Genomic DNA, 57,671 nt, shown 5'->3' with positions numbered 1-57,671 from the left:
AGTTGCTGTATGACAACGACTCGACATAGGAAGAGTCCTGTGTCGGGTCGGTTTTCTTTTTTGTGTAGACAGTGTGGCTGATGTTGCCGAGAGAGAATGCTGTCACGGCGACGTCGTTGTAGTAGTTTACCTCAATGTCGTCATTGTCCATGCATGATGACAGCAGTGTCACCGCTGCAAGTATGATTGCCGCTATGGAATGTTTGTTGCTCATATTCTGTTTGTGTGGATATGTTGTGGGGTGTCCGTAGGACTTTGTTTTTGTGAATTGTCATTTGTCGGAATGGGAGGAACTGCCCGGAAATTTTCCGGGAATCCACCTAATTCTTTGCAAAATTAATTTAAATATTCGGAAAACCGCACTTTTCACATCTTTTATTATCGAAATTATATATTATTACCACCTTTTTTAAGGTCTTTTGACTAATCGCGGCATTATTGTAACTGTTCGGCTGACAAGAAATTGGGTGACGGCGCGCCGTGGGACGGTTCTTGCTTTCCTTTGGCTTCCTTGGGCGGCGGGTGCGGTGAAAAATAAATAACGTCCGGCATAATCACTTATACCGGACGCTATCAAGACTTGATAAAATCATTGTCTTACTAATAACATAATCTTTTACCTTAAAAAATCTATCAAACTAACTAACCTAAATGAATGCATTTATCCCAAATGCGATGCAAAGGTATAAACTTTTTTTGTTTTGTGTGCGTTGCAGATGATGTTTTTTTTCGTTTGTCATGTATAAACTGACAAAAGTCAAGCAATGCCACTGTGCACGTACACAATAAGGGGTTTGGGTGTATTTTGTACAAGAAAAATGTGTGGTTGTGCTATGTCAAGGATGGCATGGGGAGGTTTGTTTGTCCCAATCAAAAATCAATGATAATGTCAGTTTGGGAAAGGATGTGCCAAGCAACATTTCCTGTTGCTTTGCCAGTCGTGAGTCAGAAGGTTATGCCTGACAAAATGAAAGGTTACCTTTTGCACTGCAAATGGTTACCCTTGGCTTGGTAAAAGGTAACCATTTGCGTGGTAAAGCGTTACCTTTTACCAAACCAAGGGTGTTTTAACGTTTGTTGGGTTTTGGGTTTGCTGAAATTGCAGTATGACCGTCAATTTGCAAATGCTTTCCCTTGTTTTGCTTGCATAATGACAATATGTTGCTGTTTGTCGCTTTGATAGCGTTTTTCTTCATTCTATCGGATGGTTGCAAATTCGTCGAACTCACGTGTTATTAGGGTGCAGGCAGCCTCCCAATCATTGTTGAAAAAGCCATATTTTATCATTGCATGGGGCTTGCAACCTGAATCGTTTTCTGCAGAGCCCTTTCTTTTTGTATCGTCAAGCAGGTAGGCGTCAGAAGGAAAAAAAAGAACGGTCCGGCTTCCATTATGGAAACCGGACCGTGGATGTATTTCAAGTGAGGCATGGCCTCAACTTTCTTTTGCAGTCGGCATGGACAGCCGTCAAGCTGCTGCCGTTAGCAAAGTGTGGTGCTTAGAGCTGTGGACCTGCAGCAACAAGAGCCTTGCCGGCCTCGTTTGTTGTGTACTTCGCGAAGTTCTTGATGAAGCGTCCTGCGAGATCCTTTGCCTTCTCTTCCCACTCAGCTGCGTCAGCGTATGTGTCGCGTGGGTCAAGGATAGCAGGGTTGACGTTAGGAAGAGCTGTCGGAACCTCGAAATCGAACATAGGGATCTTCTTGGTCTCAGCCTCGAGGATAGAGCCGTCGAGGATAGCGTCGATGATACCGCGTGTGTCAGGAATAGAGATACGCTTGCCTGTACCGTTCCAGCCTGTGTTCACGAGGTAAGCCTTGGCACCTGACTGCTGCATCTTCTTCACGAGTTCCTCAGCGTACTTTGTTGGGTGGAGCTCAAGGAATGCCTGGCCGAAGCAAGCAGAGAATGTAGGAGTTGGCTCTGTGATGCCACGCTCTGTACCTGCGAGCTTGGCTGTGAAGCCTGAGAGGAAGTAGTACTGAGTCTGCTCAGGTGTGAGGATAGATACCGGAGGGAGCACACCGAATGCGTCTGCAGAAAGGAAGATGACGTTCTTAGCTGCAGGTGCAGATGAACCCGGCTGGATGTTGTTGATGTGGTCGATTGGGTAAGAGACACGTGTGTTCTCTGTCACAGACTTGTCGTCGAAGTCGATTGTACCGTCCTCAGCAACAGTAACGTTCTCGAGGAGAGCGTTGCGCTTGATAGCACCGTAGATGTCCGGCTCGTTCTCCTTTGAGAGGTTGATGACCTTTGCGTAGCAGCCACCCTCGAAGTTGAAGACGCCGTTGTCGTCCCATCCGTGCTCGTCATCACCGATAAGGCGACGCTTAGGGTCGGTAGAAAGAGTTGTCTTGCCTGTGCCTGAGAGACCGAAGAAGATAGCTGTGTTCTCACCGTTCATGTCGCAGTTGGCAGAGCAGTGCATAGAAGCGATGCCCTTGAGTGGGAGGAAGTAGTTCATCATTGAGAACATGCCCTTCTTCATCTCACCACCGTACCATGTGTTGATGATAACCTGCTCCTTGCTTGTTGTGTTGAATGCCACGCAAGTCTCAGAGTTGAGTCCGAGTTCCTTGTAGTTCTCGACCTTAGCCTTTGATGCGTTGTAGACAACGAAATCAGGTGTGAACTCAGCAAGCTCCTCAGCTGTAGGCTTGATGAACATGTTTGTTACGAAGTGTGCCTGCCATGCCACCTCAACGATGAAGCGCACTGCCATGCGTGTGTCCTTGTTGGCACCGCAGAATGCGTCAACTACATAGAGGTTCTTGTTGCAGAGCTCCTTCTTGGCGATTTCCTTGACCTGAGCCCATACTTCCTCAGACATTGGGTGGTTGTCGTTCTTGTACTCCTCTGTTGTCCACCATACTGTGTCCTTGGAATTCTCGTCCATGACGATGTACTTGTCCTTAGGTGAACGGCCGGTGTAGATGCCTGTCATGACGTTCACTGCGCCAAGCTCTGTGTCCTTACCTACCTCGAAGCCTTCGAGACCTGCCTTTGTCTCTTCCTCGAACAGCTGCTCGTAGGAAGGGTTGTGGGCAATCACTGTTGAGCCGGTGATGCCGTACTGAGTCAAATCCAAATTTGCCATTTTCGTTTAATAATTTATTGGTTTGTAAAACTTTAACTTGTTTTTCCTGTTCACACGTACAGGCTACCATGCACTCCGTTGAAGGGCGTGGCAGAACGCGTTTATTTGAATGCAAAATTACGAAAAACTTGGAAATTATACAATACTTGGACTTTATTTTAAAATTATTTTACTAACTTTGCATTCAAACCTTTTGATTAGCTAACATAAGTCAACAATAATAGATAATGAAAGTAGTGGATTTCAGCAAGCAGAGGACTGTCATCAACAAATATGTCAGTGAACTGCGTGATGTGAACGTTCAGAAGGACCGTCTGCGCTTCCGTCAGAATGTGGTGCGTATAGGTCATGCCATGGCTTACGAAGTAAGCAAGTCGTTGGAGTATAAGGACATCACGGTGCAGACTCCTTTGGCGGAGGCTGTGGCGAGTGTCCTTGCCGAGGAGATTGTCATCGGAACGGTGTTCCGTGCCGGTCTTCCTTTGCACCAAGGCTTCCTTGATGTCTTCGACGAGGCAGGCAACGCTTTTGTCTCCGCTTACCGTTACTACAAGGACAAGGAGGGAACGGACGTGGGCATAAAGATAGAGTACATCGCCACTCCCGATCTTGAGGGCAAGACACTGATACTGGTTGACCCGATGCTTGCCACGGGCGGCTCGATGGAGCTTGCCTACGAGGCTTTCTGCACAAAGGGGACTCCGAAGAAGCTCATCATGGCGTGCGTGATTGCTGCCAAGGGTGGTGTGGATTATCTTAAGAAGTTCTTCCCGTCAAACGACATCACTCTCTACTGCGGTGCCATCGATCCGGAACTGAACAGTCATAAGTACATCGTGCCGGGCTTGGGGGATGCCGGCGACTTGATGTATGGTGACAAGCTGTAAGGTGCTTTTACAGAAGCATTGTTGCAATAATTGCTTGATGAAAAAAAATGTCTGAATGCGAGGTTTGAGCCTGCATTCAGACATTTTGTTTTTATAGATAGTCAAAACTGATTGACACCGTCAGCCGGACTGGTTAATCCTGCTTGAATCCGTACATGTTGGCAAATCCTCCGGAAAGCAGCGTGTTCGGGGTGAACGGCCATAGGTAGATAGGAGCGGATTCGTAGTCATAATCGTAGAAATAGTACTTGACATACTCGTCTTCATTGTCCACAATGCCCTTGCCCCAGTCAACTTTCTTGTAGCCGTCTGCCTCAAGTGCAGCAATCTCTGCATCGGTAAGTTGGTCGAACAAGCCCTTGATGGCAAGGTTTGTCTTGCCTTCTGCCGGAGCAGCGCATCCCATTGACTCCCAGTTGTCGTGCTGACCGCGCCAGCCCGGATAGAGCACAGGGTCGCTCTCCTTGCCTGCAGGACACTGTGTTGTAAGGCGATAGCCGTTTGTGCCCTTGGCGTCAACGAGCTTTGTCCATACGTAGTTGGAGATGACATTGCCATTCTCGAACCGGTAGTAGCCGTTGGTCTTCAGACCGTTGACCATGGCTGTCATAAGGTTCTTCATATCGCGTATTCTGTCGGCGATGACACCATTGCGAATCAATGTCCAGCGGCGGTCGCCCTCGCCGGCAAACTCAAATCCGCGTTCCTCGATGATTGCGTCAAGTAGACTGCCGCACTTTGCGATGAATCCGTCAACATCAGCCTCTGCTTCAGAGTTGAACGCACGGTTGCGGATGAGTGAGAGATAGCGCTTTGCCTCACCATTCTCACCAAGTACAGCACATACTTCGGCATAAGAAAGATAAATCTCGGACATACGCATGTATGGCCCGTTGATGCCGGACTTGCGCTGCTCTTTCCAGTTTGGAGTGGTCTGGCGGTTCTCGTCGAACTTGTTCATTGTGATGCCGCCACCCTTTGAGGTTGATGCAGGTGTGAATGGGATGAGCACCTCGTGGCTTGCTCCGTCAGAACCGGTAACGCAAGCAGACACGTCGCGACGCTTGTCCTTAGGGTCAAACTTACCATAATAGTATGCAGGGACGATACGTGCCTGACCGTAGCTCTTTGCCGGATATGCCGTCTTTGCACCACTTGACACACGGCCTGAGGAGTATGGACGCTCGTTGGACTCTGTGCCGAACTGCATAGGATACTCATAGATAGACTCGTCAGCATAGGCTGCATCGTCGTTCATCATCTGCTGGAAGAAGTACTGGTAAGGGTTGTTGTACTCACGTCCCTGTGCATCGGCGCCACGCGGGTCGGTTGTGTAGAACTTCACGTTACCCGGATTCTGCAGCAACTGTGCATAAGCCTCCTTGGCAATCCTGTAAAGGTCCTGCCAGTCTGAACGGCGGCCATAGAATGCGCCATTGTTCTCTCTGCCTTTCTTCTCGAATGTGAGTGGTTCTCCCTTGCCATTCACATACTTCATGGAGTTAGGGCGTGTCTGATAGCCTGCCGCATCAAGACACATACGGCCGATAAGTCCCTGAACGTATGTACGTGAGAAATGGTCTTTCTCTGTTGCCGGCACTCCCGGGAGCTTGCCGCTGACATACATCAGAGGCTCAACCTTCCGTAATTGTGCGATAAGAATGTCGTAGACAGAGTCGCGAGACACGATGCCGCCTGCTGCCTCGCCGAACTTTCCGTTATAAGGAACGTCACCGAAATACTTTATCAGCTCGCGGTAAGCTGTCGCACGCAACGCTATTGCCTCACCGTAAATCTGCGCTATAGAGTTTGGTTCTGTCGCATTATCCACCTTCTCGGCGAAGTTGGAAGCGTTCTCCATGGCAGTGATTATGGCGTTTGCCTTGCCGATAACGTCAAACATTGCGCCATAAAGTCCGCCGGTGTTCTCCTTCTGGTATGTCAGCAATCCATACTGTCCTGCGTATGTGCCGTTCTGATAGAATGTCTCCGGATAATGGCGTCCTGGCTGTGCGCTGAACTTCTCAGGGTGGCGCTCGATGTCAGAGCCCACGATGTCCGTCGCATAGAACAGTCCTGCACCGAACACAAGGCTGTTGGCATATCCGCGCCATTTGAAATATGCTCCGTCAAGAGCTGCTGCGGCTGTTGTGGAATTGGAAAAGACGAATTCGGAATCCACAACGGACGGCGAACTTGTGTCCAAGAAATCGCTGCAAGAGACTAACGGTGCGACCATAGCCACAGCCACCAATCCTTTTGCCAATATATTTGTTGTTTTCATATTGTTCTGTGTTTTTTAGAATGTTACGTTAAGACCGAATGTGAATGAGCGTGCCTTCGGATAAGACAGATAGTCATAGTTCGGCACAGGGAAACCATTGTTTCCGCCCGGTTTTGTGTTGATGTCCGGGTCAAGACCTGAGTATCCGGTGATGCAGAACAGGTTCGCTCCGGTGAAATAAACACGGGCATTGTGCAGACCGACGTGCTTCAGCCATGTCTTAGGGAATGTGTAACCTATTGTCAATGTGTTCAGACGCAGATAAGAAGCGTCCTCCACAAACATTGAGTTCACTATGCCATATTCATTGTAGTATGAAGGATAAGCAGTGTTGCTGTTCAGGGCAGCAAGGCTTTCCGGTGTGTCGCAAAGCACAAGTTCGCCGTTCTGCACATCGTAGTACTTCCATGCCTCGGCAACGAATGCAAGGCGCGTAGTTCCCAGCTTAGTGTCCTTGTCACCGTACATTGAGTGCATGGCGTTGCCGTTGTAGACCTTTCCGCCAATCTGGTATGTGAATCCGAGGGCGAAGTCTATCTGCTTGTAGCGTGCATTGATGTTGAAACCGCCGGTATGCTTTGCCATAGCCTCGCCGATGCAAGTCACATCGTCAGAGTTTACGACATTATCCTCATCAGGGTTCTGGTTGACAAACTTCGGCATACCCGGAATAGCTGTCTGTCCCTCAGCAGGTTTCAGTCCCGGATTGGCATAGCCTGTGTTGATTCCGAAGTCAGGAACGCCGGGTTTCAGTGTCCACACCTTTGTCGCAGGGTCGTAGTTGAAATCATCGACAGTGTACCAGCCTGCTGACTGATAGCCGTAGATAGCTCCGACAGGTTGTCCCTCGCGGATAAGATAGTCGTAGTAAGGCTGCTTCATGGTTGAGCCCCAATCGGTGTTGGTGTCAGCCAAAGCATTCTTGTTGACCTTCTCAATGTTGTTCTTGTTGTAGTTGTAAGTGGCGTTAACCCTTACAGACCAGTCCTTTGTGCGTAGGATGTCAGCACCGATAGCGAGTTCAAAACCCTTGTTGGAGGTCTCGCCAACGTTCTGATACTGATAAAAATAGCCGGTAGAAGCGTCACAAGGGACTTTCATGAGGATGTTCTTTGTGCTGTTCCAATATACATCCAAAGAACCATAAATCTTGTTGCCAAGGAATCCGAAGTCAAGACCTACGTTGCGTGAGATTGTCGTCTCCCACTTCAAATCAGGGTTAGCCATCATCTCGCCCGGATAGAACACAGGGATTGTCACGCCAAGTTTGATTTCGGTAGACTGCTTCCATGTCTCTTTCCACAGTGAGGAGTTGATGCCGTCATTGCCTGATTCTCCGTAAGAAAGGCGCAGTTTCAAGTTGTGCAGCCATTTGCTTGCGCCTTCCATGAAAGGCTCGTCGGAGATGCGCCATGCGGCGGCAGCTGCCGGGAAGTAGCCCCAGCGGTGGTTAGGAGCGAACTTTGAAGAACCGTCGGCACGGAATGTCGCGGTCAGCAAGTAGCGTCCAAGGAGAGAGTAGTTGACACGGCCGAACCAAGAAAGTGTGTGGTCAGGAGTGCCGATTTCGTATTTGTGGGAATCAGGGTACTTTGTCGTGGTCTGGTTAATCATGCCGAAAGCGTCGTCCATGCCAAACTCGACAGGGTAGTCCTGACCTGTGATGGACATGGTGTTAGACTTGCTTGCCAACACTTCGTTGCCAAGCAACATGGAAAGATTGTGCTTCTCGCTCTTGAGAATCTCCGAGAAGTCATAGTTCAAGGTCGATGTCCAACGCACGTTGTAGCCGTCGCCCTTCTCAAGAACCGCCTTGCTGTATGCCTCGAAGTTTTTGTCAGGGCCGCTCCAAGTCTTTGACTCTTTCCAGTTACGGCTGAGGGTCAGCTCGGAATTGGCTGTCAGTCCCTTGATTACCTGCCAGTTCAGACCGAAGCGTGCACGGAGACGCTGGCGTGAAGTCACGGCGTCATAGTTGTTGATTTGGCTTACAGGGTCAGTGCCTGGAACGACATTCTGCTGTCCGAGACCGAATCCTGAAGAGTCAGGGTAGCCGTCCTCCATCTTCTCGCCCAACGGATTGTCGATAGGGTGGTAGCGGTAAGCGGATGTGGATACATCGAATTTCGTGCCTTCAAACTTCATTTCTGTGTAACGAAGGTCGATGTTAGCCTTCAGAGTCTTTGTAATCTGCTGGTCAAGTTTGAAGTTTGCCGCCCAACGCGACATGCCGGTGTTGATACGGATGCCTTCGCTGTCCATGTAGTTCACGGATGTGTAGTACTTTGTTTTTGCCGTACCGCCGGACAAAGAAAGGTCATGGTTCCATGATGTGCTTGTCTGCATCACGTCCTCCATGTAGTTGTGCGCGCTTTGGTTCATGTACTCGTCAAGATGGTTTCCATACTGTGCGCCAAGTCCATAGTACTTGGCAACACCGTCACCATATTTCGAGTTGTAGGCTGTCGCGTATGCCCATGTGTTGTAAACAAAATCGTATGCGTCAAGCGTCTCCAGCACTTCCGGGATTTTCTTCATCTGATAGTACATGTTGTACTTTACGGTCGGTGTGCCTTCATGGCCGCTTTTTGTGGTTATAAGGATGACACCGTTTGCACCGCGTGCACCATAGATGGCTGTTGAAGCGGCATCCTTCAGCACGTCTATGCTCTCAATGTTGTCGGCTGCGATGTCCTCGATCGTGCTTACCTGCACACCATCGACGATGTACAGCGGTTCGTTGCTCTGCGTGATAGAGCCGCCGCCGCGAACGCGTATGGAGACTGTTCCGCCCGGACGACCGTCCTGGGATGTCACACTGACGCCCGGCAACTGTCCTGCCAATGCTTCAGCCACATTGGACACAGGGTTTGCAGCGAGCTTTTCGCCTGACACTGATGCCACGGCACCGGTGAGGTCGCGGCGTTTCACTGTGCCATAGCCGATGACAACGACCTCGTCAAGCGATTTGTTGTCCTCCGAGAGGGTCACATTAAATGTCGTTTTACCCCCCCCCAATTTTTATTTCCTGGCTTGCAAAACCAATGGATGAGAAAGTCAAGGATTGCCCTTGCTTAACGTTTGGAATGGAGTAGTTGCCGTCGATGTCAGTGATGACGCCGGTGCCTGTGCCTTTTACTATCACCGACACGCCGACAATTGGCTCTCCATTAGCATCCTTCACCGTACCCTTCACGGTACTCTGCGCATAGGACGCCATTGCAATGGCGCTGACAGCAGTCAGCATCAATGCCCTTTTGAGTCTGATCGTTAAGTTCATAAAGTTAGTTGTTGTTAAGTTAAGTATTATGGTGTTCATGCCGAATAACCGCGACAAAATTAATAAAAATTTATTAATAAAATTGATTTGTGATAGTTAAAAATTACTTAATGCTTGATATTTTTGGTAATTTGTGTGTAAAAACATTTAATATTGTATTGTAGCTTTATGCTGGTGTCCGGTAAAAAGCCATATGGCATGTTGTTATATGGTATTCTTGCAAATATGTCTCTAAAGGTATGGTGTGGCAATAGTCAATAGCTTTTTTGGGGAAGTTTGCTTGATTCATTTCTGTCTCGGAAGGTGTGGCGGAGCCACACTTTCTGAGATATTGTATAATAAGAGGAAACGGTTCAATTTGATGGTTCATTGTGGCGGAGTCACACTTCCTTAGGCAATTATTATAAACCGACGTGCCATTGAAAATCTGTCAAGAATGGTTCCGCGACACTTTAAAAGGTTTAGTGGAAAGGATGCAGCACAATAAGAAACAATACCTTTCGCTGTCGGATAAACACAGATGATTTCATGCTTTTCCCAACGTCCGGTGACACTCGGAAAAGCAAGGCATAAGGGTGGGCAAAAAGAAAGGTAACACTTTACCATGCAAAGTGTTACCTTTCGTGTGGTACAGCGTTACCTTTTACCATGCAAAGTGTTATCTTTTGTTTTGTCGCTGTTATATTGTTGAAATACAGCGTGTTATAAAATGCAAGAAAACAATCCTTTGCCTTATGCCGTAAATGCCTTTCCCTGCCACCGCTTGCTGTGCCAGCGGCGCATGAGAGTGATGCCGCGGAGGTTCTCATCGAGGGCGAAAGCCACCCAGAAACCGAGGAGACCGAAGCCCATAGGCATGCCTATCACCCATGCAAGTCCCACGGCGACAGTCCATTGGAAGATTACTCCCACGATGACGGGATAGACCACATCGCCCGCAGCGCGGAGCGTTCCGCAGGCAAAGATGTTCTTCACACGACCTATACTGAGGAACCAGTCTATTATAAATATGTAGGTGCCGGTCTCGATTATCCATGGGTTGTCGGTCAGTGCCTCAAGGATGAACCTGCCGCCTATGGCGAGCAGTGCCGCCACGATGAGCGTCAGGCGCATGGCAAAGCGTTCGATGTAGTTGCCGAGGATATACGCCGCACGGTAGCGCAGCTGCCCCACGTACTGTCCGACGAGGATGTCGCCACCCTGCACGATGCTCTGGCTGAGGAGTATGATGAACGTGATGACGGTCGAGCAGTAGATTTTTGTCGTAAGAGCCTCCGTGCTCAGTTTGTTTATGAAATAGGTGATGACTATCTGCGAGAGAGCGTAGGAGAGTTCCTCGCTCATGGCAGGTATGCCCACCTTGAAGAGGTTCTTCATCTCGTCCCAAGGGAACGGTCGGAAATTGTTCTTCACGACTGTTGTCTGCCGGCGTATGCTGTACATTGGGTGCAGGGCGATGCGCAGTGGGTTGGTGAATATTTTCCGCTTTCCGGGCCATAGGGCAGGCAGTGTGCAGAGTAGTATGAGTGTCGCCACGATGCGGCTGACAGCCGTTGCCCATGCCGCTCCCTCCACTCCCATGGCAGGGCATCCCCAGTTACCGAAGATGAGGGCGTAGTTGCCGCCTATGTTGAGGAGATTCACGGCAACAGTGGCGAGCATCGGATAGAGCGGGCGTCCCGTGGAGCGCAGTGCCCCGCTGATGGTCAGTGAGATGGCTTGGAAGAAGGAGAGTGAGCCGGTTATCTTAAGGTAGAGCACACCGTCAGCCATAAGGTTCTCACGGAGTCCGAAGGCGATGAGTATGGGCTCTGCCCACAGCCACAGCACGGTACTGGTGAGAAGGGCGAGGAGAGTGTTCACGCTGAGGGCTATTCCCACAATCTGCACGAACCTTGTCTTCATCCCTGCGCCGAAATACTGTGCGCAGAGGATTGCCGCTCCCATTGCCACGAAGTTGTAGACGAGGAAGACGAGTGACACAAGTTGGTTGTCAAGTCCCACCGCCGCCACGGCGTCATCGCTGTACTGTGAGAGCATTACGGTGTCCACCGCGCCGAGCAGCAGCACCAGTGCGATGTCAATGAATATGGGCATTGTGAGCCGGCGTAGTTCTTTCTTTACGGAAATCATGATGTATGTGTTATTCTGAAATTAATTATTGGTCCGGTAAAAAACAATGACAATCAGTAAAGTTCTTATATATCGCCATCTTATCAGGTTTTTCTTCAAAATGGGCTTGCCTTGGGAACCGCTAACGCGGTTCCCGTACACAGTCGCATCTTATCCGGTGCAAAGGTGAATCTACTATGTTTTCACCGCTGATGCGGTTCTCTGCACAGAAACATCCGGACATTGCGTACACAATCAGAGATGTGTTTGCGTTTTACCGGACACCAATAGAAATAGATCTTTTTTTCCTTGTAATGATAGTTTGTTATTGTCTTGGTGTACGACATGAACTGTTACGGTTTGTATGGCATACCCCCATTGATACCCCTATAGAATTTGGAATCGCTTGTGAAATGTTGTACCTTTGCAACGCCTTTCAATGAGGCAAGTGTTCTTTGACATGTTTACCATACCGTTTTTTGCCGGCAGCCATTCAGCGAATAATGTTCTCCTGTTGGCGCACCGCCGGGCGGTGCTTGCTCGCTTGGGTTTTCGCTCAATTGCTTGTTTTTTTTCGCAGAGTAGTTGCTTTTGCCGGACACCTATTATATATATTACTTGCCAGCACCAGCCTGTGACGGTGTTCCGGCATGTCCTCCGATGTGCACATTCTGCATGAGTACCGGCTCACAGTTGTCAAAGCTGATGGCGTTCTTGGTTTCTCCGACTTCGATGTTCCTGAGCGAGACACCTGTGACAGGCTTCCTTTCTGTGCCCTGCACCACAAGTGCCGCCGCCGTCGCACGGTTGCAGGAGAGTCCGTCGATACTGATGTTGTCGATTTCCGACGGATATGCCGAGTCCTTTCCCTCTCCGGCATACTGTGTGGTGATGAAGAAAAGGTCCTCCACCGTGTCAAACTTGCAGTTCCGTACAAAGAGGTTGCGCACGTATCCGCCACGGTCAGGGTTGGTCTTTATGTATATTCCGCGCTTGCAGTAGCCCGAATAGTCGCAGTCTTCGACAAAGACATTCCGCACTCCTGCCGACATTTCCGAGCCGAGGACTACGGCGTGCAGCCCCTTGAAATGGCAGTTGCGGATGATGATGTTCTCCGATGGCGTGGCGGAGTTCGCCCATCCGTCGTTGTCGCGTCCCGCCTTGATTGCCACATTGTCGTCACCGTTGTTGAAATGTATGTCCTCGATGAGCAGGTTGCGAGTGTATTCCGGGTCTATTCCGTCATTGTTCACGAGCTTCGCGTCGTAGCGTATGCCGCGGCAGATTATGTTCTCGGAGCGCAGAAGGTGCAGGCACCAGAAGGGAGAGTTGGTGATGAACACTCCTTCCACGGTGATGTTCTTGCAGTCGAAGAACTGAATCATCGGCGGGCGCAGGTGGTCGTCCATGGTGAAGCGACGCTCACTGACAGGCACTTCGCGGTGGTTCATGTCGCGAGACTTGTTGCGTCCCTCACGCTGCAGTGGTCTCCATGTGGCGAAAGTGCTCATGGCGTTGCCGTCGATAGTGCCTTTTCCCACGATTGCTATGTCGTGCAAGTCCTTTGCATAGATGAACGGGGAGATGTTGTAGAGCATCGTTCCCTCCCATGATGTCAGTACCTGAGGGTACAGAGCCGGGTCAGGATTGAACTTTATGGTGGCTCCCTCCTGCAGTTCCAGTGTCACATTAGACACGAAATTTATAGGTCCGTTGCTCCACCATTCGCCCTTCGGTACGATGATGCGTGCTCCGCCCATCTTCTCCGCCTTGCGCATGGCGCGGTTGAAGTTGCCTTTGAAGTCTTTCAGGTTCAGCACTTTATGCGCTTTGTCCACGGCTTCCGAGCCTGTGATTACGCTCAGGATAGAGTCGCGCAGCCGCTGTGCCTCCGGCGTATAACGCGACTGTGCCGTTGCTGTCGTGACGAGAGCCACGGCAGACAACAGCACAGTGATAAGTTTTCTGTACATTAAGTTCCTGTACATAATTATTTTTAATATAGTCTTTTGGTGTAAAAATATATTTGGTGTCAGTGAAACACAATGACAATCAGTAAAGCTCTTGTATATCATTATCTTATGAGTTTTTTCAAAGGTGGTTGTCTTGCGAACGGCGTTAGTGGTGACGAGCCTGTAGGTTTTCCTTCGTATTCCTCCGGAGAACTCTGTGCAATAGAACCGCGTTAGCGGTGATAGTAAAGTAGCTTTACCTTAGCATTCTGCGTAAGAACTCTGTGCAAAAGAACCGCGTTAGCGGTGATAGTAAAGTAGCTTTACCTTTGCATCCTGCGTAAGAACTCTGTGTAAAAGAACCGCGTTAGCGGTGACAATAAAGTAGCCGTGGGTCGTAACCCACGGATTGTATGGCAGACACCAAACAACGACCGATAAATCGGTCGCGCACAGAGTGTTACTGTATTCCGTGGGTACGACCCACGGCTACTTTATTGTCACCGCTAACGCGGTTCCTCGCACAGATACATCTTGTCAGACGTCAATGCAAAGCTACCGTATTAAACCGCTAATGCGGTTCCCTGCACAGCTAAACCTTGTCAGATGTAAGGCAAAAATACCGTATTGTCACCACAGATGCAGTTCTCCGCATAGAGGTGTCCTGGCATTTGTGTGCCACGATGATAGATACATTGTGTGTTTACCGTACGAAACCAATAATAAAAATAATTCAGAACAGTCGCTTATTTTACTGTCCAAATGTCGTTTGTTTCAAGCAATTCTGCGAAATTGTGGTATTTCTTCGCAGCCTTCACCTCCTCAATCTGTGCTGTTACGGCATCGTCATAAGTAGGAGCCTCGACATCGCGGATGACACCGAGGGCGACAGGGAATCCGTCGCCGTTGCCCATGAGGGCGAGCTTTGTGTGGAGAGTGTTATCGGCGCAGTGAGCGTCATGTACGAGGACATCGTTCTCTGTTATGCCGTTCTCGCCGATTTTCACTACCTTCAGTCCGAAGCCCTCCTGCATTATGCCGTATTCAAGGTTTTCACCGAAGAGCATAGGTTTGCCGTGCTCGAGGTAGATAGCGTTCTTTGCGCGTCCCTCCTTGTTATATACGCTTGCGTGTGTGCCGTCGTTGAAGATGACACAGTTCTGCAGAACCTCCGTCACACTCGTGCCTTTGTGAGCGTTGGCAGCCTTCAGCATCTCCACCGTGTGCGCTCCGTCGGTTGCCACGGTGCGTGCAAAGAAATGACCGCGTGCGCCGAAGCACAGTTCGGCAGGGTAGAACGGTTCTTCCACAGTGCCGTAAGGTGATGACTTGGAGACGAAGCCACGTGGCGAAGTAGGTGAGTACTGTCCCTTTGTCAGACCATAGATGCGGTTGTTGAGGAGCACGATGTTGAGGTTGATGTTGCGTCGGTTGGCATGGATGAAATGGTTGCCGCCGATAGCGAGACCGTCGCCGTCGCCGGAAATCTGCCATACTGTGAGGTCAGGGTTTGCCACTTTGCATCCTGTGGCGATGGCTGCGGCGCGTCCGTGGATGGTGTTCATGCCGTAGGTTGCCATGTAGTGAGGCAGTCGGGAAGAACATCCGATACCGGAGATTACGGCAGTGTTCCATGGCTCTGTGCCTATTTCCGCCATGGCTTTGTGGAGAGATGCGAGGAAGAAGTGGTCGCCGCATCCCGGACACCAGCGTGGTTGTCCTTTCTTATATTCTGTAGCTGTGAATGCCATAGTTATTCTTTTGTTTTTGTTTTTCTGTGTTCTGTAAACCGTTTCTTCTTTCTTTCAGCTTTGCAGTCTGTTTCCGGATCTTGTAATCAAAGTTTCTCGAAAGCCTCTACCAGTTCGTTTACGATGAAAGGTTGTCCCTTTACCTGGTTGTACTGTGCAGGAACGAAGCCGTCAACCTTCATGCGGAGGTAGCCTGCAAGCTGTCCCATGTTCTGCTCTGCAACAACCACCTTAGGGTATTTCATGAGCACCTCGGCAGTGTTCTTTGGCAGAGGATTGATGTAACGGAACTGTGCCATTGCCACTTTCTTGCCCTTTGCGCGCATCTCGTCCATTGCCGCGTGCAGATGGCCGTAAGTGGAGCCGAAGCCCACGATGAGGAGTTCTGCGTCCTCTGTGTCGCCAATCACCTCGAGGTCAGGCACATTGATGTTGTCAATCTTAGCCTGGCGTTTGATGGTCATGAGGTGGTGGTTCTCTGGGTCTGTGGAGATTGCGCCCGTCTTGTCGTCCTTCTCCAGTCCGCCGAGGATGTGTGTGAAGCCCTCGCGTCCCGGTACAGCCCAGTAGCGTGTGCCGTTCTCGGCACGCATGTACGGAGTCCACTCACCTTTCAGTCCTTCAGGAACGTAAGGAGGGTTAATGCCTTCCATGGCGTTCAGGTCAGGCAGTTTGAAAGCTCCCGAGCCGTTGGCGATGTATGCGTCGGTGAGGAGGATTACAGGAGTCATGTGCTCCAATGCCATTTTTGCCGCGTCGTAAGCTGCATAGAAGCAGTCTGTCGGTGATGTTGCCGCGATGACAGGCATCGGAGATTCGCCGTTGCGTCCGAAGAGAGCCTGCAGGAGGTCGGTCTGCTCGGACTTTGTAGGCAGTCCCGTTGCCGGTCCGCCGCGCTGGACATCAAGGATGACAAGTGGAAGTTCCATTGTCACGGCAAGGTTCATAGCCTCAGACTTAAGGCAGAGTCCGGGTCCGGAGGTGGAGGTCACGGCGAGTGCTCCTGCGAATGATGCTCCTATCGCTGACGCACAGCCTGCAATCTCGTCCTCGCACTGTACCGTTGTTACGCCAAGTGACTTGTGTTTTGCAAGTTCGTGAAGCACATCCGTTGCCGGAGTGATAGGGTAGGAGCCGAGATACAGTTTCAGTCCCGCCTTCTCTGCTGCTGCAATGAATCCGTATGCTGTGGCTTTGTTGCCTGTGATGTCCATGTATCGTCCCGGCACTTTCTCCTTTGTCTCGATGCGGTAGACGTTTGTCGCGTTGGAGTGAGTGTTGTGTCCGTAGTCGTATCCTGCCTGAATGACATTGATGTTTGCTTCTGCAATGGCAGGTTTCTTGGCGAATTTCTCCCTCAGGAAATTGGCAACGAGGTCAAGGTCGCGGCTGAAGAGCCAGCAGACCAGTCCGAGTGCGAACATGTTGCGGCACTTAAGCATAGCCTTGTTGTCCATTCCGGAGTCGGCAAGGCAGTCCTTTACCATTGTTGTTATAGGGCAGGCGATGACACGGTCAGGGTCGATGCCCATCTCTCCGAGGTAGTCCTCAGTCAGGAACTGTGCCTTGTCAAGGTCTTTTTTGCCGAAGGAGTCAGTGTCGATGATGATTGTCGCCTGTGGCTTGGCATACTTGTACTGAGTCTTCAGTGCGGCAGCGTTCATTGCCACGAGCACGTCGCAAAGGTCGCCCGGTGTGTAGACCTCTCCCTCGCCGATATGCACTTGGAAACCGGAGACACCCGTCAGTGAACCTTGCGGTGCGCGGATGTCAGCAGGATAGTCAGGGAATGTGGAAATGCCGTTGCCTACGGTTGCTGAGACCGTAGAGAAGATGTTGCCGGCAAGCTGCATGCCGTCGCCCGAGTCGCCCGAGAATCGTACCACGATGTCTGCGACTTCCTTTATCTCCAGTTTGTCTGTCATGATGTTTTGATTGTGTGTTGTATTATATATAAATAATGTCCGGCATTGGAGAATGCCATTCATTATCTTTTATGTTATTGCTTGTTTGAGCCGATGTTACTGCTTTCTTGAGTCACAGCCATTACTTTTTCGAGCCGCTTTTCCTTCCGAAGTCTGCAGGTATTTCTCCCCATTCCTTGGTGTCCCATTTGAGGATGGGCACGCGGAAGCTGTGTGTCCGCAGCCATAGCTCTGCCCTTTGGACAAGTTCATGAGCCTTTGCCGTTTGTGGAGTGCGCTCGAGTTTTGTCTTGCACTGCATCTTCTTGACCCACAGCTGTGCATTTACGGAGTCGGAATAGATGACCTTGCCGGTCATCCCTTTCTGTTCCATGAGTGCGAGAGCGTGGACAATGGCAAGGAACTCCCCGATGTTGTTTGTGCCTTGCAGCGGTCCGTAGTGAAAGATTCTGGCACCTGTCTGCAGGTCAACGCACTGGTACTCCATCGGTCCGGGATTGCCTGAGCAGCCCGCGTCGACAGCCCATGCGTTGGCTTTCACCTCCGGTGGCAGCGGAAGGACTGTGTCGTTTCGCCATGAAGGTGGATTGTAGATTTTGTCCATGTTCAGCGTTTTGCTGTTTAAGCATATCATATCGGGAGAGTCGTGATGACCCTCCCGATACAGTGTTACATGCGTTCAGGCACCTCGATGCCGAGGAGAGCCATGCCATTCTTGATAGTCTTTGCCACGTTCTGTGCGAGGAGCAGGCGGAACTGCTTCTGCTCGTCTGTGTCAGCATTGAGGATGCTGTAGTCGTGGTAGAACTGGTTGAACTGCTTTGTCAGTTCGTAGCAGTAGCTTGCTATGCCGGAAGGAGAATAGTCTGTTCCTGCCTGAGCAACCACGGCGGCATACTCGTTGATTTTCTGTATGAGGTCAACCTCCTTCTGTGCCAATGCGATGTCCGTGCATTTAGCCTCGATGCCCTGCTCGGCAGCCTTGCGGAGGATAGAGCGGATACGTGCATAGGTGTACTGGATGAAAGGACCTGTGTTGCCGTTGAAGTCGATAGACTCCTCAGGATTGAAGAGCATGTTCTTGCGAGCGTCGACCTTCAGGATGAAATACTTCAAAGCTCCGAGACCCACGATGCGTGCAATCTCCTGCTTCTCCTCTTCTGTCATGTCAGCATTCTTGCCAAGTTCGTCACTTGTACGGCGTGCATCTTCAATCATAGCAGCCATAAGTTCGTCGGCATCGACCACAGTTCCCTCACGGGACTTCATCTTTCCGTTAGGCAGCTCCACCATTCCGTAAGAGAAATGCACAAGGTCCTTGCCCCATTTGAAGCCGAGTTTGTCAAGGAGGAGTGAGAGAACCTGGAAATGATAGTTCTGCTCGTTGCCTACGACATAAATCATCTTGTCGATAGGGTAGTCCTGATAGCGCAGCTTTGCAGTGCCGATGTCCTGAGTCATGTACACCGATGTGCCGTCGCTTCTAAGCAGGAGTTTCTCGTCCAGACCGTCCTCTGTAAGGTTTGCCCATACGGAATTGTCGTCACGGCGGTAGAAGATGCCCTTCTCCAAGCCTTCCTCAACCTTCTCCTTGCCTTCGAGATAAGTCTGTGACTCATAGTAAATCTTGTCGAATCCGACACCCATCATCTTGTATGTCTCATCGAATCCGGCATAAACCCATTCGTTCATGCGAGCCCAAAGGGCACGAACCTCAGGGTCGTTGTTCTCCCATTTCACAAGCATGTCGTGCGCTTCCTTAATCAGCGGTGTCTCCTGCTTCGCCTTTTCCTCATCCATGCCCTGCGCCATGAGTTTCTTCACCTCCTCGCGATAGTGCTTGTCGAAAGCCACATAGTAGTCGCCGATGAGGTGGTCGCCCTTCTTTCCGCTTGTCTCCGGTGTCTCGCCGTTGCCGTACTTCTGCCAGGCGAGCATTGACTTGCAGATATGTATGCCACGGTCGTTGACGATGTTCGTCTTCACAACCTTATGCCCGTTAGCCTCCATGATACGGCTCAGTGACCATCCGAGGAGGTTGTTGCGCACATGTCCGAGGTGCAAAGGCTTGTTTGTGTTAGGGGAAGAGTACTCTATCATCACGAGGTCACTCTCCTCTGTTGCCTTTTTCTCGCCGAAATGCTCATCGGCGTTAATTGCTGCAAGCATCTCTCGCCATGCGTTGTCAGCAATAGAGAGGTTGAGGAAACCCTTCACAACGTTGTAGGCGGACACTATGCCGCTATGCTCAACGAGTTCTTTTCCAATCTCTTCGCCAACCTCCTCAGGCTTTTTCTTTGCGATTTTCACGAAAGGGAACACCACAAGGGTGAGGTTTCCCTCAAATTCCGCGCGTGTCTTCTGCAGTTGCACGCTCTTCTTCTCCGGCTCTACACCGTACAAAGTCTTGACAGCTTCAATGGCTGCCTGCTGTATTCTTTCTTCTATGTTCATATTCAGTGTAATATTCTTTTTGCAAGTTATTTCGGCTGTCACAGGTTGTTGTCAGTGGCATGCCATAGCCTTACATTACATGTAAGTGTGCAAATTTCGTGAAAATTTCTGATATATGCAAAAATTTCAACATTTTTTAGAAAAGTTAGCGTAAAAGCCTGTCAGTCTGTTTTGTATTGCTCGGGACATGGTAATCGGTGGTTTTACGCTGTTTTTGTTGGTTTTTCTAAGGACAAGCATGGTGTTGCCTGTCCATTTGTCAGCATTCCGTAGGTGTTTTACGTTGAAAATGAATTTGGAATGTAGTAGCAAAGTTTGTATCTTTGCATGAGGAAAACTATTTGTGAATCATTAAAAAGGCATTTGACTATGACAAAGATTGCAAAACAACTGACAGAGCTTATCGGAAGTACCCCTCTTCTCGAACTCAACAAATTTTCCATGGCGAAAGGGCTTTCCGTGCCACTTGTCGCCAAGATAGAGTATTTCAATCCGGGGGGAAGTGTGAAGGACCGTATTGCCCTCGCCATGATAGAGGATGCAGAGCGCAAAGGACTGCTGCAGCCCGGTGCAACAATCATCGAACCTACAAGCGGAAACACCGGTGTGGGGCTTGCACTTGTCGCAGCCGTGAAAGGTTACAAACTGATTCTCACCATGCCAGAGACGATGAGTGTCGAGCGCCGTAACCTTGTCAAAGCCTATGGTGCGGAAGTGTGCCTGACAGCGGGAAAGGACGGCATGTCTGGTGCTGTGCGTGCGGCGGAGGAACTTCGTGACAGCATTCCCGGCAGCATTATCCTTCAGCAGTTTGAGAATCCGGCAAATCCGGCACGCCATTATGCTACGACCGGTCCGGAGATATGGCAGCAGACGGATGGCGAAGTGGACATCTTTGTGGCAGGAGTTGGCACGGGCGGAACCATTTCCGGTGTGGCGAAATACCTGAAAGAGCGGAAGTCTTCTGTAAAGATTGTCGCTGTGGAGCCAGCATCCTCGCCTATACTTAACGGTGGCCAGAGCGGTCCGCATAAGATTCAGGGCATTGGGGCGAACTTTGTGCCGAAGATTTATGACGCTACTCTTGTCGACGAAGTGCTTGATGTGGAGAACGATGCCGCAATCCTTGCAGGGCGAGAGGTTGCCGCAAAGGAAGGACTGCTTGTCGGAATATCCTCAGGTGCAGCTCTTTATGCCGCTACGGAGGTTGCCAAGCGTCCGGAGAACAGTGGCAAGAAGATTGTTGTGTTGTTGCCTGATACAGGCGAACGCTATCTCTCCACTGAGCTTTATGACTTTGAAAACTACCCTCTTTGAAATGCTTTTGGGGTAAAGATATGTGGTCAGGCAGCACAGTCTGTTTGGGGATTGCCATGAAGAGTGTGTCGCAAGATATTTGCGCAAAAGGTTGTATTATTGCATATTTTTTTGTACTTTTGCACAGATTATAAAATAAACAAGGTGCATTGCCGTTATCGTTTATAACGGGGATGTGCCTTTTCGGGGACTGCCACAAGCGATGACGCGTGTGCCGTTGGGTGGCTTCCTGCAACCGTAATGCGAAAACAACAAAACAAAAGCAATGGAATATAACTTCAGAGAAATCGAGAAAAAATGGCAGGCGGAATGGGTGAAGAACAACACTTACAAGGTCTGCGAGGATGAGAACAAGAAGAAATTTTATGTGCTCAACATGTTCCCTTATCCTTCGGGAGCGGGACTCCATGTCGGTCATCCGCTGGGATATATCGCCAGTGACATCTATGCACGCTTCAAGCGCCTGCAGGGCTTCAATGTACTCAACCCTATGGGCTACGACGCCTACGGTCTTCCTGCAGAGCAGTATGCCATACAGACAGGGCAGCATCCTGAGAAGACAACTTTCGACAACATCGGCCGCTACCGCGAACAGCTTGACAAGATAGGCTTCTGCTTTGACTGGAGCCGTGAGATACGCACCTGCACTCCGGATTACTACCATTGGACGCAGTGGGCTTTCCAAAAGATGTTTGACAGCTACTATTGCAACGCTTCCCAGCAGGCACGTCCTATCTCTGAATTGGAGGCGGCTTTCGCTGTAAAAGGCACAGAGGGGCTGAATGTTGCTTGCAGTGAGGAAATGTCGTTCACTGCTGAGGAGTGGAACGCAAAGACAGAGAAGGAAAAGTCCGACATCCTCATGAACTACCGCATCGCCTTTATGGGTGAGACAATGGTCAACTGGTGTGCCGGTCTCGGAACTGTGCTTGCCAATGACGAGGTTGTCGACGGAGTGTCTGTCCGCGGCGGATTCCCTGTGGAGCAGAAGAAGATGCGCCAATGGTGTCTCCGTGTCTCTGCATACAGCCAAAGGCTGCTTGACGGTCTTGAGACTGTGGAGTGGAGCGAGTCAATCAAGGAGACACAGCGCAATTGGATTGGCAGAAGCGAAGGCACAGAGGTACAGATAAAGGTTGACGGAACGGAGAATGGTTTCACAATCTTCACCACACGCGCCGACACAATGTTCGGTGTGACATTCTTTGTCCTCGCTCCTGAGAGTGACCTTGTCAGTCTTGTCACCACAGAGGACAAGAAGGCAGAGGTAGAGGAGTACATAAAGTATGTGAAGAGCCGCACGGAGCGTGAGCGCATGATAGACCATACTGTGACAGGTGTGTTCTCCGGAGCATACGGAATAAACCCTATCACCGGTGACAAATGTCCGATTTACATCTCAGAATATGTGCTTGCAGGTTATGGTACAGGAGCTATTATGGCTGTCCCTGCCCATGACTCACGCGACTATGCTTTCGCTAAGCATTTCAATCTGCCTATAATCCCACTTGTCGAAGGTGCGGATGTGAGTGAGGAGTCTTATGATGCGAAAGAGGGTATCGTGATGAACTCCCCAATGCCGGGAAAGACTGCATTCGAAGGATTCTCACTTAACGGCATGACAATCAAGGAGGCTATCGCTGCCACCAAGAAGTTTGTCTCCGAGCATAACCTCGGACGTGTGAAGGTGAACTATCGTCTGCGTGACGCCATCTTCTCCCGTCAGAGATATTGGGGCGAGCCGTTCCCTGTGTATTACAAGAACGGTGTGCCGACAATGATACATGAGGAATGTCTCCCTATCGAGCTTCCGCAGGTGAAGGACTTCAAGCCTACTGCCACAGGTGAGCCGCCTTTGGGCAATGCACAGTTGTGGGCGTGGGATGAGGCGAACAAGAAGATTGTCGACAAGGCTCTTGTGGACGAGAAGACTGTGTTCCCTATCGAACTGTATACCATGCCAGGTTTTGCAGGTTCTTCTGCATATTACCTCCGCTATATGGATCCGAAGAACAGCGAGTGCCTTGTCAGCGAGAATGCTGCAAGCTACTGGCAGAATGTAGACCTCTATGTCGGCGGTTCGGAGCATGCCACAGGTCATCTCATCTATTCACGCTTCTGGAACAAGTTCCTCTTCGACCTCGGTGTGTCAAAGCAGGAGGAGCCGTTCAAGAAACTTGTCAATCAGGGCATGATTCAGGGACGCTCAAACTTTGTTTACCGCATAAAGGACACCAACACTTTTGTGTCTTTTGACAAGAAAGAAGGCTTGGATGTCACACCAATCCATGTGGATGTGAACATCGTTTCGGGCGATGTCCTTGACGTTGAGGCTTTCAAGGCATGGCGTCCGGAGTACAACGATGCGGAATTCATACTTAACGATGAAGGAAAGTATGTCTGCGGATGGGCTGTGGAGAAGATGTCAAAGTCCATGTACAATGTTGTCAACCCTGACATGATTGTCGAGAAATATGGTGCTGACACACTGCGTCTTTACGAGATGTTCCTCGGCCCTGTCGAGCAGTCCAAGCCATGGGACACCAACGGCATAGACGGATGCCACCGCTTCCTGAAGAAGTTCTGGGGACTTTTCTATGACCGTGAGGGCAATTTCATGCCTGACGCTGAGGCAAAAGCGACTGCCGAGCAGGAGAAGTCTCTGCACAAGCTCATAAAGAAAGTGACACAGGACATCGAGCAGTTCTCTTACAACACATCAATTGCTGCATTCATGATTGCTGTCGGTGAACTCTCAAAATGCCGTGACAAGGCTGTCTTGAAAGAGCTTGTCATCCTTCTTGCGCCTTTCGCTCCTCATATCGCCGAGGAATTGTGGGCTGCTCTTGGCGAGACAACCACTGTCTGTGATGCACAGTGGCCTGTATGGGACGAGAAGAAGATGGTTGATTCAGAGATAACAATGCCTGTGCAGTTCTGCGGAAAGACACGCTTCACCATCCAGCTTCCTGCGGGCATTTCCAAGGAGGACGCTGAGAAGGCGGCTCTTGCTGATGAGCGCACGGCACGATACACTGACGGCAAGCAGATTGTCAAAATCATCGTTGTGCCTGGAAGAATCATAAACATTGTGGTGAAATAGTTGTCATGATGCGCTGAGGTTGTCATGGTTTGTCATGATTAATCATGATGCATCATGTTGTAACCTGATAAAGAAACAAGAACGGAAAGGTTGCTTTGGCATCCTTTCCTCTTTTCCAAAAAGACAAAACAATAAAAACAACCGGTTATGTTGACCAAGGAAATGTTGAACAAGAAAAGAATCCTGAAGGAAGTGCACGACTACTTCATGGTTCTTGTGGGCACATTCATGTACGCTATTGGTGTTGAGCTGTTCATGCTCCCGTATCAGCTTACCACAGGCGGTGTGGCGGGTATCTCTGCTTTGATTTACTATGCCACAGGACTGCAGGTGCCGATAAGCTACGCACTGATAAACATCACTTTCTTACTTTTCGGAGCAAGGATTCTCGGACTTAATTTCTGTATCAAGTCGCTTTTCGGCTTTGGCAGTATCACGATGTGGCTGACAGTCCTTGACCCTCTTCTGAGAGACCCCGTTACTCACCAATTGCCGCAGATTCTCGGCAACGAACTGTTCATGGCGTGCGTGCTGTCGGGTATCTTGGAAGGTCTCGGACTTGCAATCTGTTTCTATAACAACGGCTCCACCGGAGGAACTGACATAATCATTGCCATTGTCAACAAGTACATGAATGTCTCCTTGGGACAGATGATGATGATTTGCGATATCATCATTGTCAGCAGCAGCTATTTCATTTTCCATGATGTGCAGCGTATTATATTCGGCTTCATACTCCTTGTGGTGGCAGCCATGACACTCGACTATTTCATGCGAAAACTCTGCCAGGCAGTGGAGTTCAAGGTCTTCTCACGCAACTATTCCGCCATAGCTGACCGCATAGCAGAAGAAGGTTTCGGAGTTACGGTGCTGTCTGGAGAAGGCTGGTACACGAAGTCTGAGCGCAATGTCGTGATGTGTGTGTGCAGTAGGCGCTATGCCGAGACTATCATGCGAGCAATACAGTCTGTCGACCCATTCTGTTTTGTCTCCGTGACAAATGCCCTCGGAGTTTATGGCGAGGGGTTTGAGACCATGAAGACAAAGGTCAAGAACCAGAAACCGATACTTGTCTTCGCCACCAACAGCAAGAACAAACTTGCTGAGGTGCGCAGCATACTTGGCGATAGGTTTGAGATACGCTCACTGAAGGAAGTGGGATGCAATGCCGAACTGCCGGAGACTCATGACACGCTTGAAGAGAATGCTTTGGAAAAAGCACGCTATGTCAATAAATACTACGGCTTTGACTGTTTCGCCGATGACACAGGTCTTGAGGTTGATGCCCTTGGCGGAGCACCGGGAGTCTACTCTGCACGCTATGCCAATATCGAGGATGCAGATTACAACGACCCTCTTGTAGGTGCTGACCACGATTCACAGGCGAACATGCGCAAACTCCTTTATAAGCTTGACGGCAAGGAGAACCGCAAGGCACGCTTCCGCACCTCTATAGCTCTTATATATAAAGGTAAGGAGTATTTCTTTGATGGAATCATCAATGGCTCAATCCTTACTGAGAAGCACGGTACGGAGGGTTTCGGCTATGACCCTGTGTTCCAACCTGAAGGCTATGACAAGTCTTTCGCAGAACTTGGGGGGGGCATTAAGAACCGCATCTCACACCGTGCCCTGGCGACAGAGAAACTCGCCGGTTTCCTACTGAAATAACAAGGCATGGTTGATGAACAGCTATGAGAACACAGAAAAGAAAAGACCGATGATTACAGCGTCAGTAGTTACTTACGACCACCATTTCCTTGACATAGAGCCGGTGTTGCGAAGTCTCTTCGCATCACCGGTGGATGTCATATATATCATTGACCATTCGGAGCACATGATGCAGCTTGAGGCGGAGCTGAAGCAGTTTGCCAAACGTGTCCTTACAGGTGAGCCGGAACTGCAGAAGCGTGTCGAGGCGGGCATGCAGCTCCTCTATTTCCGCCATGACAACAACGGCTATGGAGGCGGACATAATTTCGCTATGCGGAAAGCATTGAGCATAGGCAGCGAGTATCATCTTGTGGTGAACCCCGATATATGGTTCGGACCGAGAGTGATACCGGAACTGAAAAAGTATATGGACAAGCATAGGGATGTTGGTCAGATGATGCCTAAAGTGCTTTATCCTAACGGTGAGATACAGCGTCTTGCGAAGATGCTTCCGACACCGTTTGACATGTTCGGACGGCTATGTCTGCCGAAATTCATCATCAACAAGCGCAACCGCCGTTTTGAACTGGAGTATTCCGGCTTCAATATGGTGCTAAACGTGCCATTCCTGTCCGGCTGCTTCATGTTCTTCCGCATGTCCGCGATACAGGAGATAAACATGTTTGATGAGCATTTCTTCCTATATGGTGAGGACATCGACATCTCACGGCGCATGAATGAGAGGTACAAGACCCTCTATTATCCGAAAGTGCCGGTCTACCATAAGTTCAGCCGTGGCTCAAGGCACAGCCTGCATCTCCTCCTTGTGCATATATTCAGCATCTGCAAGTATTTCAATAAGTGGGGATGGTTCAAGGATGAACAGCGCACAGCCATAAACAACGCCCTGCAGGAACAGATAGACAAGGGCGGAATAACAGACTGACGGCTTCATTCCCTGACACCATTCCATAAAAATAAACTACCATGAGACGAATCCTCCTATCCATCCTTACCGTCCTATCGCTTACGGCGGCAGCCGAAGAGATAGGGAAGTGGACTCTCTACCAAAGCTACTACAACATCACGCAGGTGGAGTCCGCCGGCACGGATGTCTTTGCGCTTGCCTCCGGAAGCCTCTATTCCCTGCACCTTTCCGACAACTCCCTGACGACTTACTATAAGGACAATGTCTTGTCTTCACTTGACGGAGGATGCCTTTCAAGCAGTGGCATAGAGCGGATAGCATGGTGTGAAATGGCAAAAAGGCTGATAGTGGCTTACGAAAACAACAAGATAGACCTGCTGACCGCTGACAAGGATGTCAGGACATTCACAGACCTTGCCGACAAACAGATGACAGGCGACAAGACAATATATAATATATGTGTATTCGGGCAGCATGCATACATCTGCACAGGATTCGGCATTATGAAGTTCGATGTCGTCGAAGAATATGTCGTCGATACATACAACCTTGGCATAAAGGTCAATGATGCTTTTGTGAACTCTACATATATTTATGCCTTGACAGAAAAAGGAGTGAAGCGCGCACCGTTAAGCAGCAATCTGCTCAATAAGGACTCATGGACAGACAGTGGCGAGGATTGGAGCACTCTGAAACCATCCAAGAACCTTTCCAACGCTTTCGGCACACTCTTCCATGACAACAAGAACAACTGCTATTGGGGAAACGACTCCGAAGGAAAGCTCGCACGATACGAGGAGGATGAATATGGCACGATGCAACAGACAAGCAGCGGTGTGGTGCCTGACGGACCTTTGTCGAACAGGTTTTGGCGTCTCTATCTCCATGACAACAGACTCTTCGGCACATGTGGCAATTTCAGCTACGGCTTTAGCCTTAAAGATTTCCCGGGCTGTGTACAGACTTATGACGGAAACTCATGGAGTAAGCTTGCCGACCCCGGCAAGATGACGGGGTATGACTATGTCCACGCCAACTGCATGGCGTTCGACCCTTTGGACAAGAACCATTTCTGGGTGGGTGCCGGCTCTGGACTTTACGAATATAGGGATTATATTCCCGTCAAAGCCTATAACTCCGGGAACAGTGCACTGTCAGGTGTATCAGATGTAGAGCTTCACCGCTCTGCCGTCTGCTCCATGACTTACGACCGCGACAATAACCTTTGGGCAATGAACGGATGGAGCAGTATTCCGGTGGTGCGATTCTCCCGTGACGGTAACTCGCAGTCTTTCCCACAGCAGGGTATCTCCATGTCCACAGAATACAATGTCGATGCGCAGAGTGCTTTCGTCAGCCCTACCAACGGATACTTGTGGTGGAACAATAACCAGTGGGGTAAACATGTCGTTTACCGTTATGATTGGCGCAACAACAGTCTGACATGGTTCAACAATTTCGTCAATGAGGACGGCACGACAATCGCATGCAACCTGATTTTCGACCTTACGGAAGACAAAGAAGGCAACATCTGGGTGGCTTCCGATGGCGGACCTTTCTACATCACACGTGCGGATGCAGCCGGTAGTGACGGCGATATATGGTTCATACAGCATAAGGTTCCGCGCAACGACGGCACGAACTATGCCGACTATCTCCTTGCGGGCGTATCCATAAGGACTATTGCCGTTGACGCTGCCAATCGAAAATGGATGGGCTCATCGGGAGCAGGGGTCTACTTGATAAGCAGCGACAACAACACAGAAATCCATCATTTCACCACCGAGAACTCACCGATTCTTTCGGATATAATCTACGATATAATTATCGATGATGAGACAGGAACGGTATATTTTGCAACACCCAACGGACTGTGTACCTATCAAGGCGATGTCAGCAGTGCCAATGCGGAAGGAATGGCAAAAGAGACAGTGTGGGCATACCCTAACCCTGTCACACCTGAGCATACAGGCATGATTACCGTTGTTGGGCTTACTCCCGGCGCACAGGTGAAGATTCTCACTGCCTCGGGACAGCTTGTCAACGAAGGGACATGCTCCGGAGGCTCCTACCAATGGGACGGATGCGACATGAAAGGCAGGAAAGTGGCGTCGGGAATCTATATGGTCAATGCCGCAACACCGGAAGGCGAGAAGGGCATTGTCACAAAAATTGCCATAGTAAGGTAACGGAAAGAACGGCTGGCATACACAAAGAAGACTACAGATGACAGAAAGGATAAAATACTTTGACCTCGCCAAAGGGCTGTGCATCACGCTTGTCGTCCTCTATCACCTGCAAGGTGCGTACAACGTGGAACTGCCGACGGACGGCTACCTCTCACTGATAAGGATGCCGCTCTATTTTTTCCTGTCGGGATTCTTCTTCAAGGATTACGGTGGATTCATGCGGTTTGCGGTAAAGAAGACCAACAAACTGCTTGTTCCGTTCCTTTTCTTTTACCTCACTACATCCGTTCTTCTGCCGGTGATATGCACACGTTTCTTCAACATGCACTTCAGTACCGGAGGAGACCGGTCTTTGTTGTGGGCGTTCCTTATGCCGGATGCGAAATATCCTAACATCCCTTTATGGTTCCTTTGGGGACTGTTCTGGAGCAACATCCTCTTCTATGGGCTGCGGAAAGCCGTTCCAAAGGAATGGGCACAGCTGCTCCTCGCTTGCTGCATAGGCAGCCTGTTCTGCACGGACAGCCACCTCACGCTCCCGGCATCGCTTGACAGAACACTTGCATATATGCCGTTCTTCATAGCAGGGCATATATTCCGCAGCCATGACCTGCAACGGTTGCTGTCTAAGAAAGTAATGGCAACCGTGCTGCCGGTATTCCTCGCTGCAGGTTGGCATCATCCCGAAGAACCTGCTTTGCAAGCCCTGCAATGCTACATTGTAGGTTTATGTGGCATCCTATGCCTCATACGACTGTGCACACGCCTTGGAAACATGCCATATTTCTCGTATATCGGGCGATACAGCATAATGGTGCTTGTCACCCATGAACCTTTGATACGCGTGCTGCAACCACTGCACATCGGGCTTTGGCAGGAACTGTTGCTCATCATGGCACTCTATCTTGCCATAATACCACTTATGAAACGCTTCATGCCACACGTCACGGCACAGAAAGATTTATTCAAAACACAAACATAAACAACACCCTAAGATGCGAAAAACAATAATTACAATAATCCTTGCGGTAATCTCCCTCGCCGTCCACGCACAGGAGGACAGTGGGCAGTTGCAGACAACGCCGACTTTCGTCCCTACGATGAAGGTCAGCAAAATCATGCTTGACGGCGACTCGGTGCAGTACATGGAACTGAACAAGGTCTACTGCTATCCGCCGAAGCTGTTCAAGAACGCCAAGGAAAGGAAACGTTATACAAGGACGATGTACAATGTCAAGAAGGTGCTGCCTATCGCCAAGGAGGTAAGGCATGTGATGCTTGAGACCTACGAGTACTTGCAGACGCTCCCGAACAAGAAGGCGCGTGAGGCGCATCTGAAACTTGTGGAGAAGGGTGTGAAGGAACAGTATACTCCGAAGATGAGGAAACTGACACTCGCACAGGGAAAACTCCTCATAAAACTTGTTCACCGTGAGTGCAATTCCTCAGGCTATGAACTGATAAACGCCTTCATCGGCCCGTTGAAAGCCGGACTCTATCAGGTCTTTGCATGGACTTTCGGTGCGTCACTCAAGAAGACTTACGATCCGGAGAATAATCCCGAGGATGCCGAGATAGAACGTTGCGCCCGCCTTGTGGAGTCGGGGCAGATGTAGAGTCCTATGGCATGGCAGGCATAGGTATGTTGCCTTAAAAACTGCTTGCTATATGTTATGAAACCAGATGGTCGTTTTTTGTCGGGTGAAAGGTAACCTTCCACCCGACAAAAGGTTATGATTGACCATACAAAAGGCTACCTTTCGTTATGCGAAAGGTAGCCTTTTTTCGTATAATGTATTAGGCTTGTGTAAGTGACTTGTTATCAATAGGTTGTGGGGATATAACCGTTGGCTTATGAATGCTCCAAGAGTTTTCCTGCAATCAATGACAGATTATGCCACCAGAGTGTGGCGGTGAGGACAAGGATGATAACGTGGAGCAGGGGCGAAAGGCTGCGTCGGTCAATCTCTGCGGTTCTCCTGATGAGGTAAGCCACGGCTATCGGGATGACGAAAGCCCAGTGGGCGGTCATGATGTAGACATCCGAGGCGGCGAAGCGCATGCCGACATGCAGGAACATGTCGAAGAGGAAAGGCAGCAGAGCCATCCACATCAGCCGCTTGCGCATGGCGCAGAACAGCCCGAGTGCGAAGAGTGTGACGATTGTACCCTCGGCGATGTATTGCCAGCGGTTGTCGTAGCGTATGATTACAGGGCGCGGGTTCTTCGTCAGATTAGCATCTTCGAGCAGATGCTCCTCATGAAGGATAAGCCCTTCGCCGAAGATGTTCTCCACGAGCAGTGGCGTGCGCTCTACCGAATTGTCAGTCCATTGGAAGAGTTTGCTATCCGTTGTCTGCCGGCTTCGCTCCTTTGCCTGCCGCAGACTGTCGGCGCGGAGCCGTGCAAGGTAAGTGCTGTCTTTGGCGATTCTCTTGTCGCGCATCGTCACCTGCCATTGGTGCTCCTCCTTTTCGGTGGTTTCCGTTTGTATAAAGTACATCGCGCCAAGCATCGCTGCCGGTATGAGGTAGAGCAGTGAGCGGCGCATGATATTGTTAAAGGTCAGTCTTTCCCGTGTCCGTGAAGCGATGTCCATGAGCCAAATCTTTATGCCGTTTGTCAGACTCACGCCTGCACTGACGAAGCACAGCGTCAAAGCCTGCCACAGCGGAAGACCCTCTTTGCGCCTTGTGGCGATGAAAAGTGTGAGGATGAGCAGGAACTGTGTTAGAATCATGTGGTCGGGAGCTATCGCCGCCAGCATGACATGGGAGAAAGAGTAGTGAAACAGGCCCAGCAGGAGTGCACTGCCGACGGCAAGTCCGACCACGTTGCGCAGGAGTTTGTAGAGCAGTGTCCACGTTGCGGTGCTTATGATTGTCCACGCCACCGCCACGGTGTATATGGCGCAGTTTATGTGGAAGATGTCGTTCAGCTGACCGTTTATCCACGAGAGCGGCCACATGTAGAGTGCCAGCATAGGGTGGCGGTAGAGTTCGTAGAGAGGCCGCCATTTGGAGACTGTGACATAAGTGTGTGCGTCGAACCCCGAAAGGCAGAAGTATTTGCGGAAGACGCTCCAATAGCCCATCTTCGGATTTGTCCACGGTTCCTCATGCCACTGCACCATAAGGTAGTTGAGCAGGGCGAAGATGACTAGTCCGAGGAGTGTCACAAGGAGCGTCTCACGATGCTTTGCGATAAGTTTTTTCATGTTTTTACGAGTTCTCGGTAGCGTCAGTATTGTCATTTCTGACAGTACTGTCAATATTGTCAGCAATTACAAGAAATAAAGATACTGCGTTAGCAACGCCGTGTTCCATATCCACAGGTACACCGCCACTATGGCGAGTGCCACTGTGAGCCGTTTGCGCCACGCTCCCGACATCGCTTTCAGTACGAAAGCCATTGCTATCGGCAGCACAAAGAGATAGTGGGCAGACATGATGAACACCTCGTTGATGCCAAATCCGAGTCCTATGTGCAGTGCCATGTCCATGAGGAAGAACGACATCGCCGTCCACATGAAGCGCGAGCGTCTGCCGAACCATATTCCTGCAAGGAACATGGCGACAAGGAACGCTTCCACGATGTAGTTGCCCCAGTTGCGGTAATGCACTATCACGGGGCGGTTGACAAGGACATCCTTCAGCAGATAATCCTCATGCAGCATGATTCCCTCTCCGAAAAGCGACTCTATTGCGACATCCGTGCGCGAGGTGCTGATGTCCGTCCACCGCATGAACTCTCCCTGCGCCATCGGTTTGCCGGTATGCTTGTAGGCCGCGCTCATGGTCTTCCGCCGCTCTCTTTTCTTCTCTATCCCGGCCTTTACGCTGTCCATGACGACAGCCACGGCAGCACTGTCCTTGGTCTTTATTGTGTCCATGACGTGTTGGCGTATGCGGTCGAGCTGCCTTTTCTGCATCATCTCCTTCCTCGCCTTGCGCTGCACCTCCTTCGGCCAGACAAACTCCTTGTAGCTCCAGCGTGCGCTTCCCCAGATGAGAGCCGACGGCAGAAGCACCGCAACGATGAGGTAGCCCGGGCGGAAGAAGCGTCTTCCACGTGTCACAAGTGCCGCAAGGAAGATTTTCAGACCGTTGTTAAGCGATATTCCTGCCGTGAAGAAGAACATCAGAACAGTCTGCCACCAGTTCAAAGCCCTGCCCCTCTGCAGCTTGAGTCCGCAGAGATAGAGTGTCAGCACAAGGCAGAACATCGACGGACAGAAATGGTCGGGAACGAGAACCGACAGCATGATGTAGGCGAAAGAGAAGGTCAGTGCCGAGAGGACATAGCCTTCGCTGCGCCTTGTGCCGATGATTTCCCAGAAGATTCTGTTCAGGAAGATGTAGGCATAGAAGGCACAAAACACGAGTATGCACGCCGTGATGATTATGGCGAAGTTAGTGTTTGTCAGTGCCATAAGCCCTTCATTGAGCTTGCTGAACGGCCAAACGAAATAAGGTAGCAGCGGGTGGCGGTAGATGTTGTAGCCTATTGTCCATTTTGTCAGTACGGAATAGGTTATCGGGTCAAAGCCCGAGACGTGCCAACCCTTGATGAATTTCGCCCAAGTGTTGTTGTCCACGCCCGACAAGGCACTGAAATACCGTGCCACATTGAGGGCGTTCAGTGCTATGAACACAAGCAGTGCGATGATTGCCCCTGTGCGCTCCTCCTTCTGTATTCTGAATATTCCGAATAGTTTCTTAAGCATGTCTGTTGTATATGTTGATGTATTTCTTTGCCACACTTCTTTCGCTGTAGCATGATTCCACTTTTTCTCTTGCCGCTTTGCCAAGGCTTTCCGCATTGTTCTCACAGAGCACGTAGCGTATTCCCTCGGCAAGGTCGGCGGCGTTCCTGTACTCTGCCACGTAGCCGTTGACCTTGTGGTCAATCATCTCAGGTATTCCGCCAACGTTGAAGCCCACACACGGTGTGCCACAAGCCATGGCTTCCATGACGGTGTTTGGCAGATTGTCCTGCAAAGACGGGGTCACGAAGGCGTCGGCACAGGCATACAGTCGTGCCATGTTCTCTGCTCCGCTGATGTAAGGGATGTCCCTGCCCGGTGCGATGGTCACGATGCCGTCGCCGAGGAGCTGCTGCGCCTTGTCCAGATAGCGTATTCCCTTGCGCTCGTCGTTGACGTTCTGCGAGACGAAAAGCACGATTTTCTTGTCCTTTGGCAGACCGAATGCCTCTCGTTCCTTCATCCTGTCGGTGGCAGGGCGGAACAGTAGGGTGTCGATAGGGTTGGGGATGGAGATGATTTCCTGCCCTTTTCCGAGAGGTTTCTGCCGTGCTATGCGTGCCAGCCACTCACTGCAAGTGACGAAAGTGATGTTCTTTCGGGCAAGGATGTCCTGCTTTTTTGCGAACACTCTCTTGTCGAACGGTGCGCCGGGCATAACGCCTTCGGTGTAGTGCCATACACTTTCCAAGGGCCATTCGTCATGCATTGTCCATACGATGCGCTTTCCGCTCTCCGTGATTTTGCGGATTGTGTCGAGGGAAAGGAACCCTTGGTTTATCCAATGGAGGTGGATTATGTCGGCTTCCATAAACTCCCGTGTGGCTGTTATGTCCTGTCCGAAGAGTGCAGGGTCGGTAGTCCACAGGTCTTTTGCGGAGAATCCTTTGGCAATCCATATCGTCAGACGTTCGAAAATGGAACTCCATGACTGTTTCCGCAATGCTTTCGGTCCACGGGAGATGTTCTTCCGGCAGAGCATTGTGGCAGAGACACCGTTGTGGTTCAGAGCGTTGAGCAGTCTGTTGGCTGCTATCGCCGCCCCTCCGGTGTGCTCGAATGTGCTGAGGATAAGGACTTTCATTGGGTTGGGATTGTGGGTTATTGGGTTGAGGGTTGTGGGGGAATCATGATGCAACATGGTTTATCATGATACATCATGATGAAACTTATTATCTGAAACCGCCGAAATAGCCTACATTCTTGCCAGCATTTCGATGACAACACGCCGTATATTGTCCACTGTGGAGAGCTGAACTCTCTCGCTTGTGCTATGCGGTTCAAGGATGCGAGATCCTATGCTTGCAATGTGTATGCCGGGGAATTTCTGCACGAAGTAGCCCGCTTCAAGGACGAAGTGCATCGCTGTCTTCTTCAGTTCGAAGCCAAGGACATCGCGGAACGTGTCGCAAGCAAGCATGATAAGCTCGCTGTTGCTGTCTTCCTGCCATGCCGGAGCGTTCATGACGGTGTCGACTGTCGCGCCACTGATGACGAAAATGCGTCTGATTTGATCTGCAAGCTGTTCCATTTTATTATCATCGAAGCTCCGGGTGTGGGTTGTGATGTCGAAGGTCGTGGCGGTTTGCCTTACAGTGCCTATGTTGTTGCTTGTCAATGGAGTGCCTTCTATTGAAGGGTGCATCTCGATTGGTCCGACAGGAATACCGTTAAGGCAGGCGAGAAGAAGATGAGTGCCCTCCTCGCTGACGATTGTGCTGTGCCATACAGACGGCTCACAATTCACCGAAATGCCGGCATCCGTGCCTCCGAACTGCTGTTTTACAGCCTCGTGACACTGGCTTGTCAGGGTCTCGAAAGCCACGGTCTTGTCCTTCGGAAGTACGATTTTCGCCTCGGCATTGCCGGGAATAGAGGCTGCAGCTGTGCCACCGTTGAAGCTGACAAGATACAGTTTGATGTCCAGTTGGCGTATAGCCACCAGAAGAAGATTGGCAAGAACCTTGATGGCGTTTGCCCTTCCGCGAGTTATGTCCACACCACTGTGACCGCCTTTTCCGCCTTTCACTGTCACGGTGTATGTCACATAGCCGTCAGGTTTCTGTATTTTCTTGAACGGAAGATGTGCGGTCTGTATGAACGCTCCTGCCGCTCCGACAGTGATTTCGTCATACGCTTCCGAGTCAAGGTTAAGCACCCGTCTGCCACGTATGAAGTCTTGGGACAGCGAAGCCGCACCGCTCATGCCGTCCTCCTCGTTGGTTGTCGTCAGCACCTCTAACGCTGGATGTTTCAAAGAGTCGTCGGCGAGTATGGAGAGTGCTATTGCAAGTCCCATACCGTTATCTGCTCCGAGTGACGTACCTTTGGCACGCATCCATTTCTCTCCGTCGATTTCTATGGTTTCAGGTGTGATTCCGTCTTTCAGAGGGTTAAAATCTAAGCCCTCATCTGCCACGCAAACCATGTCCATGTGGTTCAGAATGATTACTGGCTCATGGTCCTCATAGCCGGGAGAGGCAGGCTTTTCGATGACAACACAGTTCTCTTTGTCCCTCCGCCAATGCAGTCCGTGGCTGTCAGCGAACGCGCATAGGAAGTCCGCCACCTTGCTTTCGTGGTGCGAAGGGCGAGGGATGGTGCATAGGGTGTTGAATATGTCGTAGTGTGAGTTCATTGGTTTTGGTTGTTTTTGTAGGCAGTACTGACAGTAATGTCAATATTGTCAATACTGACGTTATTGTCAAAATTGTCACTATTTCTCGAATTTCCTTAGCGCATTCGCCACGATATGCGCGCAGTTGGCTATGTTGTAAGTCGATTCTGCAAGGCTTCTTGCGCGCTTGCCCATGAGGGAAGCCTCCTCCGGATTGTCGGAAATGCGGCGTATGGCGTTAACCCAACACTCTGTGTCTCCGTAGTCTACGGTTATGCCGCATCCTTCTTCCTCCGCGTCGAAAGGCTGATTAGGGTTCTTGGAGATAACCACCGGCATACCGAAAGCGAGTGCTTCGACAAGTGTTGTGAGCCCCACCGTGTAGTTTGTCTCCTTGCAACAGATGCAGACACACTTATGCGGGAGAATCCTTTCCGCAAGTTCCGGAATCCACATCGTACGGTTTATGGTCACGGAAACATTCTCCGGAATGCTCGCAACACTAAGCATCTCCTCGTAATTTGTGCCGCAACAGTCGGCAGCCGTTATCAGGTCAAGGTGTTGGTCACTGCATTTCGCAAAGGCAGCAAGCAATGTCGGCATGTCACGGCGTTCCTTTCCTGTGGAGATAAAGTCCTTTCTTTCGCAGGTATGTGCTGCCATAAGCCGGTCGTAATAAACAAGGTCGGCTCCCCATGGGCATTGCTCCGCCTTGTCCCTTGTGACCTTTCCCGTTGCCAAAGATACCTCAAGAAGATGGTCACTGAAGAAGAACATGTGGTCTATACCTTTGTAAAAGAGTCGTGAAACCATGTTCTTCAGCCATCCTTTCGACAGGACAACCGGCTGATGGTGCCACAGCACAATCGGTTTGCGGTAAAGACCCAGGGCACGAAGGAATATGAGCAGTTCGAGACCATTATACTTTGTGGCATACACAGCGTCAAACCTCTCCTTGCAGAAGATGACCTTCGCGGCGTTTCTCAGTGCCGAAACGATGCGGCGGCTGCCGGGCTTCGAATGCTTGTGCATGACCACACCGATGCCTTCGTCCGGAAGATGCGTCGCACCATACAGAAGATGAGCGGGGAATCTCCCGGCTTTCCACTCGCGGTAGATGTAGTTAAGGTCCTGTGTATGATAGAAATATACGGTCACGATACTCTTTGTTTGTCTTTTTGTCTTTATTGTTTCTTATTTCTTTTTGCGCAAAAACGCCATGCACTCCCTCATGTCCTTTCTGCTGAAAAGCCATACAAAGGCGAGATAAATGACAACCGCAATCGCGATTTTCGCCACGAGAAGCATATAAATATTGCCCATTCCATCGGTAATTTTGTGGGCTAACGCCATTGCCATTCCTGCCATGGCGGCAAAAGGAAGTATGTCCCTGACAGCCTGCAAAGCACCGAATCCAATCTCACGCCATACGAAATAATGCCAGATTGCCGTCCAAATGATGATTACAGCGACATACGCCCTGACCATATCTGTCACATCTCCGCCAAGGAAATGTATGGCAAGGATTGTGGAAAGCATGACAATGCCCTGGCAGATGATGTTCCACATGTAGATGTTTGACTTTCCTCGGGAAATCACCATATTATAATATAGCGCGGAAATCGGCAGGAATGCGCCTCCGATGCACAGTGTCTGCATGAGGTAAGCCGAAGGAAGCCACTTCTCCGTGATAAGGATTGTGATGAACTCCGGTGCCACAAGGGCAAGCCCGAAGCACACCGGAAAGGACACGATGCACGTGAAACGCAACATCTTTGAGAATGCTCTGCACAACCGTTCCCTGTCGTCGCCAATCTCGACAAAGGCAGGTTGCGCCACGCCCTGCACCATTCCGGTGATGACGGATGTGCCCATGGTGTTCCATTTGTTGGCCTGATTGTAGATGCCCACCTCGCTTTTCGAGTACATTTTGCCGAGAACGACGGCGAAAATGTTGTTGTTCACCTGCTGAAAGATGTTTGTCAGGAGCATACGGCTTGAGAATCCGAACATCTCGCGGACAGGCTGCATCGTTATTTCAAGCGAAGGACGCCAGCCGGAGATTACCCAACTCATAGCGGAAACCATCAGTGTGTAGACGAAACTCTGTGTGGCAAGTCCCCAATACGCTATCCCTGCGAATGCCATCGACACTCCCACGACGCCCGAAACGAGGAGGGAGACGGTGGAGATGATTGCGAGTTCCTTCTGCCGCAACTGTTTGAAGAGCATCGCCCTTGGCACAATGGAGAACGAGGCGGCAAGGAAGCACAGGCTGTAGTACCGGAACAGCGGTGTCAGCAGCGGCTCATCGTAGAACCGTGAGAGCAAAGGAGCACCGAGGAAGAACAAGTAATAGAGTCCTATGCTCACTCCTATGTTGAACCAAAACACAGAGTTATAATCGCGGTGCGTGGCGTTCTTGCGGTTGGTCAGTGCCGTGACGAACCCGCTGTCCTGCAGAGCGGCGGCTATGGAGGTGAAAATCACCATCATGCCTATCAGTCCGTAGTCCTCTTTGGACAGGAGCCTGCCGAGCACGACGCCGAAAATCATGTTGAGAATCTGCATCGCACCGTTGTTCATCGCTCCCCAGAGGAAGCCTTTTGCGGTCTTTTCTTTAAGGGTCGCCATCGGCTTTTTCTTATCTGAAAGTCTTCTTTATGCGGTTGTTTGCTGAGGAGATTATGGTACGGAAATTGCCTTTGCAGAGGTTCAGCCATAATTCTTCGAGAGAATATTGCACCTTGCGCCATGGGTTGTCCCACGCGTTCCGCAGGTACCAACGCTGCTGATAGCCCGGATGTTCGACAACCTCGGCAGGGTGGGAGAGCGGAAACTGCAATTCGTGGCGTGCCATTGTGAACTGCCGGCGCAGGCGTTTCGGCTGCAAATCAAGCTGTGTGGCGTAGTGCGTCCCTCCTTCAAGACCGATGTTGTTGATAAGGTTCACGGACGGCATTATGGCAAGTCCGTCGTTGAGGGTCATGTACGCCCAGAAGATTGTCTCGTAGTAAGGGATGCCTGTCGTGCTGTGCTGCAGGCAGAGAGGGAGCATTTCGCTGCGCTGACGGTGGAGTTTAGCCTTTTCTTTCAGCTTCTCGAATTGCGTCTTGTCATGCACAAAACCATATTCGCCGTCAAGATTCCTTATCACTCTTGCCCACGATGCCCAGCCCCAAATGGAGAAAGCGCGTGTGAAAAAGTAGTCGGGAACGGTGCCGTTGACTGCCTTCAGATGCTTCCGTGAATCCTCGTCGGTGTTGAAACCTGCGATCATTGTCACCCGAGGGTCATCCTCGTACTTGTCAAGCATCTCCTTGCAGAACGTGAAGAATGACAGGCTCGGCACATCGTCGTCCTCAAGGACAATGCACTTGTCCGTCAGCGAGAACGCCCATTGCTGCGAAAGGAACTCGCTCGGGTCACATCCGAGGTTCTTCTCTTGATAGTTTCTGTGCACCTCACAGTCCCAGTCTATCATCGTGTCGTCCACCATACGGCGGCATTCCTCTATGCCCTGCCAATCCTTTGAAAGGCGGATGTCCGTCACAGGTGTGCCGTCCTTTGCAACAAGGCGTGTCCCGTCCTGAAAGAGGAACAGGCGTTTCGGGCGCGCTTTCCTGACCTCCGCCCACACTTTCCCGAAATGGTCGGGACGCGCATGGAAGAGCATCAGTACCGATATGTCAACGAGTGCCGGTTTCATGTTGTGGTCTTTTGGGTTTGAAATGTAGTCTTTTGTCCTCAGTTCCGCATGGTCATTTTCCGGAAAGAGTCTCGAGGAAGAACACGGCGTGTCCCTTTCTATTGTCCTCAGGCGGCAACTTCATGTAGTCCTTGTACAGGTCTTTGAGGTAAGCGTCCGGGTTTGCAGGGGCGAGAAACTCCTTTCCCTCGAAGGAAATCGTCTTCACGGGGAAGATGGAATTACGGCGGTGCATGATGCCATAGCCGTTGTCGGAGATACGGTTGCCGAAATATGTGTCATGTTTCAGCAGCATGTTTGCCGCTTTCCACATTATATTATAATAAACCCTCTTCGCTCCGAACCAAAACAACTCTGCCACGGCGCGCCATGAATAGACATGCTGTTGGCGCAGAATGCCGTTTGCGCGGCAGTAGCCACGGCACACTCGCTTGCAGAAACTGCGTGAGATGCTTGGGTAGGAGTGCATCGGGAAGATGTCCACAAACAGCCCTTTGCAGTACTGACGGCTGAAATCATCACCGTATTCCACGACGAAAGAGTCGCGGTCGCGCACCTTTATCGTAGGCAGACGGCATGACGGGTCGGTCTCCATGGTCTGGAGGAACAGTCCTTTCGGCAGCTCTTTCCGTGCCACCTCGGCAAAGCGCGGGATGTCTTCCGTGCGCATTGCGATGTCGATGTCATCATCCCAAGGTATGAATCCCTTATGGCGGACAGCACCGAGGCACGTCCCTCCGTCAAGCCAGTAGTCTATTTTGTGGCGGACGCAGATGTCGTGTATCGCGCAAAGTATGGCAAGTTCCTTCCTGTGCACTGCCGGAAGATGCCTTTTGTTGTATTCTTCGAGTTCAGTCATTCTTCAAAATGTGTATCGTCCGCGCCACGGCATCCTTCATTGTGTACATGGGAGTGAAGCCCGAATTGCGGAGCCTTTCGGTGTCAAGTATGGCGTTCATCGCCACGGAGAACCCTTTCCGCTCGCTTTCGGAAGGAAGGTCAAAGACAACCTCCCTGCCGCATAGCTCGGCACAAAGTCCTGCAAAATCCCTCAGATGGACATTGCAGTTGTCGTTGGCGATGTTGTATGCCGTGCCGTTCGTGCCGTTCAGCATGATGTGGAGCATTGCTGCGACAGCATCGGCGGTGTAAGTGTAGGAGAAAAACTGCTTGCCCTCCGATTTCAGCACAATGTCCTCACCTGCGAGAGCCTTCTTTATGAACTGCGAAGAAGCTTTGCTGTCAGACATCAGCATTGTCGGTCCGAAGACACGGCTGAGGCGCACAATCTTAACGTTCACGCCATATTCCGCGCCATACGACTGGCACAGAGCTTCGCAGGAACGCTTTGATTCCGAGTAGCCGGCACGGCTTGTGGCGAGATTCAGCACACCGGTGTAGTCCTCGGTGAACACATCGTTGCCTCGTGCGTTGCCATAAACCTCCACAGTGCTTGGGTAGAGCACCGTCGCGCCACACCTCCGTGCGAGTTCGAGAGCATGTTCCGCACCTTTAAGGTTGATGAGCATCGTCTCCACAGGGTATTGTGAGTAGGCGAGAGGGTGGGTGTTGCTCGCAAGAGGGATGACGTAATCGGCGGTGATGTCTTCCGGAAAAGGCAGCATGACGTCCTGTTCAAGGAAAGAAAAGAGTGGGGAAGAGAAATATTCTCCCAACCTTTCGGCTGCCCTTTCACGGTTTCTTCCCACGGCAATGATGCTCACATTGCCGAGAGCCATAAGCGCATCGATGAGGTGGACGCCAAGCAGTCCCGTCGCACCGGTGACGATGATGCGCTTCCCTTGCAGCCTTTCAATGCCTTTTACGCTGAGGACATTGCGGATGTCCTCCATGTATTGCGGATGTTTCTTGTTAATCATTTCAGCCAGTTGTCCTTTCCTTTTGTCAGATAACCCTTGAAAAGTTCGAGGTCATCCTTGGTTGTCAGTTTTATGTTCTTGTCAGAACCCTTTGCAAAATGCAGCCTTACGCCCAGTTCTACCATCATTGTGTTGGTGTAATGTGAGCCGTAAATGCCAATCTCCTTGGTGAAAGCCTCGCGGTATTTCTCACTGAGAAGGTCATAGTGGTACGCCTGCGGAGTGGAGACACGCCGCAAAGTCTCGCGCGGAATGAACTGTGTCGTTGTCGTTTCTTCATTGCTGTCAACGACGAAAATCTGCTCATTGTACGGCATGGAGGTGACAGCGTTGCCATAAGTGGCGGCTTTCTCTATGACATCCGTCAGCACTGTGTCGTCGATAAGCGGGCGTATGCCGTCGTGGATGACCACGATGTCGTCGGGCGAGCATGTTCCTTCGAGGTGCGCAACACCATTGCGGATGCTCTCCTGCGCACTGTTTCCGCCGGGGACAATCCATTGCAGCTTCGTGATGTTGAACTGGTTGGCGTATGCCTCGACAACCTTTTCCCAGCCGTTGATGCAGACAACGCCTATCGCGTCGATGTCCGGATGCTTCTGGAAGCCCTCGAGAGTGTAGATGAGTACAGGTTTGTCATAGACGTTTATGAACTGTTTGGGGATGTCCTGCCCCATTCTGTTGCCCGAGCCTCCTGCTATGATGATTGCTGTGTTCATTTCTTTTCGTTATGGAATATGCTTGTTCTTTTCCGCCCTCCGTTACTGTGTAACGGCATGCGTAGTGCAAAAGTACTGAAATTTTCCTGACTATGCAAATGTGGAGTGCTTTTTGCTTGAAAAACATGGTGATTTGTTGTGATTTTGTAGGAATATAATGCCACAATCAAAATCTTTGCTATCAAAGCTTGTTTGTAAAATTATTTATTACCTTTGCGGTATGCAACATTAAAACATTATATATTATGGCATTACCAATAAAAGCAATACCCACTCTGTATGGTGAGGAAGCACGTCGGTTTCGCTTGCGTGCTGAGGCTGCGGAGAGGAGGTACAAAGAGCGCGGAGGTTATGACGCGACAAAGGGCCCACGCTATATAATGATGCGTGAAATCCTAAGAAAAGCGAAGATGTGATGAGTGGAACAGGACGTATTAATGTCTTGACGGATTTAAGTGAGTGGTGTTTGTTTTGGTTTAATGTATCCTGTTGATTTTCAAGTAAATGTAAATCGTAAAACAAAAGGTAACACTTTGTGTCTCAAAAGGTTACCTTTTACCATGCGAAAGGTTACTTTCCACTCGGCAAAGTGTTACCTTTCGTTGTGTCTGGTCATGCGTGCTGTATATCCATTAGCCATTGAGAAGCAAGTTGGTGCTATTTAATGACTTCCCAGTGACCACCTCTATCACCTCCATGGCGAACGATAATGCCGTCAACCTTCATTCTGTTGATATGCTTTTGTATGGCACTTTGAGCTATACCGACTGTTTCCGGATACTCCGGATATTCAAGGCGGTTGTCAGCAGTCTTGCGCCAGCCCTTCTTCGTGTTGCGGCGGACAAAGTCCAGACCGGCTTGAAGCAAAGTCACAAGACTTCCACTGTACTCTTCATCATCCAGTGCATCCATCACTCCGTGAGCTTTGTCAAGTCCGTTCCAGCGAGTACAAAACAAACGGGAATTACGCACAGGTGAATAGTCGGCAAGGAGTGCACCGGCATTGGTCAGTTCGCCTTTTTCGTTAATGATGCCAAATGATTCGTAGTCACTGTCTTCAAAAGACCGATTGGTGCGTTTGAAGTAAGTGGCACGCAGCACCGTGAATGCCATATCCTCAAATTTCCATCGGGACACCAAACTGTCATACGACATGTTGCAGCCTTTAAGTACAAGTTGCTTGTGTTTTGACATGCTTGCCACCACACTTTCGTTACCCACACGAACGAAAGCCTGCATCTGTCCATCACCAATATAGTAATGAGGTGTCTGAGTACCAGGCATCACAGCCAGCACGATAAAATTCTTGTTGTCCACTTCTGCAAAAGACAAATCGAACTCTGGTATAGGGTCAAGGTGTGACTTGACAGTCTCGCTTATTTTCTCAGCATCACCCTTGGCGTCAGAAAGGCCTACTAACGTGTCGTCATCGGCAATGCCCCAAATGAGTCTGCCGCCTGTGCCATTGGCAAAGGCGCTAACACTCTTGCACCAGCTCTTCGGCTTCTTGACCTCCAAGGCTTGCTTTTTGTCGTATTCTGTTGTCTCGCCTATCAGCCGGCGTATATCTGACTTGCCCATATTCTTCTGATTACGTTGCTTTTTTCAGTGGCAACCATTGCCTAATACTCTTCTGTTGCTTTTGCTAAGCCTGTCACCGTGTTCTGCCAAGGATATGCTCCTCCACTGTTTTCAGGTCATCGCGGTAAGTCACTTTGATGTTCATCGGGTCGCCCTCGACTACGAAAATGGGGGTGTCGGGCAGGTAGCGGAACACCACGGAACAGTCGTCCGTCGGCATGAAGTCCGGGTCCTGCAGGGCAAGCTCAAAGGCACGGCGGATGGTTCCGCAGCGGAAGCCCTGCGGTGTCTGCACGTTGCGGAGGCTGTTGCGTGAGGGTATGCGCACTATTCTGCCGTCGGGTGCTGTCTCGATGATAGTGTCCGTCGTCGGAACTGCCACATCCACAGCCTCATACCTGTCAAGGGCGTCAAGGCAGTCGTTGATGATTCGCTGCGTCACCAGCGGGCGCACGCAGTCGTGCAAGAGCAGGCGGTCATCGTTGTTACGGCATGTGCTTATGGCAGCAAGTGACGAATGGTAACGTTCCTTGCCGCCACAGAGGACATGCTTCACCTTTGAGTAGCCGTTGTTGGAGACCATTTCCTTCACCTCTTCGAGATAATCCTCGCGTGAGACGATGGCTATCTCATCGATGCGCGGATTGATGTGGAACGCCTCGATTGTATGCTCTATAATCATTTTCCCCGCCACACGGAGGAACTGTTTCGGTTTGTCGCCGCCGACACGCGAACCGCTGCCGCCGGCAAGGATTACTGCAATATTCATAGATATATGATAAAAATATGTGCAAAATTATTGTTTTTTTTTGAAATTCTAAGATTATTATAATATTTTTGCTATCTTTGCAGTGATTTTTAGACTTAAACTATATATAGAAAGAGGTTTACAAACAAAAAGAGAATTAGGATAATGAAACTGAGAAAAGACAGCAAAATCTATGTTGCTGGCCATCGTGGTTTGGTTGGTTCCGCCATTTGGAACAATTTGAAAGCCCGTGGCTATGACAATCTTGTGGGACGTACCCACAAGGAGCTTGACCTCACTGACCAGGTTGCCGTGCGCGCTTTTTTTGACGAGGAGCGTCCCGATGCGGTAGTCCTTGCGGCTGCTTTCGTGGGCGGAATTATGGCTAACTCGCTGTATCGTGCCGACTTCATGATGATGAACATGAAGATGCAGTGCAACGTCATCAGTGAGGCGTATGCCCACGGTGTGCAGAAGCTCTTGTTCCTCGGAAGCACATGTATCTATCCGAAGAACGCTCCGCAGCCGATGAAGGAGGATTGCCTCCTCACTTCCGAACTGGAGTACACCAATGAGGAGTACGCCATTGCGAAGATTGCAGGTTTGAAGATGTGCGAATCGTACAACTTGCAGTATGGCACGGACTACATCGCCGTGATGCCTACCAACCTTTACGGTCCGAATGACAACTTCCACCTTGAGAACTCCCACGTGATGCCTGCCATGATGCGCAAGATTTACCTTGCGAAACTCATCCATGAGGGCGATTGGGATGCACTGCGCAAGGACATGGACATCCGTCCCGTGGAGGGCGTCGACGGCAAGGCAAGCAATGAGGAGATAGAGAAAGTGCTGGCGAAATACGGCATAGAGAACAACCGTGTGACACTGTGGGGCACAGGCACTCCGCTCCGCGAGTTCCTTTGGAGTGAGGACATGGCGGACGCTTCCGTGCATTGCCTGCTCAATGTGGAGTTCAAGGACATTATCGGCATAGAGAAATATTCCAGTGTTCACTATGGCGCGAGCACCGACGGAGCCGTTGACCGCAACCATTCCGCAGGGCGTGGCGGTGCCATTCCTTCACTCGGTGAGATAAGGAACTGCCACATCAATGTCGGAACGGGTAAGGAACTGACTATCCGCGAGTTGTCCGAACTTGTGGTGAAGGCAGTAGGTTTTGAGGGAGAAGTATGCTTTGACGCAAGCAAACCAGATGGAACCATGCGCAAACTCATCGATGTCTCCAAGCTCCACTCTCTCGGATGGACACATAAGGTGGAGATTGAGGACGGTGTGCAGAAGCTCTTTGAATGGTACAAGGAGTCCATTTCGTAATAAAATAAAATATTCAAAACAATAAACAACAGAAAGTATCTATGGAAAAGAAAGTAGCATTGATTACGGGTGTGACAGGTCAGGACGGAAGTTATCTTTCAGAGTTCCTCCTCGACAAGGGTTATGAGGTTCACGGTATCATCCGCCGCTCCAGTGTGGACTACCGCGAGCGTATTGCGCACCTCGAAGGAACTCCGCATTTCCACCTCCACTATGCCGACATGACAGACTCCATGTCGCTTGTGAAGCTGGTAGGACTTGTGCGCCCTGATGAAATATACAACCTTGCTGCACAGTCACATGTGCAGGTGAGCTTCGACGCTCCGGAGTTCACTGCCGATGTTGATGCGACAGGTGTGCTCCGTGTGTTGGAAGCTGTGCGCACAAACCATCTGGAGAAGACTTGCAAGATTTATCAGGCTTCCACTTCAGAGCTTTATGGAAAGGTGGAGGAAGTTCCTCAGAATGAGAAGACTCCGTTCCATCCTTACTCTCCTTACGCTGTTGCAAAGCTCTACGGTTTCTGGATTATCAAGGAGTACCGTGAGGCATACGACATGTTCTGCTGCTCAGGCATTCTCTTCAACCATGAATCAGAGCGTCGTGGCGAGACATTCGTGACAAGAAAGATTACTCTTGCTGCCGCACGCATCGCTCAGGGAAAGCAGGACTGCCTCTATCTCGGTAACCTTGACTCCCTCCGCGACTGGGGTTATGCCAAGGATTATGTTGAGTGTATGTGGCTTATCCTCCAGCACGATACACCGGAAGACTTTGTCATCGCTACCGGTGTGCAGCATACAGTCCGCGAGTTCGCTACTCTCGCATTCCACTATGCCGGCATAGAGCTGCGTTGGGAAGGCGAAGGCGTCAACGAGAAGGGTATCGATGTGAAGACAGGAAAGGTCGTTGTCGCTGTCAGCGAGGACTTCTACCGTCCTACAGACGTTGTCAACCTCTGGGGCGACCCTACAAAGGCGAAGAACGAATTGGGATGGAATCCACAGACAACTTCTTTCGAGAAGCTTGTTGAGATAATGGTTGCGCATGACATGCAGAAGGTTGCTGCCGAGCATGTTGCGAGCGTTATGCGCACAAACCTCGCCGAGTATCTTGAGAAAGGCGTTGTGAAATAAGTGTTTTTCGTGGCGATTTAATTGATAATCCGCCAATTATTGCAATAAAAAGCAGCGGCATGCCTTCATTGGAAGGTGTGCCGCTGTGGCTTAATGCGGGGTGGGGAAAATATTGCTCTGTGATTGTTTTTCTTGTTTTTATTTGCAGGATTGGTAGAAAATGTATATTTTTGCGGTTAAAATTATTATGGAAACAATTATGGAGGCATATAATACATTGACATTGAATGTCCCGGCAAGCAAGATGAAACTGTTGCGCTCCTTGGCAAAGGAGCTTGGATGTACTGTGCAGAAAAGTAAGAAGAGTAAGCTTTCTGTCAGTCCGAGTGGTGACAAATGGTTTGAGAACCAGGAGAATCTTGCTGCTATACGTCGTGGCGAGGAAGACCTTAAGAATGGTCGTTGCCATACAATGACCATGGAGGAAATAAAGGATGCTTTGGGCTTATGACGTATAAACTCGTATTTACTGACCAGGCTCTTGAGGATTTGAAATACTGGAAGCATTCAGGTCAAAAGAAATCACTTAAGAAAATATACACCATCTTTGGTGAACTTGAAAGCCATCCTTATGAAGGGATAGGGCATCCTGAACCTCTGCGTGGCAATCTTACAGGAAAATGGAGCAGGCAGATTGATAAAAAAAACCGTATTGTCTATTCCGTTTGTGATGATATTCTGAATGTTGAGGTCATTACTGCGAAAGGACATTATGGCGATAAATGAATGAAAAGCAGCGGCATGCCTTCAGGTGAAGGTGTGCCGCTGTACATTCAAGATGGAAATGCAACTTTTTGATTGTATACCTCTTTCCTTTCTGGGCAAAAAGGCAAGGAAAGGAATAGGAAATAGCAGTGTACCCCATGTGTACCCCCCCCCCATGAAATTTGGAATCGCTTGTGAAATATAGCACTTTTGCAGCGGTCTTAGTTGAAGCCAGGCATTATGTCTCTATTAAAAAAACTTATATTATAACCTTCTGTTACACATTATTTAAGGAAATGTTGTAACTTTGCGGAAAGTACGGATATTAACAAAATAACATTATAGGAACAATGATTCTCTTTTTCAAGACACCATCACAGAGCATCATCGCAACGCAGATTGACCATCAGCCTGCCGCGGATGAAGTTAAAGAACTTTGCTGGCTTTACAGCAACGCGACACTTCTTGGTGACGCGGAATTGAAGGGCTTCTATGTAGGTCCTCGCCGTGAGATGATTACTCCTTGGAGTACGAATGCCGTTGAGATAACACAGAACATGGGACTCAAGGGCATTTCGCGTATAGAGGAGTATTGGGTTGTTGATAGTGCTGACGCTGAGCATGACCCTATGCTGCAGCGTATGTATGAAGGACTTGACCAGAACATCTTCACCGTTGACATCAAGCCGGAACCAATCAAGCACGTTGAGAACCTTGAGGAATACAACGAGCAGGAAGGTCTCGCACTGTCAAAGGAGGAAATCGAGTATCTCCATAAGGTTGAGGAGGAACTCGGACGCCCTCTCACAGACTCTGAGATATTCGGTTTCGCACAGATTAACTCTGAGCACTGCCGCCACAAAATCTTCGGAGGCACATTCATCATTGATGGGGAGGAGAAGGAATCTTCACTGTTCCAGATGATTAAGAAGACTACAAAGGAGAACCCTAACAAGATTCTCTCGGCATACAAGGACAATGTGGCGTTCAGTGCAGGCCCTGAGATTGAGCAGTTTGCTCCTGCCGACCACTCTCAGCCTGACCTTTACAAGGTTAAGAAGGTGAAATCTGTCATCTCTTTGAAGGCGGAGACTCACAACTTTCCTACCACAGTGGAGCCTTTCAACGGTGCTGCGACAGGTACAGGCGGTGAAATCCGTGACCGTATGGGTGGCGGTGTAGGCTCATGGCCAATCGCAGGAACAGCTGTTTACATGACTTCTTACCCACGCAAAGAGGGCACAAGCCAGGCTTGGGAGAAGATTATGCCTGTCAGAGAATGGCTCTACCAGACACCGGAGCAGATTCTTATCAAGGCATCCAACGGTGCTTCCGACTTCGGAAACAAGTTCGGACAGCCGCTTATCTGTGGTTCTGTGCTTACTTTCGAGCATCAGGAGAATGAGGAACAGTACGCTTATGACAAGGTCATCATGCTTGCCGGCGGTGTAGGCTATGGCGTTGAGCGCGACTGTCTGAAGGGCGAGCCACAGGCAGGCAACAAGGTTGTTGTCATGGGTGGCGAGAACTACCGCATCGGTCTTGGCGGCGGTTCTGTGTCTTCCGTTGAGACTGGACGCTATTCAAGCGGTATCGAGCTTAATGCCGTGCAGCGTGCAAATCCTGAGATGCAGAAGCGTGCGTACAATGTTATCCGTGCTCTTGGTGAGGAAGAGAACAATCCTATTGTGTCTATACACGACCATGGTTCGGCAGGTCATGTCAACTGTCTGTCGGAACTTGTTGAGGAGTGTGGCGGTCTGATTCACATGGACAAGCTCCCTGTGGGCGACAAGACTCTCTCAGCAAAGGAAATCATCGCCAATGAGTCACAGGAACGTATGGGACTTCTCATTGATGAGGCTGCCATTGAGCATGTGCAGAAGATTGCCGACCGCGAGCGTGCACCGATGTACACTGTCGGTGAGACTACCGGTGACCATCGTTTTGCCTTTGAGCAGGCTGACGGCGTGCGTCCGTTCGATCTCTCTGTCGACCAGATGTTCGGCAGCTCGCCTAAGACATTCATGGTTGACAAGACAGTGGAGCGCAAGTATGATGTCGTGACTTACGACCAAACTGGCATCTCTGCACAGTCAACACTGAGTGATACTCTCACAGACTATGTCAAGAATGTACTCCAGCTTGAGGCTGTTGCATGTAAGGATTGGTTGACAAACAAGGTTGACCGCTCCGTCACAGGCCGTGTCGCACGTCAGCAGTGCCAGGGCGAATTGCAGCTTCCACTCTCCGACTGTGGTGCTGTTGCCCTTGACTATCAGGGCGATAAAGGTATAGCAACATCAATAGGTCATGCTCCACAGGCTGCACTTGCCAATCCGGAGGCAGGCTCTGTACTCTCCGTTGCTGAGGCTTTGACCAACCTTGTGTGGGCACCTATGGCAGAAGGAACAGACAGCATTTCACTTTCTGCCAACTGGATGTGGCCTTGCCGTTCACAGGAAGGTGAGGATGCACGCCTCTATAAGGCAGTGAAAGCTCTCTCAGATTTCTGTTGTGACTTGCAGATTAACGTGCCGACAGGCAAGGACTCTTTGTCAATGACACAGAAATATCCTGACGGAAAGAAGGTTATCGCTCCGGGAACGGTGATTGTTTCTGCCGGAGGTGAGGTGAGCGATGTGAGAAAAGTTGTCTCTCCGGTAATCAAGGAGACAGAAGCATCACGCCTTTACTACATAGATTTCTCTTTCGACAGTCTCCAACTTGGCGGTTCTGCCTTTGCGCAGTCACAGGGAAAGGTTGGTTCTGACGTGCCTACGGTGAAGAATCCGGAGTATTTCCGTGACGCTTTCCTCGCTGTGCAAGAGCTTGTGAAAGAAGGACTTGTGCTTGCCGGTCACGACATCTCTGCCGGTGGTCTCATCACAACATTGCTTGAGATGTGCTTCGCAAACACAAAGGGCGGTCTCAATCTTAACCTTGACAAGATTCAGGAGCAGGACATCGTTAAGGTCTTCTTTGCCGAGAATCCCGGTGTTGTCATCCAGGTCAAGGAGTCAGACGCAAACTGTGTGAAGAAAATCCTTGAGGATGCCGGTGTCGGCTATGCTAAAATCGGTGCACCGGTATGGGGCAGCGACCGCAAGATTACTATCACAAAGACCATGAGCAATGCTCAGGTGCCTAACGGAAAGATAGCCGAGCGCGAGATGACTTTCGAGTTCAACATCGATGAACTCCGCGATGTATGGTACAGCACATCATATCTCCTTGACCGTCGCCAGAGCTTTAACGGTAAGGCTGCCGAACGTTTCGTGAACTACAAGAACATTCCTGTCGAGTGGTCTGTAAGCGGTGAATCTCTCACTGTCACTCCTCGTCCGGAAGGAAAGCGCCCGGTTGCAGCCATCATCCGTGAGAAGGGAACCAACTCCGAGCGTGAGATGGCATACTCATTCTACATGGCAGGCTTCGATGTTAAGGATGTTACGATGACCGACCTCATCACAGGTCGTGAGACGCTTGAGGAGGTTAACCTCATCGCATTCTGTGGCGGATTCTCCAATTCCGATGTCCTTGGTTCTGCTAAGGGTTGGGCAGGAGCGTTCCTCTTCAATGCAAAGGCGAAAGAAGCACTGGACAAGTTCTATGCACGCAAGGACACTCTGTCCCTCGGTGTATGTAACGGCTGCCAGCTGATGGTGGAACTCGGGCTGCTGAACAATACCACAGCGTCAACCGATGCACGTGACTATGCACAGATGCTGCACAACGATTCTCACAAGTTCGAGTCTGCATTTGTCACTCTCACCATACCTCAGAACGACTCAGTTATGTTTGGCTCACTCTCAGGAGAGAAGATCGGCTGCTGGGTAGCCCACGGAGAAGGCAAGTTCAGCTTACCTCTCGCTGAGCAGGAGTACAATGTCGTGGCGAAGTACAACCGCTCAGAATATCCTGGAAATCCTAATGGCTCAGACTATAATGTGGCTGCTCTTGCAAGCAAGGACGGACGTCATCTTGCCATTATGCCGCATCCTGAGCGTACGCAGTTCCCTTGGCAGTGCGGATACTATCCTGAGGACCGTCGCCTTACGGACAAGGTGACTCCTTGGCATGAGGCATTTGTCAATGCACGCAAGTGGATTGAGAAAAACTCCTAAACACTGTTTAATGTGCCGGCAGGTTCCGGAGGCATGTCTGAACGCATGAACCGGATTCGGGAAATGCGCGCCGTTATGGCGTGAACATTTGGAGATGTGCTCTCCGGAATCTGCCTTATGATACGATGGTAGCGTAAGATTGTATTAACATACGATATGGCAGAAGGTTATAATCACAAAGAAGATGGCAGTTCGCCACACAGACTTTTCAAGATATTCTTCCGCATCGGGCTTTTTACGTTTGGCGGAGGATATACCATGATACCTGTGATAGAGAAATATGTGGTGGACAGGAACCGTTGGATAGACCGTGAGGAATTCTTGGACTTGATAGCCTTGGCGCAGTCTTGCCCGGGAGTTTTCGCCATTAATATCTCTACATTTATCGGCTATAAGCTGCATAAGACCAACGGGGCGCTATATGCCGCCTTGGGTGCCGCCTTGCCTTCGTTCCTGATAATCCTTGCCATCGCCGCCTATTTCCATCAGTTTCGCAATGTAGAATGGGTGGCTGCATGCTTCAACGGCATACGCCCGGCAGTGGTTGCCCTTATCGCTGCACCTACGTTCAGTCTTGCAAAATCAGCAGGACTGACGCTTGCCAATTGCTGGATTCCGGCAGCTTCTGCCTTGCTGATATGGTTGTTGGGAGTGAACCCGGTATATATAATCATTGCAGCCGGCGTGGGTGGATATGTCTACGGCATGCTTTCAGAAGATGATAACGGATACCAAGACGGGAAATGAGACATAGGACATTCTGCCTGACAGTGTTGCATGGCAGGATGGCAAAAACAATATTACTGTGATATATCTTACATTATTCATAACATTCTTCCAAATCGGACTCTTTGGTTTTGGCGGAGGGTACGGTATGTTGTCTCTTATCCAGAGGGAAGTGGTGATACATCATCATTGGATGAGTTCTGCGGAGTTCACCAATATCGTTGCCGTCTCACAGATGACTCCGGGACCGATAGGCATAAATTCCGCTACATATTGCGGCTACACAGCCGCTCATAACGCCGGGCTTGGTGATGCTATGGCGGTGCTTGGCAGTGTTGTGGCTACTTTTGCATTGGTGCTTCCGTCCTTCGTCCTTATGATTCTTATCTCCAGGATGTTCATGAAATACAAGGATTCCATTACGATACAGTATGTCTTCATGGGACTGCGTCCTGCGGTTGTGGGATTGCTTGCAGCTGCCACACTGATGCTGCTTAGTGCTGATAATTTCTCAACACCGGATAATCCGTGGTATTTCTATGTCTCTATAGCGATTTTCATAGCCTCGTTCATCGGCACTTTCTGGGTGAAGGTCAATCCGATAAAGATGATGCTTATGGCGGCTTTCGCCGGCTTGCTGTTGCTCTGGTAAGGCGATGGTATGTGAAAGGAGGTGGTAAAAGGCTTTGGCAATAAGACTTAACACGAAAGATTAAAGAAACAAACATAAAACAAAACTAAACAATGACAGACATAACATCTAAAATCAAGTATATCGGTGTCGATGACCTCGATATCGATTTGTTTGAAAGCCAGTACGAGGTGCCTAACGGAATGTCGTACAACTCATACGTTATTCTTGATGAGAAAGTTGCCGTCATGGACACTTGCGACGGCAGAAAGGGAGACGAGTGGAAGAAGAACCTGAAGGAGGCTCTCGCCGGGCGCACTCCTGATTATCTCGTGGTGCACCACATGGAGCCAGACCATGCCTCTCTTGTTGCCGATATGGTCGCAGAATATCCTGAGATGCAAGTTGTTGCATCGGATAAAGCATTGAAGATGCTGCCACAGTTCTTTGAGGGCATAGACATTGACGGTCGCTCAGTGGCAGTAAAAGAGGGCGATACGCTTTGCCTCGGTGAGCACACTCTGACATTCTATGCTGCTGCAATGATTCACTGGCCTGAGGTGATTGTGAGCTACGACGATGTCGACAAGGTGCTGTTCTCTGCCGATGCATTCGGCAAATTCGGAGCATTGTCTGCTGATGAAGACTGGGCTTGCGAGGCACGCCGTTACTATTTCAACATTTGCGGTAAGTACGGTGCGCAGGTAAAGCGTCTGCTTGACAAACTCTCCAAGCTGGATGTGAACATCATCTGTCCGCTTCACGGTCCTGTCCTGAGTGAGAATCTTGGCTATTACCTCGGACTCTACAACACATGGGCTGCCTATGAGGTGGAGACAGAAGGAGTCCTCGTGGCTTATGCCTCCATACATGGTGGCACAAAGGCTGCTGCAGAGCGCATGGCGGAGATACTCCGTGAGAGAGGTGCCGGCAAGGTTGCCGTGACCGACCTTTGCCGTGACGACATGGCAGAGGCTGTCGAAGACGCTTTCCGCATGGGAAAGATGGTGGTTGCCGCTGCCTCTTACGACGGGAATGTGTTCCCTCCGATGCACGATTTCCTGCACCACCTGCAGCTTAAAGGCTTCCGCAGCCGCCGTGTTGCCATTATCGAGAATGGCTCATGGGCACCTACAGCAGGCAGGGTGATGGCATGTATGCTTGACAGTATGAAGGACATTGAAATCGTTGAGCCTATGGTGACAATCATTTCTCGCATGAAAGCCGAAGACGAACCTAAGCTGCAGGAACTTGCCGATGCGCTTCTTGCGGAATAGGTCTGGCGGAACAAACGCTGAACAGGCATCTGCATGAAATAACGGGCGGAACCGGTTTTGAGGGATTGTCCCTCCTGCCGGTTTCGCCCTTTTTCTTTTTTTACGTTTGCAAAGTCACAGCCTTTTCAAGCCTTTACGGATTTTATGGTGGCGAAGTGGTGTGCACACAAAAAAGCAACAGCAGACAAGGTTTATCTTGACTGCTGTTGCTTTATGTTCAGATATGTCTGATTATCAACAAGTCCGGTTATTTGTCTTCCGGAGCCTTGTCGATAAGCTCCATGAACTGGTCAAGTTTCGGAGTGATGATAATCTGTGTGCGGCGGTTGCGTTGCTTGTTTGTCTCAGAGCTGTTAGCTACGAGCGGGTTGTACTCGCCACGACCACCGGCTGTAAGACGCTTAGGGTCAACACCGTACTTTGTCTGGAGCTCCATGACCACGCTTGCTGCGCGGAGACAAGAGAGATCCCAGTTGTTACGGATGTTCTCACGTGTGATAGGCACATCGTCAGTGTTACCCTCGATGAGCACGTCGTAGTCCTTGTAGTCAGTGATAATCTTCGCAATCTTTGACAGTGTCTGGCCTGCACGAGCGTTGATTTCGTAAGAACCGCTCTTGTAGAGCATGTTGTCAGCAAGAGAGATGTAGACAACACCCTTCAGCACCTGAACGTCAACCTCTTTCAAGTCCTCCTTGCTCAAAGAGCGTGTAAGGTTGTTTGTGAGGACAAGGTTCAGAGAGTCGCTCTTTGACTTCACCTCGACAAGGTGGCGTATGTACTGGTTTGACTCATTAATCTGGTCAACGAGCTTTGCGATGTTCACACTGTTTGCAGATGTGTTGTCAAGGCTCTTTGCGAGGTTGTCCTGCAAAGTCTTGTTGACACCCTGACACTGTGAAAGCTGGTCCTGCAGAGAGCTGATGCGCGCATTGGCAGCAGCCAAAGCCTCCTTGCTTTCCTGATAGTTAGTTGAGAGCTTGGCATTCTCCGACTTGCAGTTCTCGAGGTCCTTCTTACTTGCACAGCTACCCATGAGAAGTGTGCCGGCAACCAAGGCGATTGCCATTGTTTTCATTTTCATAATGCTTCTTTCTTTTATGTTATTAATGTATTTGGATGCGAAATTACTATTAAGACGTTGAAAAAGGCAAAAAGTTATATCCATTTTAGCATTTTTTGTGGAAAAAACACCATATTATAATTTTTATTTGTAATTTTGTACCGTTTTTTACAAAAACAGTATACAAACAAACAGAAATGAAAAAATTATTATTTTTGATTATGGCAATGATTGTCAGCGCGTCAAACGTCATGGCGCAGAAAACATGTAAGAATGACGCAAAGTGCATGAAGGGTAACAAGATGCTCCTGCTCGTTGACGTACAGTACGACTTCATCAACGGCTCTCTCGCCGTGAACGGTGCTCCGGAATCCATGCAGGCTCTCGCGGATTATATCGCGGCACAGCCGAAAGGGACATACAAGCAGATTGTGATGACAGCCGATTTCCACCCATACAACCATTCTTCATTCAAGCCAAACGGCGGTCTGTGGCCTGCCCACTGTGTGGAGCACACACATGGTGCGGCAATCTTCCAGCCTGTTATCGATGCTGTCCATGCTCATCAGGCTAATGCGCCGGTGCTTACAAAGGGCGATGACGTGAAGGTTGACGAATATTCCATTATGGCAAACAAGGCAAGTGCGGCACGTCTTCAGCAGATTATCAAGGACAACGACATCCAAGTGATAGAGGTGGCGGGGCTCTGCGGCGATTTCTGCGTGGGCAACACCATAAAGGATCTTGTGAAAGCCGGTTATGGCAAGAATATCTGTGTGCTGAAGAAGTATATCGGCAATATTGACGACGGCACCGTCCTCAATGGCATTGTCAAGGACAACAAACTTTGTGTGAAGGAGTAATTTCCTTGGTTTTCATGGAAATCACCATATAGCGTGGCATGGATGCAAAAGGCGTTCATGCCACGTTAGCTTTTGTATGGGTGGCGTGCATTGGATGTGATGCTGTTTGCGGATATGTTGTTTTTTATGGAATCTATTGCTGTTGGTGGCATATTTCCCATGTTAAGTGGTATTTTTTTCTTGTAAAACATGCTTGAGTTTTCTAATTCTGTATTTATCATAATGTGCGGACTCCGTCTTTTTCCATGCTACGTGTCATGCTCCGCCCTACCAATTTTGGCGTTACAGATACCTAAAGGTAACGTTTTCCCCTTCCTGCGGTAGTCTTTCGCACATAAAATCGTCATTGATCATGCCATGAAAGGTAACGGATGGCAGTCATTTTTCTGTGTGGAAAAGTGTTGTAAGATGCTTAACCGATTAATTGTCAGTATGATAACTAAAACGCAAATTCCTGCGTTTTTCCTTTGAATCCATTCCTTAAAAATCTGCATGCAATTCTCATGGTGCGAAAAATCCTTGAGTTTTCTTATTTCCCCTAAAGGAACAGTCTTCCCCCCTCCTTGCCCTTTTCCCCTCTTTTGTCCCGCATTTTCTTCATGCTTCCCCACATCTCCTCATGTTTTCCTCATGTTTACCCTCCATTTCTTCATGCTTTGTCATGCTTTCTCCTGTTTTCTCATGCTGTATCACGTTTTTCCAAGTTCCCCTAAAGAAATCCCCTTTATATAATATATAATAATGTGCACATCTTTATATCTGTTGATTTGAGTCAACGAAAGCGCAAAAGTTGACATTTTCTTGCAAAAAAGATTGTCAAAGTCTTGCGGGAATGCGAAAAAAGCTATACC

At 49.9% G+C, this 57,671-nt stretch carries 44 protein-coding genes and 1 pseudogene (1 of these 45 running past the window's edge); 20 read left to right on the top strand and 25 right to left on the bottom strand.

Annotated elements, in window-relative coordinates:
• Both E5358_RS00200 and pckA read right to left on the bottom strand, forming a co-directional pair.
• Nucleotides 1–214, bottom strand: partial view of a DUF6242 domain-containing protein gene (locus E5358_RS00200; protein WP_135938361.1) — the beginning only. Its footprint begins 1,232 nt before the window's first position; the window shows 214 of its 1,446 coding nt (coding positions 1–214); the start codon lies at nt 212–214; its stop codon lies beyond the left edge, outside the window.
• 1,284 nt (nt 215–1,498) lie between these two features.
• The gene (gene pckA / locus E5358_RS00195) at nt 1,499–3,100 is read right to left on the bottom strand and encodes a phosphoenolpyruvate carboxykinase (ATP) (protein ID WP_135938360.1); all 1,602 of its coding nucleotides are present in this window, start codon (nt 3,098–3,100) and stop codon (nt 1,499–1,501) included.
• A gap of 227 nt (nt 3,101–3,327) precedes the next feature.
• On the opposite strand from pckA, the gene upp reads away from it, so the two are divergent.
• Nucleotides 3,328–3,987 carry a uracil phosphoribosyltransferase gene (gene upp, locus E5358_RS00190; protein WP_135938359.1) on the top strand — a complete coding sequence of 220 codons (660 nt, stop codon included), beginning with the start codon at nt 3,328–3,330 and terminating at the stop codon, nt 3,985–3,987.
• Nucleotides 3,988–4,120: 133 nt separating this feature from the next.
• On the opposite strand, the gene E5358_RS00185 is transcribed toward upp, so the two are convergent.
• The 5 genes from E5358_RS00185 to E5358_RS00170 all read right to left on the bottom strand — a co-directional run bounded on the left by E5358_RS00185 (nt 4,121) and on the right by E5358_RS00170 (nt 13,651).
• Nucleotides 4,121–6,271, bottom strand: a complete 2,151-nt coding sequence (locus E5358_RS00185) for a RagB/SusD family nutrient uptake outer membrane protein (RefSeq protein ID WP_135938358.1) — start codon at nt 6,269–6,271, stop codon at nt 4,121–4,123.
• Between the two features lie 15 nt (nt 6,272–6,286).
• On the bottom strand, nt 6,287–9,262 hold the full coding sequence (locus E5358_RS00180; RefSeq protein WP_277821104.1) for a SusC/RagA family TonB-linked outer membrane protein: 2,976 nt from the start codon (nt 9,260–9,262) through the stop codon (nt 6,287–6,289).
• Nucleotides 9,263–9,275: 13 nt separating this feature from the next.
• The gene (locus E5358_RS15200) at nt 9,276–9,551 is read right to left on the bottom strand and encodes a carboxypeptidase-like regulatory domain-containing protein (protein ID WP_277821103.1); all 276 of its coding nucleotides are present in this window, start codon (nt 9,549–9,551) and stop codon (nt 9,276–9,278) included.
• A 732-nt stretch (nt 9,552–10,283) separates the two neighbouring features.
• Complete coding sequence (locus E5358_RS00175) at nt 10,284–11,684, bottom strand: MATE family efflux transporter (RefSeq protein WP_135938357.1); 1,401 nt, start codon at nt 11,682–11,684, stop codon at nt 10,284–10,286.
• Between the two features lie 593 nt (nt 11,685–12,277).
• Nucleotides 12,278–13,651: a glycoside hydrolase family 28 protein gene (locus E5358_RS00170; RefSeq protein ID WP_277821102.1), complete on the bottom strand. Its 1,374-nt coding sequence runs from the start codon at nt 13,649–13,651 to the stop codon at nt 12,278–12,280.
• A 57-nt stretch (nt 13,652–13,708) separates the two neighbouring features.
• Here E5358_RS00170 and E5358_RS14985 point away from each other — a divergent pair, with 57 nt between their 5' ends.
• Entirely contained in the window at nt 13,709–13,852 is a 144-nt protein-coding gene (locus tag E5358_RS14985) for a hypothetical protein (RefSeq protein ID WP_168354541.1), read from the top strand.
• A 509-nt stretch (nt 13,853–14,361) separates the two neighbouring features.
• Here the strand turns inward: E5358_RS14985 and E5358_RS00165 are convergent.
• From E5358_RS00165 to argS, 4 genes are all read right to left on the bottom strand, one after another.
• Entirely contained in the window at nt 14,362–15,366 is a 1,005-nt protein-coding gene (locus E5358_RS00165) for a 2-oxoacid:ferredoxin oxidoreductase subunit beta (protein WP_135938356.1), read from the bottom strand.
• 86 nt (nt 15,367–15,452) lie between these two features.
• Entirely contained in the window at nt 15,453–17,291 is a 1,839-nt protein-coding gene (locus tag E5358_RS00160) for a 2-oxoacid:acceptor oxidoreductase subunit alpha (RefSeq protein WP_135938355.1), read from the bottom strand.
• A 121-nt stretch (nt 17,292–17,412) separates the two neighbouring features.
• Nucleotides 17,413–17,895: an RNase H family protein gene (locus E5358_RS00155; RefSeq protein ID WP_135938354.1), complete on the bottom strand. Its 483-nt coding sequence runs from the start codon at nt 17,893–17,895 to the stop codon at nt 17,413–17,415.
• A 65-nt stretch (nt 17,896–17,960) separates the two neighbouring features.
• Nucleotides 17,961–19,745, bottom strand: a complete 1,785-nt coding sequence (argS, locus tag E5358_RS00150; RefSeq protein WP_135938353.1) for an arginine--tRNA ligase — start codon at nt 19,743–19,745, stop codon at nt 17,961–17,963.
• A 369-nt stretch (nt 19,746–20,114) separates the two neighbouring features.
• Between argS and cysK the strand changes: the two genes are divergently transcribed.
• The 8 genes and pseudogenes from cysK (at nt 20,115) to E5358_RS00115 (ending at nt 30,551) form a co-directional block, all read left to right on the top strand.
• Nucleotides 20,115–21,062, top strand: a complete 948-nt coding sequence (cysK, locus tag E5358_RS00145) for a cysteine synthase A (RefSeq protein WP_135938352.1) — start codon at nt 20,115–20,117, stop codon at nt 21,060–21,062.
• Between the two features lie 265 nt (nt 21,063–21,327).
• Complete coding sequence (gene leuS, locus E5358_RS00140) at nt 21,328–24,165, top strand: leucine--tRNA ligase (RefSeq protein ID WP_135938351.1); 2,838 nt, start codon at nt 21,328–21,330, stop codon at nt 24,163–24,165.
• A 147-nt stretch (nt 24,166–24,312) separates the two neighbouring features.
• Nucleotides 24,313–25,173, top strand: a pseudogene (locus E5358_RS15195) (YitT family protein); the annotation flags it as partial.
• 27 nt (nt 25,174–25,200) lie between these two features.
• On the top strand, nt 25,201–25,836 hold the full coding sequence (locus tag E5358_RS15190) for a non-canonical purine NTP diphosphatase (RefSeq protein ID WP_277821114.1): 636 nt from the start codon (nt 25,201–25,203) through the stop codon (nt 25,834–25,836).
• A gap of 13 nt (nt 25,837–25,849) precedes the next feature.
• Complete coding sequence (locus E5358_RS00130; protein ID WP_135938349.1) at nt 25,850–26,764, top strand: glycosyltransferase; 915 nt, start codon at nt 25,850–25,852, stop codon at nt 26,762–26,764.
• 41 nt (nt 26,765–26,805) lie between these two features.
• Entirely contained in the window at nt 26,806–28,935 is a 2,130-nt protein-coding gene (gene porZ / locus E5358_RS00125) for a type IX secretion system anionic LPS delivery protein PorZ (protein WP_135938348.1), read from the top strand.
• Between the two features lie 37 nt (nt 28,936–28,972).
• Nucleotides 28,973–29,917 carry an acyltransferase family protein gene (locus tag E5358_RS00120; protein WP_135938347.1) on the top strand — a complete coding sequence of 315 codons (945 nt, stop codon included), beginning with the start codon at nt 28,973–28,975 and terminating at the stop codon, nt 29,915–29,917.
• A gap of 13 nt (nt 29,918–29,930) precedes the next feature.
• Complete coding sequence (locus tag E5358_RS00115; protein ID WP_135938346.1) at nt 29,931–30,551, top strand: DUF4294 domain-containing protein; 621 nt, start codon at nt 29,931–29,933, stop codon at nt 30,549–30,551.
• Between the two features lie 236 nt (nt 30,552–30,787).
• Here the strand turns inward: E5358_RS00115 and E5358_RS00110 are convergent, their stop codons facing one another.
• The 10 genes from E5358_RS00110 to E5358_RS00065 form a co-directional block, all read right to left on the bottom strand.
• Complete coding sequence (locus E5358_RS00110; RefSeq protein WP_135938345.1) at nt 30,788–32,152, bottom strand: DUF6080 domain-containing protein; 1,365 nt, start codon at nt 32,150–32,152, stop codon at nt 30,788–30,790.
• A 66-nt stretch (nt 32,153–32,218) separates the two neighbouring features.
• Complete coding sequence (locus tag E5358_RS00105; protein WP_135938344.1) at nt 32,219–33,661, bottom strand: DUF6080 domain-containing protein; 1,443 nt, start codon at nt 33,659–33,661, stop codon at nt 32,219–32,221.
• On the bottom strand, nt 33,654–34,784 hold the full coding sequence (locus tag E5358_RS00100) for a glycosyltransferase (RefSeq protein ID WP_135938343.1): 1,131 nt from the start codon (nt 34,782–34,784) through the stop codon (nt 33,654–33,656). Before E5358_RS00100 ends, E5358_RS00105 begins: the two co-directional genes overlap by 8 nt.
• 111 nt (nt 34,785–34,895) lie before the next feature.
• Nucleotides 34,896–36,338, bottom strand: a complete 1,443-nt coding sequence (gene pepD, locus E5358_RS00095; protein WP_135938342.1) for a beta-Ala-His dipeptidase — start codon at nt 36,336–36,338, stop codon at nt 34,896–34,898.
• A gap of 78 nt (nt 36,339–36,416) precedes the next feature.
• Nucleotides 36,417–37,475, bottom strand: a complete 1,059-nt coding sequence (locus E5358_RS00090; protein ID WP_135938341.1) for a glycosyltransferase — start codon at nt 37,473–37,475, stop codon at nt 36,417–36,419.
• A gap of 36 nt (nt 37,476–37,511) precedes the next feature.
• Nucleotides 37,512–38,951 carry a lipopolysaccharide biosynthesis protein gene (locus E5358_RS00085; RefSeq protein ID WP_135938340.1) on the bottom strand — a complete coding sequence of 480 codons (1,440 nt, stop codon included), beginning with the start codon at nt 38,949–38,951 and terminating at the stop codon, nt 37,512–37,514.
• Nucleotides 38,952–38,961: 10 nt separating this feature from the next.
• Entirely contained in the window at nt 38,962–40,026 is a 1,065-nt protein-coding gene (locus E5358_RS00080; protein WP_135938339.1) for a hemolysin activation protein, read from the bottom strand.
• A 52-nt stretch (nt 40,027–40,078) separates the two neighbouring features.
• Nucleotides 40,079–40,885 carry a LicD family protein gene (locus E5358_RS00075; RefSeq protein ID WP_135938338.1) on the bottom strand — a complete coding sequence of 269 codons (807 nt, stop codon included), beginning with the start codon at nt 40,883–40,885 and terminating at the stop codon, nt 40,079–40,081.
• Complete coding sequence (locus tag E5358_RS00070; RefSeq protein WP_135938337.1) at nt 40,878–41,906, bottom strand: NAD-dependent epimerase/dehydratase family protein; 1,029 nt, start codon at nt 41,904–41,906, stop codon at nt 40,878–40,880. The genes E5358_RS00075 and E5358_RS00070 overlap by 8 nt, the downstream gene beginning before the upstream one ends.
• Complete coding sequence (locus tag E5358_RS00065) at nt 41,903–42,625, bottom strand: IspD/TarI family cytidylyltransferase (protein WP_135938336.1); 723 nt, start codon at nt 42,623–42,625, stop codon at nt 41,903–41,905. The genes E5358_RS00070 and E5358_RS00065 overlap by 4 nt, the downstream gene beginning before the upstream one ends.
• Before the next feature lie 245 nt (nt 42,626–42,870).
• On the opposite strand from E5358_RS00065, the gene E5358_RS14980 reads away from it, so the two are divergent.
• Nucleotides 42,871–43,041 (top strand): hypothetical protein, encoded by a 171-nt coding sequence (locus tag E5358_RS14980; RefSeq protein WP_168354540.1) that lies wholly within the window; start codon nt 42,871–42,873, stop codon nt 43,039–43,041.
• Nucleotides 43,042–43,282: 241 nt separating this feature from the next.
• On the opposite strand, the gene E5358_RS00060 is transcribed toward E5358_RS14980, so the two are convergent.
• Nucleotides 43,283–44,206 (bottom strand): AlbA family DNA-binding domain-containing protein, encoded by a 924-nt coding sequence (locus E5358_RS00060; protein ID WP_135938335.1) that lies wholly within the window; start codon nt 44,204–44,206, stop codon nt 43,283–43,285.
• A 73-nt stretch (nt 44,207–44,279) separates the two neighbouring features.
• Complete coding sequence (ispD, locus tag E5358_RS00055) at nt 44,280–44,975, bottom strand: 2-C-methyl-D-erythritol 4-phosphate cytidylyltransferase (protein ID WP_135938334.1); 696 nt, start codon at nt 44,973–44,975, stop codon at nt 44,280–44,282.
• A gap of 144 nt (nt 44,976–45,119) precedes the next feature.
• Between ispD and E5358_RS00050 the strand changes: the two genes are divergently transcribed.
• The 8 genes from E5358_RS00050 (at nt 45,120) to E5358_RS00015 (ending at nt 54,894) form a co-directional block, all read left to right on the top strand.
• Nucleotides 45,120–46,292: a GDP-L-fucose synthase family protein gene (locus tag E5358_RS00050; protein WP_135938333.1), complete on the top strand. Its 1,173-nt coding sequence runs from the start codon at nt 45,120–45,122 to the stop codon at nt 46,290–46,292.
• 41 nt (nt 46,293–46,333) lie between these two features.
• Nucleotides 46,334–47,428 carry a GDP-mannose 4,6-dehydratase gene (gmd, locus tag E5358_RS00045; protein ID WP_135938332.1) on the top strand — a complete coding sequence of 365 codons (1,095 nt, stop codon included), beginning with the start codon at nt 46,334–46,336 and terminating at the stop codon, nt 47,426–47,428.
• A gap of 187 nt (nt 47,429–47,615) precedes the next feature.
• Entirely contained in the window at nt 47,616–47,879 is a 264-nt protein-coding gene (locus tag E5358_RS00040) for a hypothetical protein (protein ID WP_135938331.1), read from the top strand.
• Complete coding sequence (locus E5358_RS00035; protein ID WP_135938330.1) at nt 47,876–48,154, top strand: Txe/YoeB family addiction module toxin; 279 nt, start codon at nt 47,876–47,878, stop codon at nt 48,152–48,154. Before E5358_RS00040 ends, E5358_RS00035 begins: the two co-directional genes overlap by 4 nt.
• 329 nt (nt 48,155–48,483) lie before the next feature.
• Nucleotides 48,484–52,260 carry a phosphoribosylformylglycinamidine synthase gene (gene purL / locus E5358_RS00030; protein WP_135938329.1) on the top strand — a complete coding sequence of 1,259 codons (3,777 nt, stop codon included), beginning with the start codon at nt 48,484–48,486 and terminating at the stop codon, nt 52,258–52,260.
• A gap of 156 nt (nt 52,261–52,416) precedes the next feature.
• The gene (locus tag E5358_RS00025) at nt 52,417–53,007 is read left to right on the top strand and encodes a chromate transporter (RefSeq protein ID WP_135938328.1); all 591 of its coding nucleotides are present in this window, start codon (nt 52,417–52,419) and stop codon (nt 53,005–53,007) included.
• Nucleotides 53,008–53,065: 58 nt separating this feature from the next.
• Entirely contained in the window at nt 53,066–53,638 is a 573-nt protein-coding gene (locus tag E5358_RS00020) for a chromate transporter (protein WP_135938327.1), read from the top strand.
• 92 nt (nt 53,639–53,730) lie between these two features.
• Nucleotides 53,731–54,894 carry an FprA family A-type flavoprotein gene (locus E5358_RS00015; protein WP_135938326.1) on the top strand — a complete coding sequence of 388 codons (1,164 nt, stop codon included), beginning with the start codon at nt 53,731–53,733 and terminating at the stop codon, nt 54,892–54,894.
• 247 nt (nt 54,895–55,141) lie between these two features.
• Here E5358_RS00015 and E5358_RS00010 read toward each other — a convergent pair whose 3' ends face one another.
• Nucleotides 55,142–55,978: an OmpA/MotB family protein gene (locus E5358_RS00010; protein ID WP_172181948.1), complete on the bottom strand. Its 837-nt coding sequence runs from the start codon at nt 55,976–55,978 to the stop codon at nt 55,142–55,144.
• A gap of 176 nt (nt 55,979–56,154) precedes the next feature.
• Here E5358_RS00010 and E5358_RS00005 point away from each other — a divergent pair, with 176 nt between their 5' ends.
• Nucleotides 56,155–56,820, top strand: a complete 666-nt coding sequence (locus E5358_RS00005; protein WP_277821101.1) for an isochorismatase family protein — start codon at nt 56,155–56,157, stop codon at nt 56,818–56,820.
• 65 nt (nt 56,821–56,885) lie between these two features.
• Here the strand turns inward: E5358_RS00005 and E5358_RS14975 are convergent, their stop codons facing one another.
• A complete protein-coding gene (locus E5358_RS14975) occupies nt 56,886–57,041 on the bottom strand; it encodes a hypothetical protein (RefSeq protein ID WP_168354539.1) in 156 nt (51 codons plus the stop codon).
• Nucleotides 57,042–57,671: the final 630 nt, after the last annotated feature.

This window comes from Palleniella muris (assembly GCF_004792655.1).
Classification (GTDB): domain Bacteria; phylum Bacteroidota; class Bacteroidia; order Bacteroidales; family Bacteroidaceae; genus Prevotella; species Prevotella muris_A.
This window is presented reverse-complemented; position numbering and strand designations above follow the sequence as displayed.

Bases quoted from the DNA above. Each gene is read 5' to 3' on its own strand.
- E5358_RS14985 (WP_168354541.1), top strand. From the start codon at position 13,709: ATGACAATCAGTAAAGCTCTTGTATATCATTATCTTATGAGTTTTTTC.
- E5358_RS00040 (WP_135938331.1), top strand. From the start codon at position 47,616: ATGGAAACAATTATGGAGGCATATAATACATTGACATTGAATGTCCCG.
- E5358_RS00005 (WP_277821101.1), top strand. From the start codon at position 56,155: ATGAAAAAATTATTATTTTTGATTATGGCAATGATTGTCAGCGCGTCA.
- porZ (WP_135938348.1), top strand. From the start codon at position 26,806: ATGAGACGAATCCTCCTATCCATCCTTACCGTCCTATCGCTTACGGCG.
- E5358_RS00160 (WP_135938355.1), bottom strand. From the start codon at position 17,291: ATGACAGACAAACTGGAGATAAAGGAAGTCGCAGACATCGTGGTACGA.
- E5358_RS14980 (WP_168354540.1), top strand. From the start codon at position 42,871: ATGGCATTACCAATAAAAGCAATACCCACTCTGTATGGTGAGGAAGCA.
- E5358_RS14975 (WP_168354539.1), bottom strand. From the start codon at position 57,041: ATGATAAATACAGAATTAGAAAACTCAAGCATGTTTTACAAGAAAAAA.
- E5358_RS00185 (WP_135938358.1), bottom strand. From the start codon at position 6,271: ATGAAAACAACAAATATATTGGCAAAAGGATTGGTGGCTGTGGCTATG.
- purL (WP_135938329.1), top strand. From the start codon at position 48,484: ATGATTCTCTTTTTCAAGACACCATCACAGAGCATCATCGCAACGCAG.
- E5358_RS00085 (WP_135938340.1), bottom strand. From the start codon at position 38,951: ATGGCGACCCTTAAAGAAAAGACCGCAAAAGGCTTCCTCTGGGGAGCG.
- E5358_RS00100 (WP_135938343.1), bottom strand. From the start codon at position 34,784: ATGAAAGTCCTTATCCTCAGCACATTCGAGCACACCGGAGGGGCGGCG.
- E5358_RS00065 (WP_135938336.1), bottom strand. From the start codon at position 42,625: ATGAACACAGCAATCATCATAGCAGGAGGCTCGGGCAACAGAATGGGG.
- E5358_RS00010 (WP_172181948.1), bottom strand. From the start codon at position 55,978: ATGAAAATGAAAACAATGGCAATCGCCTTGGTTGCCGGCACACTTCTC.
- E5358_RS00060 (WP_135938335.1), bottom strand. From the start codon at position 44,206: ATGGGCAAGTCAGATATACGCCGGCTGATAGGCGAGACAACAGAATAC.
- E5358_RS00080 (WP_135938339.1), bottom strand. From the start codon at position 40,026: ATGAAACCGGCACTCGTTGACATATCGGTACTGATGCTCTTCCATGCG.
- E5358_RS15190 (WP_277821114.1), top strand. From the start codon at position 25,201: ATGAAGACAAAGGTCAAGAACCAGAAACCGATACTTGTCTTCGCCACC.
- gmd (WP_135938332.1), top strand. From the start codon at position 46,334: ATGGAAAAGAAAGTAGCATTGATTACGGGTGTGACAGGTCAGGACGGA.
- E5358_RS00105 (WP_135938344.1), bottom strand. From the start codon at position 33,661: ATGCTTAAGAAACTATTCGGAATATTCAGAATACAGAAGGAGGAGCGC.
- E5358_RS00115 (WP_135938346.1), top strand. From the start codon at position 29,931: ATGCGAAAAACAATAATTACAATAATCCTTGCGGTAATCTCCCTCGCC.
- E5358_RS00175 (WP_135938357.1), bottom strand. From the start codon at position 11,684: ATGATTTCCGTAAAGAAAGAACTACGCCGGCTCACAATGCCCATATTC.
- E5358_RS00050 (WP_135938333.1), top strand. From the start codon at position 45,120: ATGAAACTGAGAAAAGACAGCAAAATCTATGTTGCTGGCCATCGTGGT.
- E5358_RS00025 (WP_135938328.1), top strand. From the start codon at position 52,417: ATGGCAGAAGGTTATAATCACAAAGAAGATGGCAGTTCGCCACACAGA.
- E5358_RS00165 (WP_135938356.1), bottom strand. From the start codon at position 15,366: ATGGCATTCACAGCTACAGAATATAAGAAAGGACAACCACGCTGGTGT.
- E5358_RS00035 (WP_135938330.1), top strand. From the start codon at position 47,876: ATGACGTATAAACTCGTATTTACTGACCAGGCTCTTGAGGATTTGAAA.
- pepD (WP_135938342.1), bottom strand. From the start codon at position 36,338: ATGAACTCACACTACGACATATTCAACACCCTATGCACCATCCCTCGC.
- E5358_RS00170 (WP_277821102.1), bottom strand. From the start codon at position 13,651: ATGTACAGGAACTTAATGTACAGAAAACTTATCACTGTGCTGTTGTCT.
- E5358_RS00130 (WP_135938349.1), top strand. From the start codon at position 25,850: ATGAACAGCTATGAGAACACAGAAAAGAAAAGACCGATGATTACAGCG.
- ispD (WP_135938334.1), bottom strand. From the start codon at position 44,975: ATGAATATTGCAGTAATCCTTGCCGGCGGCAGCGGTTCGCGTGTCGGC.
- E5358_RS00155 (WP_135938354.1), bottom strand. From the start codon at position 17,895: ATGGACAAAATCTACAATCCACCTTCATGGCGAAACGACACAGTCCTT.
- pckA (WP_135938360.1), bottom strand. From the start codon at position 3,100: ATGGCAAATTTGGATTTGACTCAGTACGGCATCACCGGCTCAACAGTG.
- E5358_RS00110 (WP_135938345.1), bottom strand. From the start codon at position 32,152: ATGAAAAAACTTATCGCAAAGCATCGTGAGACGCTCCTTGTGACACTC.
- E5358_RS00120 (WP_135938347.1), top strand. From the start codon at position 28,973: ATGACAGAAAGGATAAAATACTTTGACCTCGCCAAAGGGCTGTGCATC.
- cysK (WP_135938352.1), top strand. From the start codon at position 20,115: ATGACAAAGATTGCAAAACAACTGACAGAGCTTATCGGAAGTACCCCT.
- argS (WP_135938353.1), bottom strand. From the start codon at position 19,745: ATGAACATAGAAGAAAGAATACAGCAGGCAGCCATTGAAGCTGTCAAG.
- E5358_RS00015 (WP_135938326.1), top strand. From the start codon at position 53,731: ATGACAGACATAACATCTAAAATCAAGTATATCGGTGTCGATGACCTC.
- E5358_RS00075 (WP_135938338.1), bottom strand. From the start codon at position 40,885: ATGACTGAACTCGAAGAATACAACAAAAGGCATCTTCCGGCAGTGCAC.
- E5358_RS00070 (WP_135938337.1), bottom strand. From the start codon at position 41,906: ATGATTAACAAGAAACATCCGCAATACATGGAGGACATCCGCAATGTC.
- E5358_RS15200 (WP_277821103.1), bottom strand. From the start codon at position 9,551: ATGAACTTAACGATCAGACTCAAAAGGGCATTGATGCTGACTGCTGTC.
- upp (WP_135938359.1), top strand. From the start codon at position 3,328: ATGAAAGTAGTGGATTTCAGCAAGCAGAGGACTGTCATCAACAAATAT.
- leuS (WP_135938351.1), top strand. From the start codon at position 21,328: ATGGAATATAACTTCAGAGAAATCGAGAAAAAATGGCAGGCGGAATGG.